The 56,532-nt window shown below is 63.0% G+C and carries 53 protein-coding genes (2 of these 53 only partly in view); 20 read left to right on the top strand and 33 right to left on the bottom strand.

The features are described from left to right. From ada to V7S54_RS26125, 3 genes are all read right to left on the bottom strand, one after another. Positions 1 to 652, bottom strand: the 5' portion of a protein-coding gene (ada, locus tag V7S54_RS26135) for a bifunctional DNA-binding transcriptional regulator/O6-methylguanine-DNA methyltransferase Ada (protein WP_336408989.1). Its footprint begins 434 nt before the window's first position; only the first 652 of its 1,086 coding nucleotides appear in the window; it begins with the start codon at positions 650 to 652; the stop codon falls past the left edge of the window. A gap of 256 nt (positions 653 to 908) precedes the next feature. Continuing rightward, positions 909 to 1,358, bottom strand: a complete 450-nt coding sequence (locus V7S54_RS26130) for an ester cyclase (RefSeq protein WP_336408990.1) — start codon at positions 1,356 to 1,358, stop codon at positions 909 to 911. A gap of 237 nt (positions 1,359 to 1,595) precedes the next feature. After that, positions 1,596 to 2,090, bottom strand: coding sequence for a DUF6428 family protein (locus V7S54_RS26125; RefSeq protein ID WP_336408991.1), 495 nt, complete (start codon positions 2,088 to 2,090; stop codon positions 1,596 to 1,598). Positions 2,091 to 2,149: 59 nt separating this feature from the next. Between V7S54_RS26125 and V7S54_RS26120 the strand changes: the two genes are divergently transcribed. Together V7S54_RS26120 and arsK are read left to right on the top strand one after the other, a co-directional pair. Then, positions 2,150 to 2,491 carry an ArsR/SmtB family transcription factor gene (locus tag V7S54_RS26120; protein ID WP_058322565.1) on the top strand — a complete coding sequence of 114 codons (342 nt, stop codon included), beginning with the start codon at positions 2,150 to 2,152 and terminating at the stop codon, positions 2,489 to 2,491. Between the two features lie 19 nt (positions 2,492 to 2,510). Continuing rightward, on the top strand, positions 2,511 to 3,713 hold the full coding sequence (gene arsK, locus V7S54_RS26115; RefSeq protein WP_336408992.1) for an arsenite efflux MFS transporter ArsK: 1,203 nt from the start codon (positions 2,511 to 2,513) through the stop codon (positions 3,711 to 3,713). Here arsK and arsH read toward each other — a convergent pair whose 3' ends face one another. The 16 genes from arsH to V7S54_RS26035 all read right to left on the bottom strand — a co-directional run bounded on the left by arsH (position 3,714) and on the right by V7S54_RS26035 (position 17,713). After that, positions 3,714 to 4,442 carry an arsenical resistance protein ArsH gene (arsH, locus tag V7S54_RS26110; protein WP_065374846.1) on the bottom strand — a complete coding sequence of 243 codons (729 nt, stop codon included), beginning with the start codon at positions 4,440 to 4,442 and terminating at the stop codon, positions 3,714 to 3,716. After that, positions 4,417 to 4,839: an arsenate reductase (glutaredoxin) gene (gene arsC, locus V7S54_RS26105; RefSeq protein ID WP_065374680.1), complete on the bottom strand. Its 423-nt coding sequence runs from the start codon at positions 4,837 to 4,839 to the stop codon at positions 4,417 to 4,419. The genes arsH and arsC overlap by 26 nt, the downstream gene beginning before the upstream one ends. A 2-nt stretch (positions 4,840 to 4,841) precedes the next feature. Next, positions 4,842 to 5,900: an ACR3 family arsenite efflux transporter gene (arsB, locus tag V7S54_RS26100; protein WP_065374681.1), complete on the bottom strand. Its 1,059-nt coding sequence runs from the start codon at positions 5,898 to 5,900 to the stop codon at positions 4,842 to 4,844. Then, positions 5,887 to 6,426, bottom strand: coding sequence for an arsenate reductase ArsC (locus V7S54_RS26095; protein WP_065374682.1), 540 nt, complete (start codon positions 6,424 to 6,426; stop codon positions 5,887 to 5,889). Before V7S54_RS26095 ends, arsB begins: the two co-directional genes overlap by 14 nt. Before the next feature lie 15 nt (positions 6,427 to 6,441). After that, the gene (gene arsN2, locus V7S54_RS26090) at positions 6,442 to 6,882 is read right to left on the bottom strand and encodes an arsenic resistance N-acetyltransferase ArsN2 (protein ID WP_065374683.1); all 441 of its coding nucleotides are present in this window, start codon (positions 6,880 to 6,882) and stop codon (positions 6,442 to 6,444) included. Then, entirely contained in the window at positions 6,879 to 7,232 is a 354-nt protein-coding gene (locus V7S54_RS26085; protein WP_065374684.1) for an ArsR/SmtB family transcription factor, read from the bottom strand. Before V7S54_RS26085 ends, arsN2 begins: the two co-directional genes overlap by 4 nt. Before the next feature lie 67 nt (positions 7,233 to 7,299). After that, a complete protein-coding gene (gene nadE, locus V7S54_RS26080) occupies positions 7,300 to 8,142 on the bottom strand; it encodes an ammonia-dependent NAD(+) synthetase (RefSeq protein ID WP_065374685.1) in 843 nt (280 codons plus the stop codon). 248 nt (positions 8,143 to 8,390) lie between these two features. Then, positions 8,391 to 9,284, bottom strand: a complete 894-nt coding sequence (locus tag V7S54_RS26075; RefSeq protein WP_336408993.1) for an intradiol ring-cleavage dioxygenase — start codon at positions 9,282 to 9,284, stop codon at positions 8,391 to 8,393. Between the two features lie 3 nt (positions 9,285 to 9,287). After that, positions 9,288 to 11,042 (bottom strand): FAD-dependent oxidoreductase, encoded by a 1,755-nt coding sequence (locus tag V7S54_RS26070; protein WP_336408994.1) that lies wholly within the window; start codon positions 11,040 to 11,042, stop codon positions 9,288 to 9,290. Continuing rightward, positions 11,035 to 12,120: a branched-chain amino acid ABC transporter permease gene (locus V7S54_RS26065; protein WP_336408995.1), complete on the bottom strand. Its 1,086-nt coding sequence runs from the start codon at positions 12,118 to 12,120 to the stop codon at positions 11,035 to 11,037. Before V7S54_RS26065 ends, V7S54_RS26070 begins: the two co-directional genes overlap by 8 nt. Before the next feature lie 10 nt (positions 12,121 to 12,130). Then, positions 12,131 to 12,994, bottom strand: coding sequence for a branched-chain amino acid ABC transporter permease (locus V7S54_RS26060; RefSeq protein ID WP_336408996.1), 864 nt, complete (start codon positions 12,992 to 12,994; stop codon positions 12,131 to 12,133). After that, positions 12,981 to 13,703, bottom strand: a complete 723-nt coding sequence (locus V7S54_RS26055) for an ABC transporter ATP-binding protein (protein WP_336408997.1) — start codon at positions 13,701 to 13,703, stop codon at positions 12,981 to 12,983. Before V7S54_RS26055 ends, V7S54_RS26060 begins: the two co-directional genes overlap by 14 nt. Beyond that, positions 13,700 to 14,419, bottom strand: a complete 720-nt coding sequence (locus V7S54_RS26050; RefSeq protein WP_065374692.1) for an ABC transporter ATP-binding protein — start codon at positions 14,417 to 14,419, stop codon at positions 13,700 to 13,702. Before V7S54_RS26050 ends, V7S54_RS26055 begins: the two co-directional genes overlap by 4 nt. Positions 14,420 to 14,459: 40 nt before the next feature. Next, complete coding sequence (locus V7S54_RS26045; RefSeq protein WP_336408998.1) at positions 14,460 to 15,740, bottom strand: ABC transporter substrate-binding protein; 1,281 nt, start codon at positions 15,738 to 15,740, stop codon at positions 14,460 to 14,462. Between the two features lie 39 nt (positions 15,741 to 15,779). After that, complete coding sequence (locus V7S54_RS26040) at positions 15,780 to 16,841, bottom strand: maleylacetate reductase (RefSeq protein ID WP_336408999.1); 1,062 nt, start codon at positions 16,839 to 16,841, stop codon at positions 15,780 to 15,782. Continuing rightward, complete coding sequence (locus V7S54_RS26035; protein WP_442892610.1) at positions 16,838 to 17,713, bottom strand: dioxygenase family protein; 876 nt, start codon at positions 17,711 to 17,713, stop codon at positions 16,838 to 16,840. The genes V7S54_RS26040 and V7S54_RS26035 overlap by 4 nt, the downstream gene beginning before the upstream one ends. Positions 17,714 to 17,802: 89 nt before the next feature. Here V7S54_RS26035 and V7S54_RS26030 point away from each other — a divergent pair, with 89 nt between their 5' ends. From V7S54_RS26030 to V7S54_RS26020, 3 genes are all read left to right on the top strand, one after another. Further along, the gene (locus tag V7S54_RS26030; RefSeq protein WP_065374696.1) at positions 17,803 to 18,753 is read left to right on the top strand and encodes a LysR family transcriptional regulator; all 951 of its coding nucleotides are present in this window, start codon (positions 17,803 to 17,805) and stop codon (positions 18,751 to 18,753) included. Positions 18,754 to 19,133: 380 nt separating this feature from the next. Then, a complete protein-coding gene (locus V7S54_RS26025; RefSeq protein WP_336409001.1) occupies positions 19,134 to 19,388 on the top strand; it encodes an ABC transporter permease in 255 nt (84 codons plus the stop codon). Next, entirely contained in the window at positions 19,378 to 20,349 is a 972-nt protein-coding gene (locus tag V7S54_RS26020) for an HlyD family secretion protein (RefSeq protein WP_336409002.1), read from the top strand. Before V7S54_RS26025 ends, V7S54_RS26020 begins: the two co-directional genes overlap by 11 nt. Here V7S54_RS26020 and V7S54_RS26015 read toward each other — a convergent pair. Both V7S54_RS26015 and V7S54_RS26010 read right to left on the bottom strand, forming a co-directional pair. Continuing rightward, on the bottom strand, positions 20,346 to 20,867 hold the full coding sequence (locus V7S54_RS26015) for a hypothetical protein (protein WP_336409003.1): 522 nt from the start codon (positions 20,865 to 20,867) through the stop codon (positions 20,346 to 20,348). The genes V7S54_RS26020 and V7S54_RS26015 overlap by 4 nt on opposite strands. A 15-nt stretch (positions 20,868 to 20,882) precedes the next feature. Then, positions 20,883 to 21,080: a heavy-metal-associated domain-containing protein gene (locus V7S54_RS26010; RefSeq protein ID WP_336409004.1), complete on the bottom strand. Its 198-nt coding sequence runs from the start codon at positions 21,078 to 21,080 to the stop codon at positions 20,883 to 20,885. A 422-nt stretch (positions 21,081 to 21,502) separates the two neighbouring features. On the opposite strand from V7S54_RS26010, the gene V7S54_RS26005 reads away from it, so the two are divergent. After that, complete coding sequence (locus V7S54_RS26005) at positions 21,503 to 22,795, top strand: NCS2 family permease (protein WP_057249228.1); 1,293 nt, start codon at positions 21,503 to 21,505, stop codon at positions 22,793 to 22,795. A 159-nt stretch (positions 22,796 to 22,954) separates the two neighbouring features. Here the strand turns inward: V7S54_RS26005 and V7S54_RS26000 are convergent, their stop codons facing one another. Together V7S54_RS26000 and V7S54_RS25995 are read right to left on the bottom strand one after the other, a co-directional pair. After that, positions 22,955 to 23,275 (bottom strand): 2Fe-2S iron-sulfur cluster-binding protein, encoded by a 321-nt coding sequence (locus tag V7S54_RS26000; protein ID WP_336409005.1) that lies wholly within the window; start codon positions 23,273 to 23,275, stop codon positions 22,955 to 22,957. A gap of 40 nt (positions 23,276 to 23,315) precedes the next feature. Beyond that, positions 23,316 to 24,569, bottom strand: coding sequence for a cytochrome P450 (locus V7S54_RS25995; protein ID WP_336409006.1), 1,254 nt, complete (start codon positions 24,567 to 24,569; stop codon positions 23,316 to 23,318). Positions 24,570 to 24,681: 112 nt separating this feature from the next. Here V7S54_RS25995 and V7S54_RS25990 point away from each other — a divergent pair, with 112 nt between their 5' ends. Beyond that, a complete protein-coding gene (locus V7S54_RS25990) occupies positions 24,682 to 25,530 on the top strand; it encodes a helix-turn-helix transcriptional regulator (protein WP_336409007.1) in 849 nt (282 codons plus the stop codon). 87 nt (positions 25,531 to 25,617) lie between these two features. Here V7S54_RS25990 and V7S54_RS25985 read toward each other — a convergent pair whose 3' ends face one another. The 3 genes from V7S54_RS25985 to puuE all read right to left on the bottom strand — a co-directional run bounded on the left by V7S54_RS25985 (position 25,618) and on the right by puuE (position 28,658). Continuing rightward, positions 25,618 to 26,103 (bottom strand): ureidoglycolate lyase, encoded by a 486-nt coding sequence (locus V7S54_RS25985; protein WP_057249225.1) that lies wholly within the window; start codon positions 26,101 to 26,103, stop codon positions 25,618 to 25,620. A gap of 109 nt (positions 26,104 to 26,212) precedes the next feature. Further along, positions 26,213 to 27,232: an allantoicase gene (gene alc, locus V7S54_RS25980; protein ID WP_336409008.1), complete on the bottom strand. Its 1,020-nt coding sequence runs from the start codon at positions 27,230 to 27,232 to the stop codon at positions 26,213 to 26,215. Between the two features lie 10 nt (positions 27,233 to 27,242). Beyond that, complete coding sequence (gene puuE / locus V7S54_RS25975; RefSeq protein ID WP_336409009.1) at positions 27,243 to 28,658, bottom strand: allantoinase PuuE; 1,416 nt, start codon at positions 28,656 to 28,658, stop codon at positions 27,243 to 27,245. Between the two features lie 172 nt (positions 28,659 to 28,830). Here puuE and uraH point away from each other — a divergent pair, with 172 nt between their 5' ends. Genes uraH through xdhC form a run of 4 tightly spaced genes read left to right on the top strand, consistent with a single transcriptional unit; the run spans position 28,831 to position 33,920 of the window. After that, positions 28,831 to 29,202 (top strand): hydroxyisourate hydrolase, encoded by a 372-nt coding sequence (uraH, locus tag V7S54_RS25970; RefSeq protein ID WP_336409010.1) that lies wholly within the window; start codon positions 28,831 to 28,833, stop codon positions 29,200 to 29,202. A 3-nt stretch (positions 29,203 to 29,205) separates the two neighbouring features. Continuing rightward, on the top strand, positions 29,206 to 30,684 hold the full coding sequence (xdhA, locus tag V7S54_RS25965; RefSeq protein ID WP_336409011.1) for a xanthine dehydrogenase small subunit: 1,479 nt from the start codon (positions 29,206 to 29,208) through the stop codon (positions 30,682 to 30,684). A gap of 11 nt (positions 30,685 to 30,695) precedes the next feature. After that, the gene (xdhB, locus tag V7S54_RS25960; protein ID WP_336409012.1) at positions 30,696 to 33,035 is read left to right on the top strand and encodes a xanthine dehydrogenase molybdopterin binding subunit; all 2,340 of its coding nucleotides are present in this window, start codon (positions 30,696 to 30,698) and stop codon (positions 33,033 to 33,035) included. An 18-nt stretch (positions 33,036 to 33,053) separates the two neighbouring features. Further along, complete coding sequence (xdhC, locus tag V7S54_RS25955; RefSeq protein ID WP_336409076.1) at positions 33,054 to 33,920, top strand: xanthine dehydrogenase accessory protein XdhC; 867 nt, start codon at positions 33,054 to 33,056, stop codon at positions 33,918 to 33,920. A 4-nt stretch (positions 33,921 to 33,924) separates the two neighbouring features. On the opposite strand, the gene V7S54_RS25950 is transcribed toward xdhC, so the two are convergent. Then, on the bottom strand, positions 33,925 to 34,731 hold the full coding sequence (locus V7S54_RS25950; RefSeq protein WP_336409013.1) for an NAD(P)H-dependent oxidoreductase: 807 nt from the start codon (positions 34,729 to 34,731) through the stop codon (positions 33,925 to 33,927). Positions 34,732 to 34,825: 94 nt separating this feature from the next. On the opposite strand from V7S54_RS25950, the gene V7S54_RS25945 reads away from it, so the two are divergent. After that, positions 34,826 to 35,752 carry a LysR family transcriptional regulator gene (locus tag V7S54_RS25945; protein WP_336409014.1) on the top strand — a complete coding sequence of 309 codons (927 nt, stop codon included), beginning with the start codon at positions 34,826 to 34,828 and terminating at the stop codon, positions 35,750 to 35,752. Positions 35,753 to 35,858: 106 nt separating this feature from the next. On the opposite strand, the gene V7S54_RS25940 is transcribed toward V7S54_RS25945, so the two are convergent. Beyond that, a complete protein-coding gene (locus V7S54_RS25940) occupies positions 35,859 to 36,773 on the bottom strand; it encodes a LysR family transcriptional regulator (RefSeq protein WP_065374710.1) in 915 nt (304 codons plus the stop codon). Positions 36,774 to 36,920: 147 nt separating this feature from the next. Here V7S54_RS25940 and V7S54_RS25935 point away from each other — a divergent pair, with 147 nt between their 5' ends. Then, positions 36,921 to 38,159, top strand: coding sequence for a urate hydroxylase PuuD (locus V7S54_RS25935; RefSeq protein ID WP_065374711.1), 1,239 nt, complete (start codon positions 36,921 to 36,923; stop codon positions 38,157 to 38,159). Beyond that, positions 38,156 to 39,508, top strand: coding sequence for a guanine deaminase (gene guaD / locus V7S54_RS25930; protein WP_065374712.1), 1,353 nt, complete (start codon positions 38,156 to 38,158; stop codon positions 39,506 to 39,508). The genes V7S54_RS25935 and guaD overlap by 4 nt, the downstream gene beginning before the upstream one ends. Positions 39,509 to 39,620: 112 nt before the next feature. Here the strand turns inward: guaD and V7S54_RS25925 are convergent, their stop codons facing one another. Continuing rightward, on the bottom strand, positions 39,621 to 40,442 hold the full coding sequence (locus tag V7S54_RS25925) for an IclR family transcriptional regulator (protein WP_058322583.1): 822 nt from the start codon (positions 40,440 to 40,442) through the stop codon (positions 39,621 to 39,623). 170 nt (positions 40,443 to 40,612) lie between these two features. Here V7S54_RS25925 and gcl point away from each other — a divergent pair, with 170 nt between their 5' ends. The 4 genes from gcl (at position 40,613) to V7S54_RS25905 (ending at position 45,663) form a co-directional block, all read left to right on the top strand. Next, positions 40,613 to 42,397 (top strand): glyoxylate carboligase, encoded by a 1,785-nt coding sequence (gene gcl / locus V7S54_RS25920; protein ID WP_065374713.1) that lies wholly within the window; start codon positions 40,613 to 40,615, stop codon positions 42,395 to 42,397. A gap of 64 nt (positions 42,398 to 42,461) precedes the next feature. Continuing rightward, on the top strand, positions 42,462 to 43,277 hold the full coding sequence (hyi, locus tag V7S54_RS25915; RefSeq protein ID WP_058325994.1) for a hydroxypyruvate isomerase: 816 nt from the start codon (positions 42,462 to 42,464) through the stop codon (positions 43,275 to 43,277). Between the two features lie 5 nt (positions 43,278 to 43,282). After that, on the top strand, positions 43,283 to 44,167 hold the full coding sequence (gene glxR / locus V7S54_RS25910) for a 2-hydroxy-3-oxopropionate reductase (protein ID WP_058322531.1): 885 nt from the start codon (positions 43,283 to 43,285) through the stop codon (positions 44,165 to 44,167). Between the two features lie 227 nt (positions 44,168 to 44,394). After that, a complete protein-coding gene (locus V7S54_RS25905) occupies positions 44,395 to 45,663 on the top strand; it encodes a glycerate kinase type-2 family protein (RefSeq protein ID WP_065374714.1) in 1,269 nt (422 codons plus the stop codon). A gap of 33 nt (positions 45,664 to 45,696) precedes the next feature. Here V7S54_RS25905 and hpaH read toward each other — a convergent pair whose 3' ends face one another. Beyond that, a complete protein-coding gene (gene hpaH / locus V7S54_RS25900) occupies positions 45,697 to 46,500 on the bottom strand; it encodes a 2-oxo-hept-4-ene-1,7-dioate hydratase (protein WP_065374715.1) in 804 nt (267 codons plus the stop codon). A gap of 156 nt (positions 46,501 to 46,656) precedes the next feature. On the opposite strand from hpaH, the gene V7S54_RS25895 reads away from it, so the two are divergent. Next, complete coding sequence (locus tag V7S54_RS25895; protein ID WP_065374716.1) at positions 46,657 to 46,869, top strand: hypothetical protein; 213 nt, start codon at positions 46,657 to 46,659, stop codon at positions 46,867 to 46,869. Here V7S54_RS25895 and pbpC read toward each other — a convergent pair. From pbpC to V7S54_RS25880, 3 genes are all read right to left on the bottom strand, one after another. Beyond that, positions 46,859 to 48,940 carry a penicillin-binding protein 1C gene (gene pbpC, locus V7S54_RS25890; protein ID WP_065374717.1) on the bottom strand — a complete coding sequence of 694 codons (2,082 nt, stop codon included), beginning with the start codon at positions 48,938 to 48,940 and terminating at the stop codon, positions 46,859 to 46,861. The genes V7S54_RS25895 and pbpC overlap by 11 nt on opposite strands. Before the next feature lie 8 nt (positions 48,941 to 48,948). Continuing rightward, positions 48,949 to 54,405: an alpha-2-macroglobulin family protein gene (locus tag V7S54_RS25885; protein WP_336409015.1), complete on the bottom strand. Its 5,457-nt coding sequence runs from the start codon at positions 54,403 to 54,405 to the stop codon at positions 48,949 to 48,951. Positions 54,406 to 54,616: 211 nt separating this feature from the next. Continuing rightward, positions 54,617 to 55,282, bottom strand: coding sequence for a GntR family transcriptional regulator (locus V7S54_RS25880; protein ID WP_058325998.1), 666 nt, complete (start codon positions 55,280 to 55,282; stop codon positions 54,617 to 54,619). Positions 55,283 to 55,573: 291 nt separating this feature from the next. Here V7S54_RS25880 and V7S54_RS25875 point away from each other — a divergent pair, with 291 nt between their 5' ends. Beyond that, positions 55,574 to 56,532, top strand: partial view of a trans-3-hydroxy-L-proline dehydratase gene (locus tag V7S54_RS25875; protein ID WP_065374719.1) — the 5' portion only. It continues 73 nt past the right edge of the window; 959 of the gene's 1,032 nt are visible here — the first part of the coding sequence; its start codon is at positions 55,574 to 55,576; the stop codon falls past the right edge of the window.

Here is a 56,532-nt window from a genome sequence, read left to right as displayed (position 1 = left end):
TCGTGCTGGACGCCACGAGGATTGCGCCGAGACAGGACTGGCCTACCGCGAACTTGATCTGCTCGTTGGCGCCGCCTTCACGATACTGTGTCGGCGTCATGCCGAGCATACCGGTCGACTTTTCGTAGAAGCGGCCGCTGGAATTGAAGCCGGCGTCATACATCGCCTCGGTGACGCTCGTGCCGGTTTCGAGGCCCGCACGGACCTTCTTCGCGCGGTGGCCGGTGGCATAGGCCTTCGGGGTCAGCCCCGTCGACGTCTTGAACATCCGATGGAAATAGCTCGGACTGCGGTCGACAGTAGCCGCCAACTCTTCCAGCGACGGTTCCTCCTCGCTTTCCTCGATGATGCGGCAGGCCTTGGCGATTAGCGCGGCATTCTCGCATTCGAGCGAAGGGCCATCGGGATTGCAACGTCGGCACGGACGAAAACCGGTTGCCCGTGCGCTTTCGAGCGTATCGTGCAGCGCAACGTTCTTCGGGTTTGCCGTGCGTGACGGACAGGAGGGCCGGCAATAGATGCCGGTCGTCGAAACGGCATACCAAAACTGGCCGTCGGCAGACTTGTCGCGCGCCACGATCCGCGCCCAGCGGGGGTCGTTCCCCACGGAAAGAGGTGAGGCGTAAAGGGTTGGTGCGGGCCGGATGTTCATGTCCATGATCTTCTACTCGGATTTGTTCTGGCTCGATCGTGCCTCCGATCCGCGCTGGTCACACTCCGATCCTTGCTCTCGAATCGAACAAAACCCACCCGATTCTTGCGCAGGCGATCGATAGGTCGTCGGGCTTCCGGCGCACCCTCCGGTCCAGATAAGAAAAGAAAATGAGGCTCGCACAGGGAGCTGTGCGAGCCTCATTTCTCCTGGCCGAGATGCGCAGCTCAAGCCAACTGACGCTATTCGGTTTCGATCAGGCCCTCTGGATCAGCCCAAGCTGCATCATTGCGGTCAGACCGTCGTCGAGGCCATGCTCTTCGACGATCATGCCGTCGACCACCTTCAGCACGGTCTTGCCGGTAAAGTGCATCTTTCGACCGGTCGCAGCCGGTACGCCGCCGAGCAGGAAGTCGTCGAAAGCCGGGCCGGTGTGGGTGCCGCCGCCTTCCCACTGGCCGACCACATAGTCGCCCTCGGCGATCAGATCGGCCGTGCCCCAGAAGTTGAGATCGGGGAACGCGGCGCGGAAGTCGGTCATGAACGCCTTGATGTCTTCGCGGCCGCGGCGCGGTTCGTGCAGGGAATACTGCAGGAACATGTCGGGCGCCGCGATCTCATCGATAACAGCAAGATTGACGTCCTTGCCCCAGAATTCGGTGAACCAGCGAACGACGACGGCCTTGTTGTCTTCTTCTTTGCTCATGGAAATGTCCTCTTCTCAAAATCGGGCGACCATCGAAACCGCTCGATGACGTGATGAAGGGGATATTTGAGCTTGCCGGGCGCCAAACTCCGGTTCTTATCTTCGAATTGGAAACGGCACGCGAGGTGAGCGCTGGCGGTTACCGCATGGGGGAATCGGCCGTGCAGGTGATGGCCGGCGCCTCCATCAAGAGCAGAGATTGGATCATCCGACCCTTCGCGAATATGCCTTGATCCACTAGGCGCAGCACCGCTTTTCATTGGACGCGTGTTCAGCCAGCCACCGGTCTCGAGGCTTGCAGCTCGCGGGGCGGGGTGTCAACGTAACGTGGAGAGCACCGTCTTCCGCGACAGGATCGTTTGCGCAGAACAACTGCATCGGGCGGACTCCATCGCTCACTTCGAAGGTCAGCTTGGCGGAACCGTCAAGACGGACGTGCTCGGAAACCTTGCGGACAATGGCCGAAAATTTGCCGGCCGTCATATGGGTCCGTTCGCCCTCTTCGATGTCCCACAACTGCACGAAGATTTCAGACCAGGCCTCCGGGTTAGCGCCGCAATCGAGCGCGGAGAACTGGCCGGCCTTGACCTCAGTTACATGGTAGCCGGCCTTTACGGGCTTTCCGTCGTAGGCGAACACCAGTGGGAGGTCCGCGGCGTCAGCGATCCTTTCAAGCAACTCTCCGAGCGAGATGTCAGTTTTGTTGGAATGGCTATTGTCGATCCTGCTCATTTGCGTCTATCCTCGATTTCAATGATTCAATGATTCAATGATTCAAGGATTATTGAAATATGGATGATCGTCAAGCCCTCGCGTCCTTTGCGGCACTTTCCCAGGAGACCCGGCTCGCCATCGTAAGAACGCTGGTCGTCGCCGGCCCTGAGGGCCTGGCCGCAGGCGCGATTGCGGAGCGCATGGGCGTTTCTCCATCGAACGTCTCGTTTCACCTCAAGGAACTCGAACGCTCCGGCCTCATCTCCCAGCGCCGCGAGTCGCGTTCGATCGTCTACAGCGCAAGCTATGACACGCTGGCTGACCTGGTGACGTTCCTGATGGAGGACTGCTGCGCAGGACATCCCGAAATCCGCGGCTCGGTCGAGCGATCCGCTCGTTGCTGCCCAAGCGAAGCGTAGAGCGCCGAGGAATACGTCATTGCATACGAACAAGGTTCCTGCGGGCATCGTCTCCGCTCTCGGTGTCACGCAGATTATTGGCTACGGCACTCTCTATTATGCCTTCAGCATCCTGGCGCCAGGAATGGCCAAGGACCTGGGCATCAGCCTGGAGCGGGTCTTCGCCGTCTTCTCGGTCTCCCTGTTCATTGGAGGTCTTTCCGCTCCGTTCATCGGCAGACATATGGACAAGGTCGGCGCGGCGACGGTGATGACGGTTGGTTCGACCCTTGCGGCGTTCACCCTGGCGCTTTGCGCGTGGTCGCCGTCCGTAGCGCTCTTTGCCCTTGCAATCATCCTGCTGGAGGTGTCCTCCGGCATGGTCCAGTACCAGGCAGCCTTCGCGACGCTGGTCGAGAGCGAACCCCGTTCAGCCTCCCGCAGCATCACCTATCTCACACTGATCGGCGGCTTTGCTTCGACTATCTTCTGGCCGATCGCCGCGACACTGATCAGGTACCTGTCGTGGCGGGAAATCTATCTGGTGTTCGCGGCGCTCAATCTTCTCATCTGCATGCCACTTCACTACTGGATCATGCGTGCCGGAAGGGTCGGTTCCAAACTGGATGAGACAAGAACCCGCGAAGTCGTCGTCGGCGCACTTCAGCCGCAAGCGCGCCGCCGCGGGATGTTGCTGGTCTCCATTGCCTTCTCGCTTTCGGGTTTCACTCTCGCGGCAATACTCGCCCACATGGTGCCGATGCTGGGCGCGATCGGACTCGGCAGTGCGGCGGTCGTGATCGGATCGCTGTTCGGCCCGGCACAGGTCATGAGCCGCCTGATCAACATGGCCTTCGGAAAGGGCCTGTCGCCGCCCGCGCTTGCGATCGTCTCTGCGGCGCTCATGGTCCTCGGTGCGGTATTACTCGGGGTGTCGGGTGATTGGTTGCCAGGCGCGGTGGCTTTCGCCGTCTGTCTTGGCCTTGGGTCCGGAATCAACAGCATCGCTCAAGGGAGCCTGCCACTCTATCTGTTCGGGTCCGCGGGCTACGGAGCGATTACAGGAAAGATGGCTGCGGCCAGACTGGCGGTGGGTGCCGCCGCCCCCTTCGCGTTCGCCACGGCGATGGAGAATCTCGGCATCGCCGCGGCGCTGTTCGTCAATGCCATGCTTGGTACGCTCGGTATCGCTGCATTCGTCGCAGTGGCCGTCTCTACGCGCAGCCCCACGAAGACTGAGTGACTAAATCGACCTCAACGACACCCGCTTTTCAAGTTCGGCAGCGTTTTCCTTCCGCTCGCTGTAGCGGTCGGTCAGGTAGGCGGAAGCGTCCCTCGTCAGCAGCGTGAACTTGACCAGCTCTTCGCACACGTCCACGACGCGGTCGTAGTAGGAAGACGGCTTCATCCTGCCGTCGGCATCGAACTCCTGGTAGGCCTTGGCGACGGACGACTGGTTCGGTATCGTGATCATCCGCATCCAACGGCCGAGCACGCGCATCTGGTTCAGAGCGTTGAAGGACTGGCTACCCCCGGAAACCTCCATGATCGCCAGCGTCTTTCCCTGCGTCGGGCGGATCGATCCGAGCGACAGGGGAATCCAGTCGATCTGGGCCTTCATGATGCCCGTCATCGCGCCATGGCGCTCGGGGCTGACCCAGACCTGGCCTTCCGACCATTGCGACAGCTCGCGCAGCTCCTGCACTTTCGGATGGCTGGCCGGAGCCTCGTCGGGGAGCGGCAATCCTCTCGGATCGAACATGCGCACCTCGCACCCCAAACGCTCGAGAAGACGCCTGGCTTCGTGCGCGAGCAGCCGGCTGTACGATACCTCCCTGAGCGAGCCGTAGAGGATCAGGATGCGTGGCTTGTGCGTCGAAAAGGCGGGACGCAACGCGTCGAGGTCAGGCTTATGAAGATGCGGCTCCTGCAAGGCGGGAAAGGTCTCAGACAATGCGCTTTCCCTCCTGATCGAGGACCTGCTCGCCGTCTTCCTTGAAGAAGGCTCCCTTGAAGGCATCCGGCAGGATGTCGAGAACGACCTCCGAGGGGCGCGCGAGCCTTGTGCCGAGCGGCGAGACGACGAACGGCCGGTTAATGAGGATCGGATCCGTGAGCATGGCATCGAGCAACTGGTCGTCCGTCAGCTTCGGATCGTCGAGACCCAGCTCCACGTAAGGCGTACCTTTCTCGCGGATCGCCTGCCGGACGGTCAGCCCGGCGTCAGAGATCATCCTTGCCAGTTCCTCGCGTGAAGGCGGAGACTGGAGATAATCGATGACCGTCGGTTCGATCCCGGCTGCGCGGATCATCTCCAGCGTGTTGCGGGACGTCCCGCAGGCCGGGTTATGATAGATGGTGACGTCCATTGTCATGTCCTTTCGGTAATGGTGTTCCGGGAGACAGCGGGTGCTGCCTCGTACCAGCCCTTGGTGCGGTTCACGGCCCAGACGACCGTGAGCATCACGGGAACCTCGATGAGCACGCCGACGACCGTTGCCAGCGCTGCGCCGGACTGGAAGCCGAACAGGCTGATTGCGGCCGCGACCGCGAGTTCGAAGAAATTGCTCGCCCCGATCAGTGCCGAAGGTCCGGCGACGCAATGGCGCTCGCCCGACATCCGGTTCAAGACATAGGCCAGCCCCGAGTTGAAATAGACCTGGATGAGGATGGGGACGGCCAGCAGCGCGATGATCGTCGGCTGGGCGATGATCTGCTCGCCCTGGAAGCCGAAGAGGAGGACGAGCGTTGCCAGCAGCGCCACAAGCGAAAGCGGCTGCAGCTTCGCCAGCATGACGTCCAGCGCCCTGGTCGTGCCATCAGCGGTCAGCCGCCCTCTCAAGACCTGCGCGATGATGACCGGGACCACGATATAGAGGACGACCGATAGAACGAGCGTGTCCCACGGTACGGTGATGGCCGACAGCCCGAGCAGGAGCCCGACGATCGGCGCGAAGGCGACAACCATGATCGCATCGTTGAGCGCGACCTGGGAAAGCGTGAACAGCGGCTCGCCGCGCGTCAGATTGCTCCAGACGAACACCATCGCGGTACAGGGCGCGGCCGCAAGGATGATCAGGCCGGCGATGTAGGAGTCGATCTGGTCGGCGGGCAGATAGGGACGGAACAGCCATCCGATAAACAGCCATCCCAGCAGCGCCATGGAGAACGGCTTTACCGCCCAGTTGATGAACAGGGTCACGCCGATTCCGCGCCAATAGGTGCTCACCTGCGCCAGCGAGCGGAAGTCGATCTTGATGAGCATCGGGATGATCATCAGCCAGATCAGGATGGCGACGGGCAAATTCACCTTGGCGATCTCCGCCGCGCCGATGGCCTGGAAAACACCGGGCATCAGATGACCGAGGGCGACGCCGACGACGATGCAGAGAAAGACCCAGATGGTCAGGTAGCGTTCAAACGTCGACATTGGCGGACTTTCCCTGGCTTGCCGCCGAACCTTCCATCGCGCCGATCTGGCCGAGCTTCGTTTCGAGCGCCAGGTGATCGATCGATGCCAGGGGGAGGCTGACGAACACCATGATCCGGTTCTTCAGGAAGCGGGCCGCCTGCGCAAAGGCGCGCTGGATTTCGACCTCGTTGCCAACAACGGCGGCCGGGTCTTCGACACCCCAATGCGCCGTCATCGGATGTCCGATCCATACCGGGCAGGCTTCGCCGTGCGCGCTGTCGCAGACGGTGAAGATAAAGTCCATTTCGGGCGCACCAGGCTCGGCAAACACGTCCCAACTCTTGGAGGAGAAGCCAGTCGCCGGATAACCAAGTGCTTGCAGTTCCTTCAGGGCATGCGGATTGATCTCGCCTCTGGGCTGGCTGCCGGCGGAGAATGCCCTGAACCGTCCGCCGCCCTCTTTATTGAGGATGGATTCGGCGAGAATGGAACGTGCGGAATTGCCCGTGCACAGGAAGAGCACGTTGTAGGTCTTGTCGGTCATGGTCGTTGTCCGTGGTTAGGTCGGAGGATTGCTGAGTTTCATGATCGTGGCCGATGCCGGGCAAATGCCCGAAAGCTGGCGGGTTGCGAGAACGGCGGGCGGCGCATCGGCTCGCTCGACCGCGACGAAGCCGAGGCTTTCGAAGAATGGCGCGGCGGTCGTCGTAGCCAGGAAGACTGCCGAGCTTTCTTTGACGGCTTTCAGGGTTTCCTTGATCAGCGATTTGCCGAATGACTTGCCACGATGCTCGGGCAAGATGACCATCGACCTGAGGAGGACCGCATCGCCGCACGTCTCGATGCCAGCGTAGCCAATTGTGCCGCCATCGGAGGAAACCGCCCTGAAGAACGAGCGTCCCGGCTCTCCGAGGTCCTCGATCGGAAGACCGGAGGCCGATAGCGCCAGCTTCAGTCCGGGATCGCTTCCCGGGACTGGCTCCAGTCTGATGTCGCTCATGACAGCTTCACCTCGGCTCCGCAACAGGGCGTAAGTTCGGCAATCAGCGGCGCACAGAGTTCGGTCGAGCCGCCACAGCAGTCTTTCAACAGGAAGAGGGTCAGGTTTCGCAGGCCGTGGAGGTCAGCTCGATAGATGATCGAGCGGCTCTGCCGTTCGCTTGTCACGAGGCCCGCGCGCGACAGCGTCGCGAGGTGCGCCGACATGGTATTCTGCGGGACGTCGAGAAGGCGGGCAAGTTCGCCGGCAGGCACGCCATCCGGTTCATGTCTGACGAGAAGCCGGAATGTCTCGAGCCTGGTAGACTGGGCCAGTGCGGCAAGCGCCGCTATTGCGGTTATGTTATCCATTCATCCAGAATAATGGATATATTGGAAATGTCAATTGCTGGACCGGGGAATTGCCGAACCGCAGATGTCATGCAGTCGTCGCCTGCAAGACCGGGTGACAGTCCGTGGGGACGACGGGAAGGGCGCGCTTATGTGCGCTCGCGCGATAGGCTGAGAGCATGCGTTCGGCCGCAGCCGGCGCGACAGTTCTGCCTTCGAGAAAGTCGTCGATCTGGTCGTAGGTCACGCCGTAAGCGTCCTCGTCCGGTCGCAGAGGCGCATCCGATTCAAGGTCAGCGGTGGGAGTTTTCCAGACGAGCTGTTCCGGCGCGCCGAGTTTCGAGGCCAAGGCGCGAACGCGCCGCTTGTTCAGACCGGCGAGAGGGAGAATGTCTGCTGCGCCATCACCGAATTTCGTGTAGAAGCCCATGAGCGCCTCTGCAGCGTGGTCCGTGCCGATGACGAGACCCGACGATGCCCCGGCGATTGTATATTGCGCGACCATCCGCTGGCGCGCCTTCACGTTCCCGAGGATGAAATGATGACGTGGGGCCGGGTCGACGCCGCCGGCAAGGATTGCGTCCATGAGGCTGTCAGCCGCCGGTTTGATATCCACGGTGATGACACGGTCGGGGCGAATCGCAGCGACGGCTGCGGCCGCATCGTGTTCGTCCGCCTGCACACCATAGGGAAGCCGGACGGCGATGAAGGTTGCCGAGTGGCCGCTTTCGCGTAACTCCCGAACGGCGCGCTGGGCGAGAAGCCCGGCCGTCAGGGAATCGACCCCACCGCTGATCCCGAGCACGTAGGCGCGCTGTCCGCCTTGCACGAGATAGGCCTTCAGGAATTCAATCCGCGTGCGGATTTCGCTTACCGCATCGAATTCCGATCGAACGCCAAGCGCCTGAATGATGGCAAGTTGCTCTTTCACTGAATGTCTCCTGCTGACTTCGCCCCGTCGCTCTTGGCGGTCCGTCCCTTCAGGGTGACCAGACCAGATAATTCATGGGGATCCGAAGGAGGCAAGGGAATACCTTCCTGCCCCCTTCTTCTTCCTCGTCGAAGGCACGCACGCTAGCACGGCTCAGCGTCGCCGTGCAGCGGAAGGGCAAGCCTGTGACCTGAGCGACGATTGCTTTTTTCTGGAGCACCGCAGCGAGGCAATGACCTCTGAACCGGTCAGCGGGCGCCACCCTTTGACCGCGCCAGCACAAAGTCGTGGTTCACTTCCCAAAAGCGGCCCGGGAATCCGTAGTTAGTGGCCCGAGACGTGTCCTCAACGCGCCGGAAAGTCGCAAGCAGGCTTTGCTTCACTCCGAACACGGCATCCGAATGGATATACGGATCATCCGGATCGAAGATGTGGGTAATGAGCGTCTCGTAGCCGTCGGCCTTGATGATGTAGTGGAGATGGGCCGGGCGGTTGGGGTGACGTCCGAGATGCTCCAGCATCCGGCCGACCGGACCGTCGTTCGGGATCGGGTAGTATTTAGGCTTTACCGCCCGGAACCAATATTCGCCGTCTGGCCCGGTGCGGAAGACGCCGCGCAAATTGAACTCGGGCTGGATGCCCTTCTGCTGAACGTCATAGAAACCTTCGTCATTGGCCTGCCAGACATCGATCACGGCATCGGCGATGGGGCGGCCTTCCGTATCAAGGATTCGACCGCCGACCACCATGTCCTCGCCCTTCTGGTCGAGACAGATGTTTGCGCCCATCTCGAGTTCAGGCGCGTCCTGGACATGAAACGGGCCGAGCACAGTGCTTTCGGAGGCACCCGACGGCTTGCGATTGTTGATGGCGTCAACCAGCATCGAGACGCCGAGCGTGTCGGACAAAAGGATGAACTCTTGCCGCCATTCGTTGCACATCTGTCCGGTGCGTGTGAGGAAGAGGATCGCCTCCATCCACTCCTCCTGCGTCGGCTCGATTTCTCTCACCGCTTCGTGCAGCTTGCGCGTCACGACCTCCATGATCTGCTTCAGCCGTTCGTCCTTGGCATTTTTGTTGCGGCCCGTGACGACCTCAATCGAGTTTTCTTCGGTGAAGAAACCTTTCTCATGCGCTTCCATGGATCACCTCCCAAGCACTGATGTCATGACCCGACGAAGGTCTGCGACGGGATCTGCCGACAGCGCCTGCGAGCGCCAGCAGACGTGGTGGTCAGGACGCACGAGAACGATGCCGTTGTCACGCACTTCGCTCAGCCCGGCCCAGTCGCCGGTGAAATCATCCCACTGCTGCCGCGCGCCGATGGCGTGGGCCGCGATATCGACACCAAGCTCATGGCCGACGACCTTCGCCGCTTCGATCCACCCCTGTCCGCCGATCCCGGTCAGGACGGTGAACCGGCCGTGGCCGGAGAGATCGAGCGTCGAGGCCTTCTTCCCATCGCCAGAGAAAACCCACGCATGCGGCAGTCGGGCGCCCGGCCAGGTGGTCTGCTGGAAATGCAGTTCCGGGTCCTTGGCAAAGGCGGGTTCCGGTTGACCGTCGGTGACGATCGCATCCGAACGATAGCGCTGGTTCATCTCGACGCCGTGGGCGTCGAACTCGTAGACCTTGGCGGCGATCGCCTTGCGGATAGCGGAGCGCTGTTCTTCCGCCGCCGGCGTATCGCGGCAGCGCGCGTCCATGTTCTGCTGCATCTTCACCGGATCGATGGAATCGAGCAGGCCGAGCGCCTTGAAGATCGGGCCGAACTCTTCAATCGACTTGTTGGCGCGGGTGACGATCTGCTTGGCGACCGGCGCCCGCTCCGTTGTGTAGGTGTCAAGCAGCGTTTCGCTGGCCTGGCCCTTCAGCACGAAGGCGAGTTTCCAGGCAAGGTTGAAGGCATCCTGGATCGAGGTGTTGGAGCCGAGCCCGTTCGATGGCGGATGGCGGTGCGTGGCATCCCCCATGCAGAAGACGCGCCCGTTCGACATCGTCGTCGCATACATGTTGTTGACCGTCCAGGTCGAGACCTGCTTGACCGTCACATCCAGATCCTGCACGCCCACCAGGTCGCGCACCACCTTCTTCGCATGGGCTTCGTCAACGGCCGGTGCCGGCTGGTTGATGTCGTATCCCCAGACGATCAGCCATTCGTTCCAGGGGCGGACCATGCGCACGAGGCCCATGCCGATACCGCCGACGTCGGCCCCCGGTTGCAGCACCCAGTAGAGCACCGAAGGACGATGGGCGACATAACGCGACAGGTCGGCCTCAAACAGGATGTTCATTGAGCCGGCAACGCCCATCCGGCCCTCGAAGGTGAGCCCGGCATGCTCCGCGACCTTCGAATTGCCGCCGTCAGCACCGATCAGATACTTCGAGCGAACGGTGATTTCCTTGCCGGTCAACCGGTCGAGACACGTCGTGGTAACGCCTTCGCCGTCCTGCACATGGCTGACATATTCCGTCGACATCCGCGCCTGGGTACCGCGCGAGCAAGCCGTCTTGAACAGGAGCGGCTCCATGAAAGTCTGGGGCAGATCGTTCATCTGGCTCGGCGAGGATAGCTTGTGTTCGGCGCGCGAGACCGGGTGCTTGCCCCAGCTTTTCATGCGCCCGATCTCTTCGCCCGCAAGCGAGGTACAAAAGACGTTCTCGCCCATCAGGTCCTGTTCGGCGGCGAACATATAGACCTCGTCTTCCACGTCCCGGCCGAGATCGCGCAGGACCTCCATCGTGCGCTGGTTTGTAATATGCGCGCGTGGCGTGTTCGCCAGCCAGCGATAGCGGTTGATCACCATGTTTTCGATGCCGTAGCTCGAAAGCAGGGCGGCCGTGGCGGAACCGGCTGGCCCCGTGCCGATGATGAGTACGTCGGTTGTGATATCAGCCATTTGGTCCTCCCTTAGGCATGTGTGCGAGTGGTCCGCCGATCAATTTGCGACGGACCGGAAAGAGCTGGATGCCGGTGCGATCGGAGAACAGACCCCAGAGACCGCGCGGCGAAAAGAGCATGACGAGAATGCCGATGAGGCCCAGGACCAGCAGGTACCAGGAGCCAAAATCGGCGAAGAGCTTTTGCAGCAGGAAGAAGAGCACCACGCCGACGATCGGTCCTTCGATGGTGCCGATCCCGCCGATCACCACGATGAAGATGACGTAGGCCGTCCAATCGGTGACGGAAAAAGCCGCGTCCGGCGAAATGCGCGCCTTTTGCACGTAGATCAGCGCGCCGGCCATCCCGGTGACGAAGGCCGTCGCAACGTAGACCATAGCCTTCATGCGCCGGGCGTCGACGCCGACGGCACGGGCGGCCTGCTCGTTGTCGCGCACGGCCGCAAGACCGAGCCCCTGCTTGCTTCGCAGCAGGCGGTAGATGCAGCCGATGGTCGCGAGCGCCAGCAGGAGCGCGATCCAATAGGTGAGGGCATCGCTGGCCGCGGCCGCCTTCATACCGAAGAGGTCGCGCACGATATCGACGCCTGCCATGTCCTTCGTCGCTTCGCGCGGCAGCGACGTGCCGGTGCCCCCGCCGAGCGCCTTCCACTGTGCCAGGAGCAGCCGCACAACCTCGGCCACCACCCAGGTGCCGATGGCGAAATAGGGCCCCTGGAGCCGGAAGGTGAAAAAGGCCGTCGGGATGGCGAGAAGCGCCGAAAGAGCGCCGGCAATCAGGATCGCAACGATGGGGTCGACGCCCGCCAGAATGACCGCACCGAACATCGCATAGGCGCCGAAGCCGACGAAAACCTGCTGGCCGACCGAGATCAGCCCGGCATAGCCAGCAAGCAGGTTCCAGTTCTGCGCCAGCACCAGCATGGTCAGGATGAAGAAGAGATCCTGCACGGCGCCGCGGGACACGAGGAGGGGAGCTGCAATCGCAAGCGCGAGGCCGGCGACTGCCGCCAAAGCTGCAAGCGATGAGGTTCCGCTCCGGGTTTCGACCTTGAAGGACGGAATGGCGATGGACATCGGCTTGACCTCAATCGACGGCGCGAGGGAAAAGCCCGCGCGGCTTGATGACGAGAACGGCGAGGAAGGCGAGATGTCCGGCAAGGATCTGCCATTCCGGATTGACGGCCGCCCCAAGCGTCTGCGCAACGCCGAGAATGACCCCGCCGGCAAGCGTTCCCCAGAGCGAGCCGAGGCCCCCGATGATCACGGCTTCGAAGGCGTAGATCAGCCGGGACGGGCCCGATGTCGGATCGAAATTGGCGCGCGTGCCGAGATAGAGGGCGGCGATCGTCACCACGACCATGGCAAGTCCGGTCGCCATGGCGAAAACGCGTTGCGGGCGAATACCCATCAGACCGGCCGTCACGACGTCGTCGGAGGTCGCGCGGAAGGCGCGGCCGAGCGCCGTCCGATAGATCAGCTGGTTGAGGCCGAAGATGACGAGGAGCGCCGACAGGAAGGTCATCAACGGCATCAGGCCGATGTTGAGCTGGCCGACGCCGATCGAAGCACTCTCCAGCGCCCCGATGGAGACGCGGCGGCTATCGGCGGAAAACGCTTCGAGCAAGCCATTCTGGAGGACGATGGAGATGCCGAAAGTGACGAGCAGCGGCGGCAAGACGTCCTTGCCGAGCGTGCGATTGAGCACGAAGTATTGCAGGGCCCAACCTGCCAGGAACATCAGCGGCGCGGCAATGAGCGCCGCCAGGAATGGATTGAGGCCGAGCGCCGAGGTCAGCAAAAGGATCAGGAATGCGGCAAGCACGATCAGGTCGCCATGGGCGAGATTGACGAGCCGCATGATGCCGAAGACCAGGCTCAGGCCGGCGGCAAACAGGGCGTAGAGCCCGCCGAGCAGAACGCCCTGCACGACCGTGTCAATGAAGCTCATGGCGCGGCGCTCCGAAATAGGCCTGGTGGATCTGCTCGCGGGTCAGCACTTCCGGACGCCCCGAAAGCGTGACACGCCCTTCCATCAGGCAATAGACCTGGGTTGCGACCTTGAGCGCCTGGGCGATGTCCTGCTCGACGATGACGATCGAGGCACCCGTTGCGCGAATGCGCGGGAAAGCCGCATAGATGTCGCGAACGACGACCGGTGCCAGGCCGAGGCTGATCTCGTCGCAGAGCAGCACGTCCGGGTTGGACATGAGCGCCCGGCCGATCGCCACCATCTGCTGCTGGCCGCCGGAAAGGGCCGTCGCCGGGTTGTTTCGACGCTCGCGCAGGATAGGGAAGAGCTCATAGACACTCTCGAGCGTCCACGGTCCCTGTCCTTTGCGGCCATAGGCGCCGATCAACAGGTTCTCCTCGACGGTCAGCGACGGGAACAGCCGGCGGCCTTCCGGTACCATGGCGATGCCGCGGGCAAGCACGTCGGGTGCTGCCAGCGCGCCGATCGGTTCATCGCGATAGACGACCATGCCCGGCTCGCTTGCGAGCACGCCCGAAATCGCGCGCATCAGGCTGGTCTTGCCCGCGCCATTGGCGCCGATGATCGCAACGGTTTCCCCCTTGGCTACGGCGATATCGACACCGAAAAGGGCCTGGAAGTCGCCGTAGAAGGCCTTGAGCCCTCTGGTTTCAAGCATCGCCGTCATAGCTCGATCCCCAGATAGATCTCCTGGACGGCACGCGACGCCATGAGCTCGTCGGGTTTTCCAATGCCGATCACCTTGCCGAAATTGAGAACCAGAAGCCGCTCGACCACCGAGGTCAGCGCATGAAGCACATGTTCGATCCAGATGACGGCAACGCCCTTTTGCTGGATGGCGCTGATGGTCGCGACCAGTTGGTGGCATTCGGCTTCCGTCAAACCGCCGGCGATCTCGTCCAGCAGCAGCAGCCGGGGTTCGGTGGCAAGCGCCCTTGCCAGTTCCAGCCGCTTGCGTTGCAGAAGGGTGAGGCCACCGGCCAGTACATTCGCCTTGTCGAAGAGGCCCGTGTCCACCAGGATTTCGGCGCAGCGGTCACAGGCTTCCGCCTCGCGCCGCCGCGCGCCAAAACTGCCCGCGACGAGCAGGTTCTCAAAGACGGTCAGCTTTTCGAAGGGCTGCGGGATCTGGAAGGTCCGCCCCATGCCCGAAAGACAGCGGGCCATCGGCGGCGTTCGGGTGACATCCACGCCGCCGAAGCGGACCGTGCCGCTGTCGGCGGCGATGTTGCCGGTAATCAGATTGAACAGCGTCGACTTGCCGGCGCCGTTTGGCCCGATGATGCCCAGCGCCTCACCCTCGCCAACCGAAAAGCTGATCTCGTCGGCGACGGTCAGCGCGCCGAAGCGCTTCGAGACCCGCTCGAGCTCTAACAGAGACATGCCTGACCCTCCTCGGTCACGGTCCCACGCCATCAGGCGCTTAAACGATCGCTTCCATTTTTCCACCGGCGGGGATGTTCGGCGCCGTCTTGTTGTCGGTAATGACGAGGTCGTAGCCGCCGGCGTCCTTCAGCCGCCACTGACCGCCGACGAGCGGCGTCTTGGCGACGTTGCGGGCAGCAAACGGCGGGAGTCCCTTGCCGTCCCATGCAATGGGACCGACGAGCGTATCGAGTTTTGTGGCGGCGATTGCCTGGGCCACTGCGTCGCCGTTCGTCGGGTCGTCGGCCCGCGTAACGGCGTCGACGGCCAGTTCGAAGAGGGCGTGGGCAAAGCCGATCGGCTGCGTCCATGGCCGGCCGGTCGCCTTGGTGAAAGCGTCGGCCACTTGAGCGGATGTCTCGCCTGTCAGCGACGAGGCGAAGGGGTGGCTCGGCGACCACCAGACTTCGGACGAGAGATTGTGCCCGGCCTTGCCTAGCGCTTCGACCGCCTGCGGGAACAGCAGCGCCTTGCCGATCGAGGCGACCTTCGGCACGAAACCCTGCTGTTTGGCCTGGTTCCAGAAGGTCGTGAAGTCTGGAGGGATCACCACGCCGGTAACGATCTCGCATCCAGCCGATTTGAACGCATTGATCTGGGCAGAGAAATCGTCCGTCATGTTCTGGTAGCGGCCGGGATCGGTGAGCCCGTAGCCAAGCTTTTCGAGGACCGGCGGGAAACCCACGGTCCCGTCGCCCCAGGCATTGCCGTCACCGTCATTGGGGAAGAGGCCACCGACCTTGTGGTTCGTCTCGACCTGGGCCCACATGTTGGTGAAGACGGCGATCACATCCTCGAGGCCCCAGAAGAAGTGATAGGCATAGTCGAACGGTTTCCACGAAGAGGGATCGCCTGGATTGCCTTGCTGGCCGATGAACCAGGGCTGCCATGGCGCAACCGTCGAGATGCACGGCATCTGTTCGGCTTCGCAGGTGGTTGCAACAGGGTTCGTCGTCTCAGGCGTCGAGGCGACGAGGACCAGATTGACCTCGTCATCGACGATCAGCTGCTTGGCCACTTCCGCCGCCCGGTTGGGGTTCGACTGGCTGTCCTTGACCACAACCTCGAAGTTTTGGCCCTTTGCCTTGGTCGCCGCCAGGAAGGCGTCGATGACGAATTTGTCGGCTTCGCCGAAGGCGGCGAGCGGTCCGGTTTGCGGGCTCACATAACCAAGCTTGATCGCCGTGTCCTTGGCGATCGCCGGCATCGCAAGACCGGATGAAAAGGCGACTGCGCCACCTGCGGCTGTCGTCTTCAGAAAATCGCGTCTCGTCAGCATGGTTCCTCCTCCCAATGCCCTTCCTCCCGAAGGGTGTCGTCAGTTCGTCGGCCGGTTGCCCTCCCAGGCATCCTGCAGCAGCGCCCGAATGGATTGGCGGTCGATCGGGCGTGGGTTCCAATAGGGGTTTTCGGTCGCAATCGTGGCGGTCCGATCGAGATCTGCCTCCGAAAGACCGAGGTCCTTCAAGGCGAGTGGTGCGCCGAGCGAATTTGCGAAATCCCACAAGCCGCCGCCAACCGATCCGCCGAAAGTCCGGGCCACGGGCTCAAGCAGGTCAGGTACGGCCGCGGCGTTATAGGCCGCCGTATGCGGCAGCATGATCGCGTGGGTTTCCGCATGCGGCGTATCGAAGGTGCCGCCCAGCGTGTGGCAAATCTTGTGATGCAGCGCCATGCCGACCGCGCCCAGCACGGTGCCCGAGAGCCAGGCGCCGTAAAGCGCTTCGACACGCGCCTCGCGATCGCGCGGCGTCCCGATGATCGTCGGCAGGCTCGTCTTGAAGGCTGACAAGCCTTCTTTCGCCATCAGCGAAGAGATCGGGTTACGATCCTGCGCATAAAGCGCTTCGACCGCATGGGCCATGGCGTTGAGCGCGCTGGTCACGCTCATGCCGACCGGCAGGCCGAGAGTCAGCTCGGGATCGTAAATCACCACCTCCGGCAGGATCGAAGCATGCCTGACGGTCGTCTTTCGGCCGCCTTCTGTCTGTCCGAGGATCGGCGTTACTTCCGAACCGGCGTAGGTGGTCGGGATAACGACTTGAGGCAGATCGGTGCGGTAGGCGATCGCCTTGCCGAGCCCGGTGGTGGATCCGCCGCCAAGGGAGACGACACAGTCGGCGCCGCTTTGGTTGACCGCTTCCATCGCCTTTGCCGTGACCTCGACTGGCGTATGCATCACGGCCCCGGCAAAAACGCCTGCGGCAAGTGGCCCGAGCCGCTCCGCCAATGCTTCCGCGTCTGCCCGTTGCTGCGGTGTTGAGAGCACCAACGCTCGGCTGCACCCAAGCTTTTCGACCCAGGCTCCGGCCTCGCGGCTCCTGCCTTCGCCAAAGACGATGTGCGCCGCACTGCCCTGGTAGGTGAAATTGTTCCTCACGACCCAGATCCTTCCCTTGCCCTCGCCATCAGGAACTTGAAGTCCAGCCGCCAGCCAGGCTTGCCGCCGATGTCGGAGCATTTGAATTCGTGCACCAGTTCCGGCTTGACGCCGAAGATCGCGTCCTCGTCGATATGAGGATCGCTGCCGTCGTAGATATGCGTCGTAATCGTCTGGAAACCTGGAGCGGTGACGATGAAATGTAGATGGGCTGGGCGCCGGAGCGAACAACCCGCCTGGCCAAGGAGCTTGCCCACCGGCCCGTCTTCCGGGACGCTGTAGCCGGCGGGGCGCACCGTCAGGTAGTCGAACCGCCCTTCGCGATCGGTCTTGAAGACGCCGCGCAAATTAAACTCCGGTTGCAGGTCCGGTTGCTGGTTCTCGTAGAAACCTGCGGCGTTCGCCTGCCAGGTCGTGACCTCCGCGCCCTCGATCGGGTGGCCGTCGAGATCGAGCAATTGCCCGAAGACCGCCAGCCGCTCGCCGACGCCATCGAGCGAGATGTTGCTGCCGGATATGCGTTTCGGCGTGTCGGCGCGAAAGAACGGCCCACGGACCGTATTGGGTGTCGCCTGTTTCGGCCGACGGGAGTTGATCTCATCGACCAGCGCCGAAGCGCCAAGCAGGTCGAACAGCAGACCCCACTCCTGCCGCCGCTCGTCCGTGGTGTGACCAACCTCGGTCAGAAACTCGATCATTTTGCGCCAGTCGGCTGCGCTGGGACGCAATTCCCTGATAAGCCCGTGAAGGTGGGTGACGACCGTGCGCAGCACCAGCGGCAGCGAGCCGTCGTCGGCTTTCGATATTCGCTGTGCGAAAGCCTCGGTGAAGGCTGCTTCATTGGGATTCGAAACCATCGCGCCCCGCATCACACCCCTCCAGACACTTGGCTGAAATGAAAGCTAACACGGGCATCTGGCGCGATTGATGATTTTACTCTGAGTTAATATAATCAATTGTTATGAAGATAGACGAACGCCATCTTGTTCAGCTCGCTGCGGTCGTGAAAGCCGGCGGTGTCACCGAAGGGGCAGCGCTGCTCGGACTGTCGCAGCCGGCGATCTCGCGCACCATTGCCATGCTCGAAAAGCGCCTGGGCGAACCGCTTTTCGTCAAAGGGCGGCGGCCGCTGCAACCGACGCCGCTCGGGCGCGCGCTCGCCGATCATGGCCAGGTCATGCTGTCGGCCTCACGCAAGGCGTCCGATACGATCGAGAGCTTTCGCCTCGGCAAAAGCGGTCTGGTGCGCGTGGGCGGTACGCCATTTTTCATGGACGCCTTGATCGCGCCGATGATCGCAGACTTCCAGGCACAAAACCCTGACGTCAGGATTGACCAGAGCTACGGCTACATGGCCGACCTGCGCGCTGCCCTGAAGGGTGATCAGATCGATCTTGCCATCTGCCCGCTCGATATTCTTGAGGAGGGATCGGGCTTGGCGTTCCAGAAGGTGCTTCCCGGCCGAAACGTCGTCGCCTGCCGGGTCACGCATCCGCTTCTGTTGAAGAGACGGCCGCAGCCGTCGCAGCTTCTCGAATATCCCTGGGTGGCGCCGCCGCCGGGAAGCCCGCTGCTAGCGGACCTTCATAGCCTGCTGCTCTCCTTCGGGGCGACCGAGATCAAGATCCGCTACACGGGTGGCTCACTCATGAGCCTCGTCAACTATCTAAAGGGTATCGACGCCTTGACGGTGCTTCCGCACAGTGTCGTCTTTGCGCTACGCAACGAAAAATCGATCACGGCGCTTCCGGTTTCCGTCCCGCACCCGGAACGTGCTCTTGGGCTTCTGAGGCGCGCGACCTCGGCGCATACCCCAGCCATCGAAAAATTCTCGCAACATATCCGCCACAGCTTCGATCAGCTTCAGCACCTCATCCATCGACATGAACAGGCCGTGGTTTGGGGTGTTTAGTTGGATTGCGCCCATGCGAATCGGCAACCGCATTCCGGATCTGTGAGGGGACGACCTCGATCGCGACGACGGCGTCGGTTCGTTCGAGCGAATTCAAGTTCCGTCCGTGGATCGAATGCATGTCGGTGTCCGCTTGAGGCCGCGGGCGTCCGTAAAACCGCTTAGGAGTCCAGGAAAGAGAGTCCCGGCGAGTCCGGCGCGGCAAAAACCATCGCTTTCTCCATTTGTGCCGCGCAAGCATGTGATCGGCGCTTGACCGGTTTTTCCTGTTGACGTCTCCGACATCACGCGGGCACCATTTGCTCCTCGGGCGAAGGCCTCGGCGGCCAGTTTTGTTCAAGACGCGGGCCTGGAGCGGACGAAGCAGGGCTTTGTCGTGCTTGGAGCCGCTGTTCTTCCTTGTGGGCGTCGCCTGGCCACCGGAGGCGATCCCGCCTGGGTTGCGGGCCGCGAGCTACGCCCTTCCAAGCACGTCGGGGATTGATGCGCTGGTTCGAGCAAACCAGATGGGGTCCGCTTTCGGCGATGTCTTCAAGGACTGGGCGCGGCTCTGGATGCTGGCATTCATCTATGCCGCCCTCGCCATGATCTCCGCTCGGTTCGTCACTTCACGGAGGGGCGTCAATGAACGCTAGATCCATGCGCCTACCGATCATTGCCGTGACCGCATTGGCCCTCTCGACATCTGCTGCGTCGTTTGCTGCGGCGGCGGACAGGGGGGCCATCGCCGGCATGGTCAGGCGAACGGAAATCCGCATCGCTCCCGAGACATCCGGCCGCCTCGCCAGCGTTGCCGTAAAACCCGGACAGAAGGTGCGCAAAGGCGACTTAATCGCGGTGTTGGACAATCCAGATCTGTCAGCGCTTGTCGGAGAAGCGAGGGCGGCGGCCGCGAGCGCGAAGGCAGAGCGCGACCGGATCTATTCCGGCGTCAGGCGCGAACAGGTTGATATTGCAGTGGAGGCCGTGCGCACGGCCGAGGCAAACCTGGTCCTTGCGCAACAGGAGAACGACCGGGCGACCGCACTTGCGGCCAAAAACTTCGCAAGTCGGCAAACGGCCAACGAAGCCGCTGCCTCTCTCGCCAAGGGCGAGGCAGATCTGGAGGTAAAACGCGCCCAGGCAGAGGCAGCGAATGCCGGTCCTACGGTTGAAGAGCGGGCGCTCGCGGACGCCAGGGTCGCACTTGCCGAGGCGACGGTGGCCAGTATTCAAGCCAAGCTCGACAAGACAAGCCTCGTTGCGCCAGCCGATGGCACGATCAACATCCGCGTCGCCGAACTTGGGGAGATCATCGGGCCGGGAAAACCTGTCGTAACGATGGACGTCGACGACCGGTCGTGGTTTGCCTTCACCGTGCGCGAAGACGATCTCCGGGGCATGACGGTCGGCACCTCCGTAACGCTTTCAACGCCGAACGGGCTGTCCGTCCCGGCACATGTGACGGAACTTCGGCCGTTGGGCGAGTTCGCGACATGGCGAGCGGCGCGGGCTGTCGGAGACCATGACCTCAACAGCTTCCGCGTTCGATTGGAGGCGGATATGCCCACGAGCGATATCGAGCCTGGCATGACCGTGCTGCTCGCTCGTCCCTAAAGTTGGCGGCTACGCGGGTGCCGTTGGATGGGAAAGGCTCCTTCGACCTGCCGAGACAGGTTTGAGAGCCGGGGACATTGGACGCTGGACGTTGCAGACAACTTTGCGGGGACCGGCGTCTTGCCTTCGGGTCGATAGCCGCAGGCACGAACGGCAGCAAAAACGTCGTCTGCACCCTCGCCAGATGGAGGCGGTACCCCGAGGATTTCGTTGTCGATCGAACGCGCAGCCCCCGAGCGGCGCTGCGGTCGGAGGCTGCGTTTCGTTTCGTCGACCGGGATCATGTGGTCCTCGGTGGCGAGATACCAGCTCGGCTTTTCCTTCCAGGCGGGCTTGCTCACCTCGGCCTGAAGCGCCTCGAGGTCCCACGGAACCTGGCTATTGGCCATGAAGGCGGCGAGACCGGGCTCGACGTCTGCGGCAAAGGTGGCGGCGAACTTCTCGACCAGCGGCCGAAAAGCCGCCAAGCGCTTCGGGCGGGCATTCGTTGCCACCCTGTTGCGCCGTGGATCGTCCACGGCGCGGCCCATCGTCTAGAGCGCACGGCTTTCGTAGCCGGCGGCCCTCAGGGCGTCGGCGATCGGGCCAGCGGCAGCGGCGGTTTCGACGCTGACTTCCCTCTTGCCGAGATCGACCTTGATCGTTGCCTGCGGATCGACGCTCAGGATCGCCTTTTGGACGGCACCGGCGCAGTGGCCGCAGGTCATGTTGTCGATCTTGTAGTTCTGCATGCTTGTCTCCTTCGTTTCGTTGTGAGAGAAACATGGCGGTTCCCACCGTTGGAAGGTCAAGAGGGCCTTTCAACATATTTTTTTCGAGGGTTTCTGGGCCCTTCGGATGGTGGCGAATACGCGAAAGGCGCCGTTTCGGCGCCGACAAATGCTCCGAAAAATTTGAAAGTCTTTCCTCATCGATCCCGGGAATGGACGGCTAGCGGTCCGGCTCCGGAAGTCGCACAATCCCAAGGCTGTGCAAAAGGCATTCGCGTCGTCCGAAAGAGGGCGGACGATCGCCAGCCGGCACGAAGCCTTAAGCGAAGCGATCGCTCCGGAAACTCCGGGCGTTCGAAATGCACTGGTCGGGAACTGGAGGAGACGGTTTCCCGGTCACTGTCGTTCGGCTGCGTCGTGGTGACGCCGCCAAGGGAGGAAAGATGTTTGAACGACTATTCAAGCTGAAAGAGCATCAGACGACGGCGCGCACCGAGGTGATCGCCGGTATCACGACATTCCTGACGATGTCCTACATCATCTTCGTCAACCCCGACATCCTGTCGAGCACGGGCATGGATAGGGATGCCGTCTTCGTCGCAACCTGTATCGCCGCCGCACTCGGCTCCGCCGTCATGGCGCTCGTCGCCAACTGGCCGATCGGCATGGCGCCCGGCATGGGCCTCAACGCCTTTTTCGCCTTCACCGTCGTCGCTGCCCTCGGCTTCACCTGGCAACAGGCGCTCGGTGCGGTCTTCATTTCGGGCGTGATCTTCCTGATCCTCACCGTGACCGGTGTGCGAAGCTGGCTGATCGCCGGCATCCCGCATTCGCTGAGAAGCGCAATTGCCACCGGTATCGGCCTCTTCCTCGGCATCATCGCCTTGAAGAACGCCGGCATCGTCGTCGACAACCCGGCAACGCTCGTCGGTCTCGGCGATCTCAAGCAGACCGGACCGCTGCTCGCGATCCTCGGCTTCTTCGTGATCGCCGTGCTCGATGCGCTGAAGGTTCGCGGCTCGATCCTGATCGGCATCCTTGTCGTCACGGTTCTGTCGATGATCCTTGGCGTCAGTGAGTTCAAGGGCATCGTCTCGGCGCCGCCGAGCATTGCTCCGACCTTCCTGCAGCTCGACATCATGGGCGCTCTGCATGGCGGCCTGCTGCACGTCATTCTCGTCTTCGTACTCGTCGAAGTCTTCGACGCAACCGGCACCCTGATCGGTGTTGCCAAGCGCGCGAAGCTGGTCGAAGAGGGCAAGCCGAACCGTCTCGGCCGCGCGCTTCTCGCCGACAGCACCGCGATCGTCGCCGGCTCGCTGATCGGTACCAGCAGCACCACCGCCTATGTCGAAAGCGCCTCGGGCGTTCAGGCCGGCGGCCGCACGGGCCTGACCGCACTCACAGTCTGCGTGCTGTTCCTGGCGGCGCTGTTCTTCTCGCCGCTGGCAGCCGCCGTTCCGTCCTATGCGACGGCACCGGCTCTGCTCTATGTCGCCGGCCTGATGATGCGCGAACTGACCGAAGTCGACTGGGACGACCTGACGGAAGCGGCACCGGCTGCGCTCACCGCGCTCGCCATGCCCTTCACCTACTCGATCGCCAACGGCCTCGCCTTCGGCTTCGTGAGCTATGTCGTCTTGAAGGTCTGCACCGGAAAGTGGAGCGTCATCCACCCGGCCACCCAGATCGTCGCCGCACTCTTCATCGTGCGCTTCGCGTTCTTTGCTGAGTAATACGAAACTTGGCCGGGGCATCGTCGCCTCGGCCAATCAGAACTTCCCCGTAAGTGCTGGCTGGAGCAACGAAAATGTTGCCCCGGCCTTTTTCTGATCTGGCTTTTTTAGGTACGCAAATCCGGACGGAAAACCGTTTCACACTTTTCCTGGACTTGCTCAGTATTGCGCTGCCGGCAGATGCACCACCAGGCCATCCAGATCAGCCGAGATCGTGATCTGACAGCTCAGGCGGCTGCGTTCGTTGGGATTGACCACGCACTCGATCATGTCCTGCTCCTGAAAATCCGGCGCCGGCAGGCGTTCGGCCCATTCGCCGTCGATGTAACAGTGACAGGTGCCGCAGGCGCAGGAGCCGCCGCATTCGGCGGCAATCGCGTCGATGCCGTTCTGCACCGCCGCGGACATCAGCGATTGGCCGACCTCCGCCTGCACTTCTTTGGTCGTGCCGTCCGCGTCGATGAAGACGATCTTGGGCATGGGTATTCTCCGGTTCTTAGAATGTCGGTTTCAGTGCGGGTCAGGCTGGCCGGATGGCGATCTTCAGCCGCTTGGGGCCGCGCACCGAAAGACCGCGCTTGTATTCCGGTTCCCGCTCGGCGAGTTCGATGGTCGGGAAGCGGCGAAGCAGGGTGCTGAGGATGATATCCATGTCGAGCCGCGCGAGGTGGTTGCCGAGACAGAAGTGCACGCCGCCGCCGAAGGCGAGGTGGCGGTTGGGCGTGCGGCCGATATCGAAGGTGTCGGCGTTCTCGAACTGCTTGGGGTCGCGGTTGGCCGCACCGTAAAGCAGGCCGAACTTGGTGCCACGCTCGAAGTGCCGGCCGCAGATCTCGACGTCCTCGACGCAATGGCGGTGGAAGAAGGGAAGCGGGGATTCGTAGCGGAACATCTCCTGGACACCGGTCTGGATCAGGCCGGGTTCGTTCCTCAGCCGCGCCATCTGCTCGGGAAAGCGCAAGAGCGCATGCATGCCGCTGCCGAGCACGTCGATCGTCGAGCCGTGGCCCGCCATCAGGATCAGCATGCAGGTCGAGATGAACTCGTCGAAGTTCATTGCGCCGGAGCGCTCCGCCTCAATCAGCACCGAGATGAGATCATCTTTCGGCGCGCGCTCGCGCTCGGCCTTCAGCGCCGTCAGATACTCGTAGAACTCGGTGGTGTTGTCTTCGGCGATCTTCTTGCGTGCGTCGGAACGGTCGACGTCGAAGAACTGCACGATGTTTTCCGACCAGATGCGGAGCTGCGGACAGTCTTCGTCCGGCACGCCGAGCAGGCGGCCGATGATATGGCCGGGAACGTGGGCGGCGAGGTCATCGACGAAATCGATCTCGCCGCGATCCGCAAGGCTGTCAATCAGGCGGTCGACATAGGCCTGGATCTGGTCGCGCAGCTTGGCGATCATGGCCGGCGTGAACAGCTTGAACACCTGCTTGCGCAGCCGGTCGTGCACGGCGCCGTCGCTGTCGAGCAGGCTGAACTGGACGAAGCGCTCGTGGTGCGGCATGTCATGCCAGTTGGCGGCGCGCTGCAGTTTCGCAAGCTCCTCGGCGGTCGCAATGTCCTCGAGCGAGCGCACCATGCGCTTGTCCATGACGATCGCCGAGACATCCTCGAAGCGCGAAGCCAGCCAGATGTCGAGGTCCGGGAAGTAATGCAGCCCTTCCTTCTCACGCAAGGCGCGGTAGGTCGGGTAGGGATCGCGGGCAAAATCCGGGGACAACGGCGCGAAGGTCAGCTTTGCGGCTTCGCCGTTCGGCGTGGCTTCGGTCATGGGCAATACTCCGTGCATAAAGCTGCATGATAGCGTCGCCACGGTCTCGTTGGGAATGGTACGCTGTCGCAAGATGATGGACAAAACTCGCATTGACTGACAAAAAACGCGGATGCTGTCTGAAAACGAAGAGATCCATTTCCATACGCCGGCCAAATTTGCCGATGCGTTTCCCTATCTGGCGCTGGTCGCCGGAAGCCGGACCGCCCATCCTGAGGAAGCGCCGATCCGCAAGCGGTTCCACCAGCATGTCTTTGTCTACACCACCGGCGGCTGCGGGCTGATAGAGGTGCGCGGTCAACGGTTCCTGGCCGAAACGGGCAATGTCGCCTGGCTCGATACCGCGCAGGCCTATTCGCACAGCTGCGCGCCCGACAGCGAAAACTGGCGCTATCTCTGGATGGGGATCGAGGGGCACGGTCTCGATGCGCTCTACCAGTTCCTGGGTGTCCAGCAGTCGCCATTGTTCGCGCCGAGGGATACGCAGACGGCACGCGCTGCCTTTGAGGCCGTGAGCGGGTTTCTTGCGGAACGCTCGCCTGCGACCGATGCCTTGGCGAGTGCGGCTATCTCCGGGCTGATCGTGGACATGATCGGTCCGCGTCTGACCGGCAGTGAGCCGGGCGAGGATGCACCGGGCGAGGATCGTTTGTTGGCTGTTCTTTCAGCGATGCGTGACGATCTCGCCCGCGCCTGGGCGATCGATGATCTCGCGGCCCTAGCGCGGCTTAGCCAGTCGCAACTCTTTCGCCGTTTTCGCGATATGGTGGGCACGACGCCGATGGACTGGCTGCGCCACGAGCGCATCAACCAGGCGAAGCGCCTGCTGGTCGGCCGCGATGCGAAGGTTTCCGCGGTGGCGGCTATATGCGGCTACCCGGATCCCTATCATTTCTCGCGCGATTTCCGCCGGGTGACGGGATACACGCCGACGAAGTTCCGTCGGGATGGCGGCTACTGATGTCGATTGATGGGCATCAGGCAAACAGTTGACGCCCCGTGACCCACGCACCGATGACCCGGTCAGTTGACCGGGCCATTCGTTCATTCATACAATCAGGAACGGCTCCTTGAAGAAGTGTTCCTCCAGATTGACGCCTTCGCCGCCGCGGTCGACAACCGCGAAATCCGAGACATCTTCGAGTGGTGTCAGGATGCCGTGCCAGACATTGCGGGCGATGTTGACGCCTTGGCCCGGTGTGGTCTTGAAGGCGATCGGTTCACTCGGGCCTTCGTCGGTTTCCCGGGAGACGACGACGAGGAACGGATTGTCGCTCAAGGGAATGAAAGCCTGGCTGCCGAGCGGATGTCGCTCGACCATGGTGAGCTTGAGCGGCAGCGGATAGGGTTCGCCGCGCACCAGGCTGATCATCGGCCGGGCCTTCTCGCCCGTCGTTTCGATCTTGGCGAGATCGTGATAGCGGGTGCATTTGCCGCCGTTGATGGGGAAGTTGTGGGCGTTCTCCGTTTCGATTACGTCGCCGTAGGGCGCAAAGGCCTCCCGGGTCAGTGGCTGTATGACGATCTCCTTCATGCAACGCTCCTCCGTGCAATGTTGATCGATGGCAGCAATTCCTGAGCAAGCTGCTCTTTGGGGGAATTGCAGTTCAGGTCCGATCATCTCGCCTCCTCGGCGAAACGATCTAGTTGCCGGCATTCGCAATACGCCCGAAGACACGCAGCCGGCTGACGCCGCCATCGGGGAAGATGTTGAAGCGCACATGGGTCACCGGGCCTGAGGCCGCGAGTTCATGTGCTTCATAGCTGTGCAGGCTGTCGGCCGAGAGCTTCTGCTGCGGCAGAACCTCGCGCCAGAACATCGACGATGCGGTGACCGAGGCAGCCAGTTCGCACGTGGCACCGCTGAGGTCGGCTGCCTGTAGCGAGCAGGCATCCGGGTAGTTTCCCTTGAAGTGGGCAGTGTCGACCACGATCCGCTCGACCTCGCCGCGCGCGGCGAGCTTCACGACAATCCAGTCGTTGCCGGGTTCGCGGCGCCGGCGCGTTTCCCAGCCGTCGCCCATGTTGATCCCGCGCCCGGGGGCAAGCAGGCGCTGGTGGCCGTAGTGGCCGTTCGAATAGGCAATGATCCTCCCGCCCAAGAGCGACGAGGCAAGGTCGACGATCGCATCGCCGATCGCGGGCTGGTCGAGGGCAGGCGTGCCGTAGACCCTGAGGCGGGCGATACCGCCATCGGGATAGATGCGCAGGCGGACATGGCTCCAGACCGCTTCCGATCTGGCCTCGAAATGATGCAGCGCACTCGGCCCGAGCGGTCGAGCACAGACCAGTTCCGTCCACACTGTCCGCTCGTCCGGACCATCGGGTGCCAGGCAGGCGTCGATGGCGCAGGCGGTCGGATAGTTGCCGGTGAAATGCGCGGTATCGACCTCGAAGCCGTGGATACGGCCGCTTGCAGCAAGCGCGATGATGGCGTGATCGTTGCCGGGGCCGCGGCGGCGCCGCGTTTCCCAGCCGTCCATCCACTTGCCGTTCTCGTCATAGACACCGGGATGATAGACCGGCGGCGCGTCCTGAAGCATGCGCTCGAGCGGCGCGAAGAACTCGTCAGTTGCGAAGACCGGCCTCGCGCCAAGACCGGCGGAGGCTAGGTTGATCGCGTTCAGCGCGAATTCGGGCGGGCTCACGCCGTCGGTCGTCATCAAGGCGTCCTCAGCTCGGCAACATGTCCTTGAGGCGCAGATAGGCGATCCGTTCCACCTGTCGGCACGCCGTCTCGAACTCCGTCTCACGATCGTTTTCGACCCGGTTTTCGAAGGCAGCAAGGATTTCGCCCTTGGTGCGTCCCTTGACCGCGAGAATGAACGGGAAGCCGAACTTTTCGACATAGGCCGTGTTGAGCGTGGTGAAGCGCTCGCGCTCTGCGTCGGTCAGCGCATCGAGCCCGGCGGAGGCCTGTTCGTTGGTCGAGCTCTCGGTGAGGCGTTTCGCCTGCGCCAGCTTGCCGGCGAGATCCGGGTGGGCGATCAGAACGGCAAGCCGCTCCTCCGCGGAGGCTTCGCGGAAGACGGCGGAGAGTGCGGCTGTAAGACCGAGCGCGGTGTCGTTGGCGGGTGAAAGCTCACCCTGGAAGGCGCGCTTTGCAATCCATTTCGAATGTTCGAAGACGCCGCCGAACCTGGCGACGAACTCTTCTTCAGAGAGCCGCGACGGGCGATCGTCCCAAGCCTTGAAGGGATAGGTCTCGGCCCAGTAGCGGGCAATGTCGACGCGCTTTGCGAGCCAGACCTTTTCGTGGCCCTGCACATACTCGAGGAAACGGGCCAGTGCTGCGGCGCGGCCGGGACGGCCGACGAGGCGGCAGTGCAGCCCGATGCTCAGCATCTTCGGCGCACCGGCGGTGCCTTCGGCATAGAGCACGTCGAAGCTGTCCTTGAGGTAGCTGAAGAACTGGTCGCCACTGTTGAAGCCCTGCGGTGTGACAAAACGCATGTCGTTGCTGTCGAGCGTATAGGGGATGACGAGCTGATGGCGCCCGGCATGTTCATGCCAGTAGGGCAGGTCGTCCGCATAGGCGTCGGAAACATAGTCGAAGCCGCCAGCTTCGGTGACGAGATCGAGTGTGTTTTCGGAGCAGCGGCCGGTGTACCAGCCGCGCGGACGCTCGCCGGTAACGATCGTGTGCAGCCGGATCGCCTCGGCGATCTCCTGGCGCTCACGCTCTGGCGAGAAATCCTTGTGCTCGATCCACTTGAAGCCGTGCGAGGCGATTTCCCAGCCGGCGTCCTGCATGGCGGCGACCTGTTCCGGTGAGCGCTTCAGCGCGGTGGCGACGCCATAGACCGTCGCCGGCACGCCGCGCTCGGTGAACATGCGGTGCAGCCGCCAGAAGCCGGCGCGCGCGCCATATTCGTAGATCGATTCCATGTTCCAGTGGCGCTGGCCCTGCCAGGCCTGCGCGCCGACGATTTCCGACAGGAACGCTTCGGAGGCTGCGTCGCCATGCAGCACGCAGTTCTCTCCGCCTTCCTCGTAATTGATGACGAATTGCACGGCGATGCGCGCGCCGTCTGGCCATGTGATCTTAAAGTTCGGGCCGTGGCCGTGAAGATCGCGGGGGTATCTCATCAAAGCAGCTCCTCCAGACATTTTCGTCTCTGCATCCAATTTCTAGCGGCGTTTGTTTCGAGCCATTCCCCCCAAAAATTTTGAAAGTCTCGAATGATCCGCTCGCTACCAAGCGAGCCGGATTGCCGGAATACTGCGAGGTGGAAAGCTGACTTCGGGAGGAGTGAACAGAATGCAATCTCATGGTGGAAACGCCGGCCGTTTGACGACGCACGTGCTGGATACGGCAAGCGGCAAGCCGGCCGAGGGGCTGCGCATCGAGCTCTACCGGGTCGATGGCGAGCGCCAGACGCACATTAAATCCGTCAAAACCAATGACGATGGCCGCTGCGACGAGCCGCTTTTGAGCGGCGAGCGCATGCAGACGGGCACCTACGAGCTGCATTTTCACGCAGGTGATTATCTCGGCGGGGCAGCCAAGCGCGGCGAGAACCCGTTCCTCGATGTGATCCCGATCCGCTTCGGCATCGATAACCACGGCGCGCACTATCACGTGCCGCTGCTTCTCTCGCCCTATGGCTACTCCACTTACCGCGGGAGCTGAGCAATGACGATCCAGATCCGCAACACCATCCGTTTTCTCTTGAACCACCGCCTGGTCGAGCTCGCGGACGTCTCACCGGTCGAGACCCTACTCGATTTCCTGCGCATCGACCGCAATCTCAAGGGCACTAAGGAAGGCTGCGCAGAGGGCGACTGCGGCGCCTGCACGGTCCTCGTTGGTCGGCTGCTCGACGGCAAGCTCAAATATGAATCCGTCAATGCCTGCATCCGTTTCGTCGGCTCGCTCGATGGCTGTCATATCGTGACGGTGGATTGTCTGGCACAGCCGGCCGGTCCGCTGCATCCGGTGCAGCAGGCGATGGTCGACACGCACGCCTCGCAGTGCGGCTTCTGCACGCCGGGCTTCGTGATGTCGCTCTATGGCCTCTGGATGGAGAACCCGAAACCGTCCATCGCCGAAATCGAAAAGGCGCTGCAGGGCAACCTTTGTCGCTGCACCGGCTATGCTGCGATTATCCGCGCGGCCGAAGCGATCTCGACGATCGGCGATGTCGGCAAGGATCCGCTGGTCGCCGAACGCGATCGGATCGCCAAAGAATTGGCTGCCCTGCAGGATGGCCGTCGCGTGGAAATCGGTTCTGAGGCCGAACGCTTCATCCTTCCGGGCTCGGTCGACGATTTCGCGGCGGTACTCGAAGCCAACCCGAAGGCGACGATCGTTGCCGGCTCGACCGATGTCGGGCTCTGGGTGACGAAGTTCATGCGTGACATCTCGCCGGTCATTCACCTGACCCATCTCGAAGAGCTGCGCCGGATCACGGTCGATGCGGATGGCGTGACGCTTGGCGCCGGTGTCAGCTATGCCGAAGCCTACCCTGTCATCGTCGAGCACTTCCCCGAACTGACGGAACTGTGGGACCGCATCGGCGGCCAGCAGGTCCGCAACATGGGCACCGTCGGCGGCAACATCGCCAACGGCTCGCCGATCGGGGATACGCCGCCGGCGCTAATCGTGCTCGGCGCGTCGATCACGCTGCGCAAGGGCAGCCGTCGCCGTACTGTGGCGCTCGAGGATTTCTTCATCGCCTATGGCAAGCAGGATCGCGAGCCCGGCGAATTCGTGGAATCCGTGCGCATCCCGTTCGTCTCGGACAACGCCCGTGTCGCCGTCTACAAGGTGACGAAGCGTCTGGACGAGGACATCACCGCCGTCTGCGGCGGCTTCAACATCGCCTTCGACGCCGGTCGGATCACCGACGCGATCATCGCCTTCGGCGGCATGGCTGGCACGCCGAAGCGGGCCGCCAATGTCGAGGCGGCGCTGAAGGGCGCAGAATGGAACGAGGACACGATCGAGCGCGCGGTCGCGGCGTTTGACGAGGACTTCACGCCGCTCACCGACTGGCGTGCGTCGGCGGAGTACCGCCAGTTGGTGGCGAAAAACCTGCTTCGCCGTTTCTATCTCGAAACGCAGTCGGGCGGCCGGATCCGCCTCGACCGCACCATCGCTGTCGCGGTTTAAGGGAGGAAGCCATGAACGTGATGCAACCCATCGACCGCATCCGCGGCGGCGTGCACGAAAAGGAACGGCACGAATCTGGCCACAAGCACGTGTCGGGTACGGCCGAATATATCGACGACATCCCGGAACCCCAGGGCACACTGCACGGCTATCTCGGCCTGTCGCAGCGGGCGCATGCCGACATCCTGTCGATCGATTTCGAAGCCGTGTCGAGCAGCGAAGGCGTAATCGGCGTCCTGACGGCGGCCGATATTCCAGGCGAAAACGACATCAGTCCCGCCCACAAGCACGACGAGCCGATCTTCGTCACCGACAAGGTGGAGTTCCACGGCCAGCCGATCTTCGCGGTCATCGCCACCTCGCGGGAGGCGGCGCGTCGCGCGGCGGCCAAGGTCAAGATCGAGTACCGCGACCTGCCGCATGTGACCGACGTGCTGGAAGCTGCGGCCGCCAACTATCCGCTGGTAATCGACCCGCTCAAACTCGAGCGCGGCGACATCGAGGTCGGCTTCGCCAAGTCGAAGAACATTCTCCAGGGCGAGATGCGCATCGGCGGCCAGGACCACTTCTATCTGGAAGGGCAGATCTCCTTTGCCATCCCCGGCGAGGACGACGAAGTTCTCGTCTATTCTTCGACGCAGCATCCGGCAGAAACGCAGCACATGGTTGCGACCGTGCTCGGCGTCCCGTCGAATGCGGTGACAGTCAACGTGCGCCGCATGGGCGGTGGTTTCGGCGGCAAGGAAACCCAGGCCAACATTTTCGCAGCGGTTGCAGCGGTTGCTGCCAAGAAATTCCGCTGCCCGGTCAAGGTCAGGCCTGATCGCGACGACGACATGAGCGCGACTGGCAAGCGCCACGACTTCCATGTCGACTACAAGCTCGGCTTCGACGATGAAGGTCGTATCGAGGCGGTGGACGCGGTCTTCTCGGCGCGCTGCGGCTATTCGGCCGACCTCTCCGGTCCGGTCACCGACCGCGCGCTCTTCCACGCCGACAATTGCTACTTCTATCCGAACGTGCGCCTGCGCTCGCGGCCGCTGAAGACCAATACGGTCTCCAACACCGCGTTCCGCGGTTTCGGCGGTCCGCAGGGCATGGTCGGCGGCGAGCGCATGATCGAGGAGATCGCCTATGCCGTCGGCAAGGATCCGCTCGAAATCCGCAAGCTGAACTTCTACGGCGGCGAGGGGCGAAACCTCACGCCCTATCACCAGACCGTGGAAGACAACATCATCGGCCGGATCATCGAGGAACTGGAAACCTCGGCCGACTATGCCAGGCGTCGTGAGGCGGTGATCGCCTTCAACCGCGAAAACCATGTGGTCAAGCGCGGCATCGCGCTGACACCGGTGAAGTTCGGCATCTCCTTCACCAAGACCGAATACAACCAGGCCGGTGCGTTGGTGCACGTCTATACGGATGGCTCGATCCATCTGAACCACGGCGGCACCGAGATGGGGCAGGGGCTCTACACCAAGGTCGCCCAGGTGGTTGCCGATGAATTCCAGGTCAACCTCGACCGGATCAAGGTGACGGCGACCACGACCGGCAAGGTGCCGAACACCTCGGCGACGGCTGCCTCCTCCGGCTCCGACCTCAACGGCATGGCGGCCGCCAACGCCGCCCAGCAGATCAAGGAGAGGCTCGTGCGTTTCGCCGCCGAGCGCTGGAACGTTGCCGAGAGCGACGTCGCTTTCGAGCCGAACACCGTGCGCATCGGCGCCGAACGCCTTGGTTTCAACGAGTTCATCAAGATCGCCTATGGCGCCCGCATCCAGCTTTCGGCGGCCGGTTTCTACAAGACGCCGAAGATCCACTGGAACCGCGCGGAAGGCCGGGGCCGGCCGTTCTTCTACTATGCCTATGGCGCCTCTTGTTCCGAAGTCAGCGTCGACGCACTGACTGGCGAATACCAGGTGGATCGCACCGACATCCTGCACGACGTCGGCCGGTCGCTGAACCCGGCGCTCGACCTCGGCCAGGTGGAAGGCGCCTTTGTTCAGGGCATGGGCTGGCTGACGACGGAAGAACTCTGGTGGGATGCCAAGGGTCGGCTGCGCACGCACGCGCCTTCGACCTACAAGATCCCGCTTGCGTCGGATCGGCCACGCGTCTTCAACACACGGCTTGCCGAATGGTCGGTCAACCGTGAGGAAACCATCCGCCGTTCGAAGGCGGTCGGGGAACCGCCGTTCATGCTCGGCATTTCCGTTCTGGAGGCCTTGTCGATGGCGGCGGCCAGTGTTGCGGAGTATCGTATAGCACCGCGCCTTGATGCGCCGGCGACGCCGGAACGGGTGCTGATGGCGATCGAGCGGCTGCGGGCGGCCGCGAGGCAGAAAGGGTAACAGGGGCTGATTGTCATGGTGGCGAGCCGCGAGGATATCAGGGACTTTCTCCGACGCGAGCCGGATTGCGTGCTCGTGGAAGTGACCGGTGCTGCGGGCTCGACGCCGCGCGACACCGATGCCTGGATGCTCGTCGCCACCGATAGCCTCTTCGGCACGATCGGCGGCGGCCAACTCGAATACATGGCGATCGACCATGGCCGGCGGGCGCTGAAGCGCGGCGACGCGCTGGAGGCAATGACCATCCCGCTCGGTCCGGAGATCGGCCAGTGTTGCGGCGGGCGCGTGGCGCTCGCCTTTACACGCATCGATCGGGAGAAAGCCGCCATGCTGATTGAACGCAGCGACCTGGAAATCGCCAGCCGGCCGCATGTCTATGTCTTTGGCGCCGGCCATGTCGGCGATGCGCTGGCCATGGCGCTGTCCCTGGTTCCGGTCCGCACCGTTCTCATCGATACCCGCGAAAACGAGCTTTCGGCTGTTGCCGACATTCCCGGCATCGAGACCTGCCTGACGGCGATGCCGGAGGCGGTGGTGCGCGATGCCCCGCCCGGCAGCGCCTTCGTCATCCTCACTCACGACCATGCGCTCGACTTCCTCATCGCCGCCGAGGCGCTTCGCCGCGACGACGCATCCTATGTCGGCATGATCGGCTCGAAGACGAAACGCGGGACCTTCAAGAACTGGCTGTCGCGTGAGATCGGCCGCCCGGATCTTTTCGACCGGCTCGTCTGCCCGATTGGCGGCACGACGGTTAAGGACAAGCGGCCGGCCGTCATCGCCGCGCTCGCCGCCGCGGAAGTCATGGCGGCGGCGCTGAATTTCCGGCAGCCGGCCCAACCCGATAGCCCGCGTCGTCCGGCTGTCGCGAAGTTTGCACGCTAAAGGCTCAGGCGCTATTGCCCTGGTGTATCGCACCGTTCAGGTGAAGCGCAAAGCCGCGCGCGTCTGCGGCTTCGATATCTGGACGCAGTTCAAGGGTCGGGATCAGGTAGTCGCCGCCATTCTGCCGGCGATAGGGAATAGGCGCAGTGGTTGTTAGCGTGCGCATCCTTTGCCTCAGCCGTTCGGCCGTCGCTTCGAAATCGGCTTCGTCAAGACCGTCGACGCGGTAGGCGACAAAAGGCGGAAGCACGTCGTAGCCGGGATAATAGAGAACGCCGTGATTGATCGGGAACAGGAGGTCGTCGATCGGTCCGTTGACCCCGCGCGGCGAGTAGTGTTCTTCCCAGCCACCTGTTGTCACCACCAGCATGGCGCGTTTTCCTGCGAGCGTTCCCTCGCCAAACCGCTTGCCCCAGTATTTGTCGCTGTGTTCGCCGACGCCATAGGCGAAGCCGTAGGCATAGACGCGATCGACCCAGCCTTTCAGGATTGCCGGCATCGAGTACCACCACAGCGGAAACTGCAGGATCAGGGTATCGGCCCATAGCAGCTTTTCCTGCTCGGCCCTGACATCAGCGGTCAGGGTATTGGTCGCGAAGGCTTCCTTCGAGGCACGGCTTGGCTTGAACCGGGCATCCGGAATGAGTGTGGGGAAATCGGCGCGGTCGATCTCGGATTTCCAGCCTTCGGCATAGAGGTCGGTGACGCGCACCTCGTGTCCCTCGGCTTCCAGCGCCTTGACGGCGACATCGCGTAGCGTCCCGTTCAGCGAACGCGGTTCGGGATGGGCATAGACAAGCAGAACTTTCATGGTCGGCAATCCTTCAGTCGTGAACTGAGACTTTAGGTAGACCGCCGCTTGTCCATGCGGTAGATATCCAAGATGGATATGATTAAGCCGAAAAATGGATAAATCGGATGTGACGCTGGAACGCATGCGCACCTTCGTGCGCGTCGCCGAACGCGGCAGCCTGTCGGCCGTCGCCCGCGAACTCGGCATCGGCCAGTCGAGCGTTACGCGGCATCTGCGGGAGCTGGAGGAAGCCGTCGGCGTGCCCCTGCTCAGCCGCACCACCCGGCGGGTCACGCTGACCGACGAAGGCAGTCGTTACTATGCCAACAGCATCCAGATCCTACGCTTGGTCGACCAGGCAGGCGACGAGGCGCGCAGCACCCGCGGCGCCTCGGCCGGGACTATCCGGGTGTCCTGCACCGCCGCCTTCGGGGTCCTGCACGCAACCCGCCTGATCTTCGCCTTTCAGGATCGTTATCCTGATATCGAGGTCGATCTCAGCCTGACCGACGAGCGGATCGATCTGGTGCGGGAAGGGGTCGATATCGCGCTGCGTCTCGGGCCGCTCACTGACAGCTCCATGAAGCTCCGGGTGCTTGGCGAAAGCCGTCGTCTGTTCGTCGCTGCCCCTTCCTACCTGGAGGCGCGTGGGTGCCCGGCTGCCCCGCGCGACCTCGTTGCCCATGAGGGAATCCGCATGTCGAACGTCGCAGGCAGTGACCTGATCTCGCTGGAAGGAGCAGACGGTCGCAGCCACGCGGTACCTTTTGGCGGGCGTTTCCTCGTCGACCACGGGCTTGCCGCCCGCGAGGCGCTTGTCGCCGGGCGCGGCATCGCACCGACACACCAATGGCTCGTCGACGATCTCCTGGCGAGTGGTCGGCTCGTGCCGATCCTGCCGGGCTACAGGTTGCCTTCGGTGCCGCTCAGCCTGCTGATCGTGCCCGAGCGCGCAGGTATCGCGCGGGTTCGCCTCCTGGTCGACTTTCTCGTCGAGCAGGTCGGCGGTATTGCCGGCATTGAGAAGACGAGAGGCTAGAGCATCCCGCTTTCAAGTGGAATCACTGAAAGCGGACAAGATGCTCTAGAATCAAAGTGCTAGATCGTCCTTAGTGCGTTCGTCTGAACGCACGGCGCTCTAGGCGCTACTCCAGCGCCTTGCCGATCAAGCGCTGACAGCGCTCGGCCATGTAGTCGATCATCAACCTGACCTTCGGATCCTGGAAACGTTTGTGTGGATAGATCGCCGCCAACTGCACGCTGAGCGGCGGGGTATCGGTCAGGATCGGCATAAGTGCGCCGGAATTGATGTGGCTTTTCACCTCGAAGAGCGGCTTGTTGATGATGCCGCGACCGTCGAGCGCCCATTGGGTGAGTACGTCGCCGTCGTCGGAATCATAGGGGCCGGTCACCTCGAGCTTGCGCACGCCCTCCATGGTCTGGAGCGTCCAGAAATACTCCTTCGAGCCTGGGTAGCGCAGCAGCAGACAGTCGTGCTTGTCGGCGATCAGCGCGTCGGGCGTCTGGGGGATGCCCCGCTTCTCGAAATAGGCGGGCGACCCGCAGACCACGCGCTCGCAGTTCATGATGCCGCGCATGCGCAGGTTCGAATCTTCGAGGATGCCGAGCTTGAAGGCGACGTCGACACCTTCGGAGAGGATGTCGACGTTGTGATCCGACAGGCGAAGCCGCACTTCGATGTCGGGATACTTGTCATGGAATTCGGGAATGCCCGATGCAATCAGGCGCCGACCTATCCCCAAGGGAGCGGTAATCTTCAGCGCCCCCTTCGGATTTCGCGAGAGATCGGCGATCGCATTTTCGGCCTCGTTGACCGCTTCGAGGATCTTCACCGCGCCATCGTAAAAGACGCGGCCGTGCTCTGTCGGGGTCAGCTTGCGCGTCGTCCGATTGAACAGGCGAACGCCCATATGGCGTTCCAACTCTTTGATTCTATTGCTTGCAACCGCCGGCGTCACGCGCTGGTCGCGACCGGCCGCCGACAGGGTTCCAAGCTCTACGACGCGCACGAAGACGCGCACATTGTCCAGATAAGACATGCCTCCGTCCCACTCCTCCGGCTTCTCTCTAGCCTATCCATTGCGTCGCTATTTTATAGATTTTTTTGAAAGTGTTGGTGAAGCAGCGACGTTCCCGCGACCTCCAGCAATGACACATAATGGCCTGAGGAGAAATGGGAGAATTGCATGTACGACTATGCCATCGCCTGGGATTGGCTGACCTTTGCCGTGAGATGGCTGCACGTCATCACCGCCATTGCATGGATCGGTTCGTCCTTTTACTTCGTCGCCCTTGACCTCGGTCTGAAGAAGCATCCCGGCCTGCCCGTCGGCGCCTATGGCGAAGAGTGGCAGGTGCACGGCGGTGGCTTCTACCACATCCAGAAGTACCTGGTTGCGCCGGCCAACATGCCCGAGCACCTGGTGTGGTTCAAATGGGAGTCCTACGTCACCTGGCTCTCGGGTTTCGGCATGCTCTGCCTGGTCTACTATGCCGGCGCCGACCTCTACCTGATAGATCCGAACGTGCTCGACGTCTCGAAGCCGGTGGCGATCGCCATCTCGCTGGGTTCGATCGGCTTCGGTTGGCTCGCCTATGACACGATCTGCAAGTCACCCTTCGGTCGCGACAACACCAGGCTGATGGTGCTTCTGTATTTCATTCTGGTCGGCATGGCGTGGGGCTACACCCAGCTCTTCACCGGCCGCGCCGCCTTCCTGCATCTCGGCGCCTTCACCGCCACGATCATGTCGGCCAACGTGTTCTTCATCATCATTCCGAACCAGAAGGTCGTTGTCGGCGACCTGATCGCCGGCCGCACGCCGGACGCCAAGTACGGCGTGATCGCCAAGCAGCGCTCGACCCACAACAACTACCTGACGCTGCCGGTTCTGTTCCTGATGCTGTCGAACCACTATCCGCTGGCCTTCGGCACTCAGTACAACTGGATCATCGCCTCGCTGGTCTTCCTGATGGGCGTTACCATCCGCCACTATTTCAACACCCGCCACGCGGACAAGGGCAACCCGACCTGGACCTGGCTCGTCACCGCGCTGCTCTTCGTCGCAATCATGTGGCTCTCGACCGTGCCGAAGATCCTTGCCGGCGGCGCAGAGGAAAAGATCTCCGCCGCACAGCAGCCTTTCGTCACCGCGGAAGCCTTTCCGAAGGTGCGCGACACGGTGCTCGGCCGCTGTTCGATGTGCCATGCCAAGGAGCCGGGCTGGGAAGGTATCGTCGTGCCGCCGAAGGGCGTGACGCTCGAGACCGACACCGAGATCGCCAATCACGCGCGTGAAATCTACCTGCAGGCCGGCCGTTCGCATGCGATGCCGCCCGCCAACGTCACCGGCGTATCGGACGAGGAGCGGCAACTGCTCGTCGCCTGGTACGAATCCGTGGTGAAAGGAGGAAAGACCCAATGACCGATTTGCTGATCCGCGGCCGCGTCCTGACCTTTGTCGACGAGCCCAAGGGCATCGACGATACCGCCTCCTATCGCTATTTCGAAGACGGCGCCGTGCTGGTGCGGGGCGGCAAGGTTGCCGATATCGGCGATCATGCCGAAGTCGCCCGCCGCGCCGGCGCCGGCGTCAAGGTCGCGGACCACCGCCCCAATCTGGTGCTGCCAGGCCTGATCGACACGCACCTGCACTTCCCGCAGACGCAGGCGATCGCCTCCTATGGTGCTCAGCTTCTTGAATGGCTGAACACCTACATCTTTGTCGAGGAACAGAAGTTCCGGAAGCCTGAGCATGCCGACTACATCGCCGGCCGGTTCATGGACGAACTCCTGTCCAACGGCACGACGACGGCCGTCGCCTATTGCTCGGTGCATCCCGAAAGCGTCGACGCTTATTTCAGTGCGGCGGAAGCCCGCGGCATGCTGATGATCGGCGGCAAGGTGATGATGGACCGCAATGCGCCCGACGCGCTGCGCGACACGCCGCAACTGGGTTATGACGAGACCAAGGCGCTGATTGCCAAGTGGCACGGCCGCGGCCGGGCGCATTACGCCATCAGCCCGCGCTTTGCCATCACCTCGACGCCGGAGCAGATGGAGGCGAGCCGCACGCTCGTCGCCGAGCACTCGGAGTGCTACGTCCAGACGCATCTTTCCGAGAACAAGGATGAGATCGCTTTCGCGACCTCGCTCTATCCGGAGGCCAAGGACTACACCGATATCTACGCGCGCTACGACCTTCTGACACGCAAGACCTTGCTCGGCCACTGCATTTATTTGAGCGATCGCGAGATCTCGGTTCTCGCCGAGACAGGCGCGGTCGGCACCTTCTGCCCGACCTCGAACCTGTTCCTCGGCTCCGGTCTCTTTGACAGGGATCGCTTCGACAAGCTCGGCGCGCGCTGGTCGGTCGCGACCGACGTCGGTGCTGGTACCAGCTTCTCGATGCTGGAGACGATGGACGAGGCCTATAAGGTCTTGCACCTGCAAGGCCAGCGGCTGACGCCGTTCAACTCCTTCTACCGCATGACCCTCGGCAATGCCCGGGCGCTGGACCTCGACGACCGCATCGGCTCGCTGCATGTTGGCGCGGATGCCGATATCGTCGTGCTGGACAGCCGCGCCAAGCCGTCGATGGAGCTGCGCATGCGGGTCGCCGGTTCGCTGGCGGAAGAGCTCTTTATCCTGCAGACGATGGGTGACGACCGGTCGGTGGCCGAAACCTATGTTGGGGGCAAGCCGATGAAGGGTGTCGCGACCGCGACCAGGGATACCGCGAACGCGGTGACGAGAAGCTTCGAGACCGCATAGGGCGGACGCCGCCTGCGCCTCATCCGCCGTCGGCTGGACACCGATGGCACTCAAAGCAGAATTTCCCAGCGCCGCGCGTCTTGATCGATGCGCGGCGCTTTCGTCTGGGCCGTTACAGGTCTTCCGGCCGTTTGCCACCCATTGCCCTCGTCAGGGCGTCGGCGCGTTCGCGCACGATGGGGCCGAAGGTCGAAAGCTTCTGGTCGCTGACGCGGACGGAAGGGCCGGAGATGGAGATGCCGGCGATGGTTTCGCCATATTCGTTGAAGATTGGGGCTGCGACACAGCGCATGCCGAGCGTGTGCTCCTCGTCGTCGACGGACCAGCCGCGGTGGCGGATTTCCTGGATGTCCTTCAAGAGCGCCGGCAGCGTGTCGCGGGTCTTGTCGGTGAAATGCGCGAGTTCACGGCCACCGAGCAGCTGGGCGATCTCCTTGTCCGACCAGGTCGAAAGGATCGCCTTGCCGATGCCGGAGGCATGCACCGGACCGCGGCGGCCCGGACGGAAGAAGGCGCGCATCGGTGCGTGGCTTTCGACCTGCGAGATGAAGACGACGTCGCCGCCTTCCTCGATGCCGATATTGGCCGTCTCGCCGCTTTCTTCCATGAGGCCCTTGAGAAAGGGGCGGCTGATCGTTCCGAGCTTGCGGAAGCGCAGATAGGCGTTGCCGATTTCGAACGCCTTGAGGCCGACGGTCCAGGCGCCGGTATCAGGGTCGTTCATGACCATGCCGTGGCCGGCCAGCGTCGTCAGCAGACGATGCACTGTGGAAGGCGCCATCCCGGTCTGGTCGGCCAGCTGGGTCAAGGTCGAGCCGTCCTCCTGGGCGACGACCGTCAGAAGAGCAAGGCTGCGATCGAGCACCTGTACGGATGACGGTGCTGCATTCTCGCCCGCCTTGCGTCCGCGTTTTCCCCTGCCGTTGCCGTCCATCGAAGCCTCTCCGCAAATCACGTCTCTCGCCATCATCCTCTATCAGGCCACGGAGGGATTTTCTCCGAATTGTTGAAAATCTTTATTTCCATATGATGGAAATGATTTCCATTTATGTATTGCGTATCAAAAATTATGGATTATGTTTTCAGGAAATAGGAGGAAATCCCATGGCTAAGATGCGTGCCGTTGACGCGGCTGTTTATGTTCTGGAGAAGGAAGGCATCGACTGTGCCTTCGGCGTACCTGGCGCCGCCATCAACCCGTTCTATTCGGCTCTGAAGGCCCGCGGTTCCGTCCGCCACATTCTCGCCCGCCACGTCGAGGGTGCCTCGCATATGGCCGAAGGTTATACCCGCGCCAAGCATGGCAATATCGGCGTCTGCATCGGCACGTCGGGCCCGGCCGGCACCGACATGATCACCGGCCTCTATTCGGCTTCGGCGGATTCGATCCCGATCCTCTGCATCACCGGCCAGGCGCCGCGCGCCCGTCTCGACAAGGAAGACTTCCAGGCGGTCGATATTGCCAAGATCGCCGCACCCGTCACCAAGTGGGCGGTTACCGTCATGGAGCCGGCGCTGGTTCCCTTCGTCTTCCAGAAGGCTTTCCACATCATGCGCTCCGGCCGTCCCGGCCCGGTGCTGATCGACCTGCCGGTCGACGTCCAGCTCGCCGAGATCGAGTTCGATCCGGACACCTATCAGCCGCTTGAGCCCTATAAGCCGAAGGCGACGCGTGCCCAGGCCGAGAAGGCCCTGGCCATGCTGAACGAGGCGGAGCGTCCGCTGATCGTCGCCGGCGGCGGCATCATCAACGCCGACGCCTCGGACCTCTTGACCGAATTCGCCGAGATCACCGGCGTTCCGGTTATCCCGACGCTGATGGGCTGGGGCACGATCCCGGACGACCATCCGCTGATGGCCGGCATGTGCGGCCTGCAGACCTCGCACCGCTACGGCAACGCCAACATGCTCGCTTCCGACTTCGTTCTCGGTGTCGGCAACCGTTGGGCTAACCGCCACACCGGCAACGTCCCGACCTATACGGAAGGCCGCAAGTTCGTTCACGTCGATATCGAGCCGACCCAGATCGGCCGCGTTTTCGCGCCTGATTTCGGTATCGTCTCGGATGCCGGCGCTGCGCTGAAACTCTTCCTCGACGTCGCGACCGAGTGGAAGACGGCCGGCAAGCTGCGCGATTGGTCTGCTTGGGCGGAAGAGTGCCGCGAGCGCAAGCGCACCATGCTGCGCAAGACGCATTTCGACCAGACGCCGCTCAAGCCCCAGCGCGTTTATGAGGAGATGAACAAGGCCTTCGGCCGCGACACCTGCTACGTCTCGACCATCGGTCTCAGCCAGATCGCCGGTGCACAGTTCCTGCACGTCTACAAGCCGCGCAACTGGATCAACTGCGGTCAGGCCGGCCCGCTCGGCTGGACTTTGCCAGCGGCTCTCGGCGTTCGCGCCGCTGATCCGGACCGGCCGATCGTTGCGCTTTCCGGCGACTACGACTTCCAGTTCCTGATCGAGGAACTGGCCGTCGGCGCCCAGCACAAGCTGCCTTACCTGCATGTGGTCGTGAACAATTCCTATCTCGGCCTCATCCGCCAGGCGCAGCGCGGCTTCAACATGGACTTCGAGGTCAGCCTTGCCTTCGACAACATCAATGCCTCGGGCGATGCGGAGAAGGGGTACGGCGTCGACCACGTCGCGGTTGCCGAGGGCCTCGGCTGCAAGGCGATCCGGGTGCGCAGCCCGAACGAGTTCCAGGAGGCCTTTGATCGGGCACGGGCGCTGATGGACGAGCACCAGGTTCCCGTCGTCATCGAGTTCATCCTCGAGCGCGTCACCAACATCTCCATGGGCGCCGACATCAATGCCGTCGTCGAGTTCGAGGAACTCGCGCTCCGCGGCGAAGACGTGCCGACGGCAATCACGGCCCTGCTCGACTGAGCAAAATGCGGGCGGTCCGCCGCCCGCATCCGCTCCAAAGACAAACACAAGGAGGAGACATCGCATGGCGAAGTTCGCTGCGAACCTGACAATGCTGTTCAACGAGGTGCCGTTCCTCGATCGTTTCGCCCTTGCTGCCAAGGCCGGCTTCGAAGGCGTGGAATATCTGTTTCCCTACGAATTCGAGAAGGTGAGCCTGCGGGCCGAGCTTCAGCGGCACGGCCTGACCCAGGTTCTGCACAACCTGCCGGCTGGCGATTGGGCCCGCGGCGAACGCGGCATCGCTATCCTGCCGGACCGGGTTGACGAATTCCGCAAGGGTGTCGCAAGCGCCATCGATTACGCGACAGCGCTCGACTGCAAGCAGGTCAACTGCCTGGTCGGCATTGCGCCGGATGGCGTGTCCGACAGCATTCTGCGCACGACGCTGGTTGCGAACCTGAAACTCGCCGCGGCCGAACTCGGCAAGCATGGCATTCGCCTGCTGATCGAGCCGATCAACCGCTTCGACATTCCGGGCTTCTACCTGAACACGGTGGGGCAGGCCGCTTCGATCATCGAGGAAGTCGGCAGCGACAACCTCTTCATCCAGTACGATCTTTACCACCAGCAGCGGACCGAAGGCGAACTGGTCGGCACCTACAAGCGTTTTGCCAACCGCATCGCCCACGTTCAGCTTGCCGATAATCCCGGCCGCAACGAGCCGGGCACCGGCGAGATCAACTATCCGTTCGTCTTCGACGCACTGGAAGAGGCCGGCTACGACGGCTGGATCGGTTGCGAATACAAGCCGCGCACCACCACGGCCGATGGCCTTGGCTGGCTCGGCACCGAGCGCCAGCGCACCCAATCTGCAGACATCATCAAGATCAGGAGTTAAGCACCATGGCAACAATCGGTTTCATTGGACTAGGTATCATGGGCACGCCGATGGCGCGCCACCTGCAGGATGCCGGCCACACCATCGTCACCTCGAAGTTCGTCATTCCGCCGCGCCAGGAATTGCTCGACAACGGCCTCAAGTTCGTCGATACGCCGAAGGCGCTCGCCGAGACTGTCGATACGATCATCCTGATGCTGCCGGACACGCCTGAGGTCAAGGACGTCCTCTTCGGCGAAAACGGCGTCGCCTATGGCCTTTCCAAGGGCAAGCTCGTCATCGACATGAGCTCGATCTCGCCGATCGAGACGAAGGAATTCGCCAAGAAGGTTCGCGAAACCGGCGCCGAATATATCGACGCTCCGGTCTCCGGCGGTGAAGTCGGCGCCAAGAACGCTTCGCTCTCGATCATGGCCGGCGGCGCCCAGGAAAGCTTCGACCGCGCCCTGCCGCTCCTGCAGCTGATGGGCAAGAACATCACCCTCGTTGGTGACTGCGGCGACGGCCAGGTCACCAAGGTTGCCAACCAGATTATCGTCGCGCTGACGATCGAAGCGGTTTCGGAAGCGCTCGTCTTCGCGTCCAAGGCCGGCGCCGACCCGGCACGTGTTCGCGAGGCGCTGATGGGCGGCTTTGCTTCCTCGCGTATTCTCGAGGTACACGGCGAGCGCATGATCAAGCGCACCTTCGACCCGGGCTTCCGCATCTCGCTGCATCAGAAGGACCTGAACCTGGCTCTCCAGGGCGCAAAGTCGCTCGGCATCTCGCTGCCGAACACGGCGGCAACGCAGGAGCTCTTCAACAACTGCGCCGCCAACGGCGACAGCGGTCTTGACCACTCGGGTCTCGTGCGCGCGCTGGAGCGCATGGCGAACCACCAGGTCGCCTAGCGCAACACCCGGAAAAGTGTGAAGCGCTTTCCGTTCGGAATTGCGCCGCTTCAAAAGCGCAAGGCATGAAATGCACATGATCCGTCCGGCAACCCATTGTGCGGGCCGGTCATGTGTCCGGGCGGCGGTTGGAGGAACCGCCGCCCGAGACATCATCAAGCAATTCCAGGAAAAGTGTGAAGCGGTTTTCCGCCCGGAAATTGCGTAAGTGCTCTAAGGGGAGACAAATGCCAGCCATCACCGACCCACGCCGCTTCCTGGAAACCCTGTTCACCTCGGCCGTTGCCGCGGCTGACCCGGAAAAGGTGATTGCGGCCAATCTGCCGGAGCGGCCGAAGGGGCGCACGGTGGTCGTCGGCGCCGGCAAGGGCGCGGCGCAGATGGCGGCGGCCTTCGAGCGCCATTGGGGTGGCCCGCTTTCTGGCGTGGTCGTCACCCGCTATGGCTACGCTGCCCCTTGCGAGAAGATCGAGGTGCTCGAAGCGTCGCATCCGCTCCCCGATGAGAACGGTTTACTTGCCTCGAAGCGTTTGCTCACCGAAGTCAGCGGGCTGACGGAGGACGACCTCGTTGTGGCGCTCGTCTGCGGCGGTGGCTCGGCGCTTCTGCCTTCGCCTCCGCCCGGCCTGGCGCTGGAAGACGAGATTGCCGTCAACCGGGCACTGCTTGCCTCCGGTGCGCCGATCAGCGCCATGAACGCCGTGCGCAAGCACGTCTCGATGATCAAGGGCGGCAGGCTTGCCGCCGCCGCCTATCCGGCAAAGGTCGTCTCGCTGATCGTCTCCGATATTCCAGGCGACGATCCGGCGCTGGTCGCTTCCGGCCCCACGCTTGCCGATGCGAGCACTCGCGAGGATGCGCTGACGCTGATCGAGCGCTACAGCCTGGATTTGCCCGCCAATGTCATGGCTTGGATAAAAAGCCCGAATAGCGCCGCGCCGTCGCCTGACGATCTGCGCTTTGCCCGAAACGAAGTCCGGCTCATCGCGTCCGCGTCCGTCTCGCTCGAGGCTGCGGCTACCGAGGCGCGTGCCGCGGGCATTGAAGCGATCATTCTTTCCGATGCGATCGAGGGCGAGGCGCGCGATGTTGGCGGCGTGCACGCGGCGATCGCCCGTGAGGTCGCCGGTCGCGGCCGGCCGTTCACCAAGCCCGTCGTCGTTCTCTCGGGTGGAGAGACGACGGTGACGATCCGTTGTGCCGGCAAGGGCGGTCGCAACAGCGAATTCCTGCTGGCGCTGGCGCTTGGTATCGATGGCGCCAAGGGTGTATCGGCGCTTGCCGCCGACACCGACGGCATCGACGGCTCGGAGGACAATGCCGGCGCCTTTGCCGATGATACGACCATCGCCAGGCTCGTTGCCCAACGGCTCGATGCGGCAGCGCTGCTGCAGAAGAACGACAGCTGGACAGCGTTTAATGCACTCGGCGATCTCTTCAAGCCGGGGCCGACCGGCACCAATGTCAACGATTTCCGCGCCATCCTGGTGCAGTGAAACGGGCGTGTGCGTAGCCAGCCACTGTTCGCGTTACGCGAAGTGGCAGCTCACCGAGCCATAGGCGCCGAAATCGGCGACGATCGTGTCGCCGCTCTTGGCCTCGAGCGTGCGGATAAAGGAGCCTGAGAGCACGATCTGACCGGGCTCGATCGCGTCACCGCATTGCGCCAGCCGGTTGGCAAGCCAGGCGATGCCGCGAGCCGGATGGTTGAGGACCCCGGCTGCGAGCCCCGTCTCCTCGATCACCGCATTGCGCGAGACGATCGCGCCCATCCAGCGCATGTCGACCCTATCCGGACGCACCGCCCGACCTCCGAGGATGAGGCCGCCATTGGCGGCATTGTCTGAAATCGCATCGACGAGGGTGCGCGCCTTCTTTGTTTTCGGGTCTGTTCGAACGATACGGCTGTCGAGGATTTCCAGCGCCGGCATCACATAGTCCGTGGCGTTCAGCACCTGGACGATATTGACGCGCGGGCCCTTGAGCCCGGCCTTCATCACAAAGGCGATTTCCGCCTCGACCCGTGGCTGGATGAACCGGTTGGCCGGAATGCTTGCGCCATCATCAAACAGCATGTTGTCGAAGAGCACGCCGGAATCCGGCGTATCGATGCCCAGCGCCTGTTGCATGGCGTTGGACGTCAGGCCGATTTTCCAGCCGATGATGCGGTGGCCGTCGTCGCGCTTGCGCCTGACCAAGGCCGCCTGGATCGCATAGGCGTCTTCGACAGTCATGTCGGGATGCTTGAGCGACAGAAGCCCGATCTGTTTTCGATCCTGCTCTGCCTGATGCAGGCTTTCGGCAGCCTTGGCGATCTCGGTTGCATTCAGCATGGTCCGGCCCCTCCACTCCAGCGTGTCTCACGATACACCAAGGCAGTCACGCGGGCACCGGTCGTCTTGTGCTAGTCAGATCGGCTGGCTTGCCAGCATCAGGCCAAGCCCGATGAGGATCGAGCCGCAAGCGCGGGGCAGGCGGGGATTGGTGCCGTGTGGGACATCAACCGCTATCTCGGGCGGAACGTGCCGGCCCTTATCCTTTCCGGCGAAACGTCTCCGGCGCGGCTCAGGGAGGTGACCGCAAGCGGCTATCGCCTCCTGCACAAGCCGCTGGACGCAGCGCGACTGGAGGAGGAAATCGAAGCGGTCCTGGGCGGTACGGCTGAAGAAACCGCGCGCGACGCAAGCGCCGTTACTCGATGAAGACGCGCACGCTGGCGGCGCGGCCGACAGAATCAATGACTGTCAACGTCGAATAGCCGACCCCGTCGGGCTGCCATTGTGTCACCCGGCGGCGGGTCAGCTCAGGGAGAGGCCGGCCATTGGCGAGCCAGCGGAACGGCGCTCGCCCGCCTTGCAGCTTGAGCGTCAGCGGCGAGATTGCCGCGTGATCCATACCGAGTTCGACGCGTGCCCCTTCCGGCGGAAAGACGATCTGCGGCGCCGGTTCGCGCGCCGAAGCATTGACGAGGCCGCTTGCGGTCAGGGAGAAGCGGCGCTGGCTGATCGGCAGTTCGGCCTGCGAGATGCGCATTGCACCGGCCGGAGCATCCGGCAGCGGCGTTATGCCGAAGCCGGCCTTGGCGAAGCCTTCGAAGAGAATGGGGGCAGCGCTGCCATAGCCGGTGAGGCCCGGCACGGCGCCGTTGTCGGGTCGTCCGACCCAGACGCCGAGCACATGACGGCCGTCATAACCGACCGACCAAGCGTCGCGGTAGCCGTAGCTCGTGCCGGTCTTGTAGGCGATGCCGCGCTGGCGGCTGCCCGTCGGCGGCAACACGCCCGAGAGCGCATCGGAGACGTTCCAGACGGCTACGGGCGATAGCAGCGGCTCTGCTTCGATCAGGCCGGCCTTGCCATCGACGCCGTCGCCGAGCCGGAGCGGAAAGCCGCGGTTGGCAAGCGCGGCGTAAAGTTGCACGAGATCGCGCAGCGATAGGCCGACGCCGCCAAGGCCGATTGCAAGCCCTGGCGCTTCGCCTGCCGGCAGCGCCGGTTTCACCTCGCCGCGGCGGAACCGCATCATCAGTTCGGCCGGGCCGACGGCGTCGAGAAGGCGGATCGCCGGCACGTTTAAGGAGAGTTGCAGCGCCTCGCGCACGCTGACATCGCCCTGATAGCTCATGTCGAAGTTGCGTGGACGATAGCCGAAGAAGTCCGCCGGGCGGTCCTCGATGATCGTTTCCTGGCTGACCAGCCCTTGTTCGAAGGCAAGGCCGTAAATGAACGGCTTGAGGGTGGAACCCGGCGAGCGCGTGATACGGGTCATGTCGATCCAACCGGAGCGGCTCGCATCAAAATAGTCGGCAGATCCGACCGAAGCGACGATCTCGCCGGTTTTAGCATCGGCCATCATCATGGCGACCGAAACCTTCGGCCCCAGCTTGGCAGCGCCTTCCCTTGCCACGGCCTCGAGGTTACGCTGGACGGCGAGGCGCAAGGTCGTCTGATGCCGGGCCGCGTGCGCGTCCTTGCGCAACGCGCGCTCGGCGAGATGGGCGGCATAGGACGGCAGCTGTAGGCGGCGCGAGGGGACAGATGTCGCGATTGCGCGCTCGGCTTCGCCGTCCCCGATGACGTCAGCGACGGCGAGACGGGTCAGCACCCGCTCGCGGGCAGCGACTGCCGCGGCATGATTGCGATCCGGCCGGCGCTTTTCCGGCAATTGCGGCAGGGCGACGAGCAGCGCTGCCTCACCGGCCGTCAGCCGCTTCGGCTCCTTGCCGAGCCAGGCGAGACTTGCGGCGCGCACACCCTCGATGTTTCCGCCATAGGGCGCGTGGGTGAGGTAGAGGTTGAGGATCTGGTCCTTCGATAGGCGCCTTTCGATCTGGATAGCGCGGGCGATCTGCAGCAGCTTGGCGGTGACGGAGCGCTGCGCGCGCGGCTCGATCAGGCGTGCGACTTGCATCGAGAGTGTCGAGGCGCCTGAGACGATCCGGCCGTTGCTGACGAATTGCAGAGCAGCGCGGCCGAGCGCGAGGAAATCGACGCCCGAATGCTCCTGGAAGCGCTGGTCCTCATAGGCGATCAGCATCTTGAGGAACTGCGGATCGACATCGTCGACCGTCGTCTTCAACCGCCAGAGACCTTCCGGTGTTGCGAAGGCCCGCAACAATTGACCGCTGGCGTCGTCCACCTCACGTGAGACGACGGCAGCCTCCGCAAGTGGGGGCGGGAAGGCCTCGTCGGCCTTCTCGATCGCAAAGCCCGTCAGCCCCGTCAGCAGCAGGCAGACGGGCAAGGCGATCAGCAGTTTGCGCCCAATCGACATGGTCGTGCCTATTGTGCCGCCTGAACCTCCATGCGCCCGGTGGCAGTGCGGGCCGAAAGCTGCGGCCGGTACATATCTTCGACGGAGGCAGCCGGATGGTCGTAAACGCCCGGGGTCACGGCACGCACCACATAGGCGAGCGTGACTTCGCGCCCGGCCCCGATGCTGCGGTCCAGCGCCGCGACGAAGCGGTCGTTGCGGAACTCCGTATGCGTTGCAGTGATCTCGCCGAGCCACTCGAAGTTGCCGAGCTGGGCGCTGTCGACGAGGCTCGGATTGTCGATCTGGAAGCCGGCCGGCAACAGGTCGGTGACGAGCACGCGCGACGGCCAGTCGTTGGCTTCCGTCACTTTCAGTACGACGACATAGCGCTCGTTCTGTCTCGCTTCCATGACGTTCGCCTCGGCGCCGTCGAGCGTGTAGTAGGTGCGCTCGATGGTGAAACCGTCGCCGCCGGCCGAAAGCGGTTGGGCGGGTGCGGCAACCGTGGTGACGACGGCCGAGACCGGATCGGCGCCCTGGTTGCGGATCACGATCGGATGGGTCGTAAGCGCGTCGCCGGTCATCTGGGCGGCGTAGCTGCCGGTCTTCGATGCGCCATTGACCTCCAGTGCCATGTCCTCATCGCCGTTCTGGATGGCGCGGGCGGCAAGCAGCATCCAGGCCTGTTCCTGGGTGCTGGTGTAAGTCTTCTGCTCCCATTCGCGCGCGACGATCTTCGACAACTCGGGAACGATCGGCGGAACCGGGCGGCTTTCGGCGGCGAGCGCCAGCACCGCCGCGTTGTCACGCAGCGACGAGCCGTAATCGGAGCGCGACAGGCTGACATTGATGAGGCCGGTCGACATGTTCGCCGCCTTGGCAAACGTATCCCGCGACCCCTGGGCGTCGCCATAGAGTGCCAGCGCCGCGGCGATATGCGCCTTGGCGAGTGGCGTCGGGAAGTCATCGATCAGCGTGTTGGCGTAGTAGCGCAGGTCGTTGATCGCCGCCTTGCGATTGCGGGCGAGCACGTAGAGCGCATAGGCGATCTCGTTGCCGCGGTCCTTGGCATTGGTGTCGTAGCTGACGCCGTTCTGCAGGTTTTCAAGCGCCTGGACCATCGCGGCCTCCGGCACGTCGTACTTCTGTTCGCGGGCGCGGGTGAGGAAATCGGTGACATAGGCGTCGAGCCAGAGATCGCCATAACCCGGGCCCCAGAGGCCGAAACTGCCCGACGACGATTGATAGGAAAGTACGCGATAGATCGCCTCCTGCACCCGTTTCGTCACGCCTTCGTCGTCGGTGAGACCGGACTGCTTGGCGAGCTCGCTGAGGTAGAGCAGCGGCAGCGCGCGGCTCGTCGTCTGTTCGGCGCAGCCATAGGGGTAGCGATCGAGCGTCATCAGCAGCGCCGGCATATCGAAGGCGGCCGAACGCGTGACGCTGAGGTTGACCGAGGCGCCCTGCAGAATGCTGTCGGCGAGCAACTGCCCGTCGACCGTCAGGCTGCTTCCGGGCGCGATTGCGACGACCTGCCGCTGGGTCACCGGCAGGGTTGCCGGACGCACAAGCAGATCGAGCGATTGTTCCAGTGAAAGTCCGTTGGCACCGGTCAGCGCCACCGTAACGACGCCGTTGCCGGGGTATTGCCCGACCACCGGCAAGGTGATGGAGGAACGGCCGCCCTGGTCCAGGGTCACCGTGTTGCCGGTGCCCGGTTGTTCGACCGTGGCGGGGCCACTGGTCGTGACATGGATCTGGTACTCGCCGGCCGGCGCGTCGGTGTTGGCAATTTCGAGCCTCAGTTCCGACCGGTCTCCGGGGGCGAGGAACCGTGGCAGGCTGGCGGTGACGACAACCGGATCGCGGATCACCAGGTCGCGCGTGGCGTGGCCGACACCGGATTTCGTCCAGGCGACGGCCATCAGCCGCGCCGTGCCGTTAAACTGCGGGATATCGAAGCTGACGGTTGCCTTGCCGTCGCCGTCGAGCTGTACGGGACCTTCGAAGAAGGCGACCAGCTTTTCCGTGGGCGGGCTGCCCTGAAGAGCGACCTGGCCGCCGTCGCCGCCGGTGCGCAGTTTTCCGGTGGCGCCAAGCGAGCCGTCGATCAGGCGGCCGTAGAGGTCGCGGATCTCGAGGCCGAGCTGCCGCTGGCCGAAATACCAGGCTTCCGGATCCGGCGCCTCGTAGCGCGTGAGGTTGAGGATACCGACGTCGACGGCGGCGACCGTCACATAGGCTTCCTCGTTGGCGCCGGCACCGGCAACCTGAAGGCTGATGTCGAGCGGCTGGCGCGGTTCCATCTTTTCCGGTGCATCGAGTGTGACGGCGAGCTTGCGCTCGGCCGGATCGACCGAGAGCCATTTGATGCCGATCGAGCGCATCGGCATGCGGCTTTCCTGGGCATCGCCCGGGCGGTAGAGCGTGGCCGTCACGTAGGCGCCGGCACCCCAGGCGTCGGTAACCGGCAGCTCGACTTCGCCGCCTTCCGCGGCAATCGATGCGGTCTGGGTGGTGATCAGGTTCTCCGTGCCGACAGTGACCAGCAGTTCACCGGCAAAGCGCGGCGAGACCTTGAGCTTGGCCGTGTCTCCGACCGCGTATTTCTCCTTGTCGAGCGCGATCTCCAGGCCGTCGGGCGTTTCCGTCGAGGTGGCAGCGACATACCAGCCGGCGTCGAACTCGACGCTCGACGTCGGACCGTCGATCGAGGCTGTCTCGACCTCCAGGCGATAGCGCCCCCAACCAACCGGCACGGCGATTTCGCCGCCGTCTTCCGTCAGGTCGACGCTGCCGTTTGCCACCTGCTTGGTGGTGACGACAGGCTCGTATTTCCAGGCACTGCCGTCACGGTACCAGTGATAATTGCGCTCGACGCTGATGAGTTTCCACAGTGCCCCGGGCATGGCGATCTTGGCGCCGGCCGGATCGACGGCGATGACGCGGAACTTGCCGACGGAGTTCTCGGCGAGTTCGCCTTCGAATTCCGGCTTGATCCCGAGCATCGGACCTTCGGCACGAACGGGCAGTTTCAGCGCGCGCTCGACGGCACGGCCGCCGGCTTCGCGCATGCGGACAGTGACTGTGGCGTCGAGCAACTGCGTGGTCGAGGGCACTTCATCGAGCAGCACGTCGAAGCTGGATTTGCCTTCCTCGTCGAGCGGCGAAAGCTCCTCAAGCGGCAGGCGGGTATCTTCGCTCGCCTCTTCATCGGCGAGACCAAAGGAGTACCCCTTGAAGGCAGCGCTTTCGCGCGTCGGCTTGATCGTCACTTCGCCTTCCAGCTCGAGACCGGCCGCCGGCGCACCATAGAGATAACGCCCGTCGACAGCGACGCTCGCGGCCCCGCCGACGGCGACTTCCTTGGCGTCGCTCGTCAGGTCGAACTCGGTTCGGTCGGGCACGAAGTCGTCGACCAGGAATTGCTTTTCGCCGATCGCCGGGGATTTCGGATCGGTGAAGATCTGCATCGTCCAGGTGCCGCGCATGGCGTTGGCCTGGGTGTCGAGATCGAGCGTATGTCCGCCGAGCTTGCCGCCGGCGCTGGTCATGCGGCGATACTCGACGCCGTCCGGGCGCAGGAAGACGAAGGTCAGCGGCAGGTTCTCGATCGCCATGCCGTCGACGTCGCGCGCGAGCGCCGCCGCATGCACCGTTTCGCCGGCACGATAGATGCCGCGCTCGGTCCAGGCGAGTATGTCGATGGCGCCGGGCGCGGCGCGGCCGGTGACACCGCGATCCGAGAGGTCGAAGCCGGCGCGGCTCATGTCGAGGAAGACGTAATCGTCTTCGCCCTTCTTGGCGGTGATGACCGCAGGCGTCAGTCCGGCCGTGCCACGGATCAGGCCGGCCGTGAAAGTAACGCGTCCATCGCCATCGCTGGTCGCCGTGCCCAGAATCTCGTTGTTCTTGGCGACGAGCTGCAGTTCAACGCCTTCGATCGGTTCCGCCGACGCGAGCGAGCGCACGAAGACGTTCAGCCCGTCGGTGCCGGCATAGGTGGAAACGCCGATATCGGAAACGACGAACCATTGCGTCGCCCGCGCATCCCATTCCTGGCTGACGCCGGTGGAAGGCGCTGCGGTCAGGACATAGACGCCGGGCTTGCGCTCAGGCAGCGCCTCGTCGACCGGGAAGCTGGTGACAACCTCCTTGTTGATGTCACGCGCGATGTCGATCGTGCCCTGCCAGACGAGTTCGCCGCTTTCGTCCTCAATGCGCTGGGCGCTGTAGCCGTCGAGCTGTGTCAGGAACTGCGAGCTCTGCAGCACCTGGGCGATGCTGCGGTCGCCGACGCGGTAGAGCTTGAGTTTGGCGCTGTCGGTATTGACTGATACGAGGGGGATGCTGCGGCGTGCGGTCGAGGGCAGCACGAAGCTGTCGCCGGTGAAGCGCACCATCTGGGCGCGGTCAGCGACATAGATGTCGAGGGTGATGGGCGCTTCCAGCACCTCGTCGACGGTGGATGGCAGGCCGGTCCTGAGCGTCAGTTTGTAACGCTCGCCATGCGAAAGACCTTCCACGCAGATCTGGTCGCCCTTGGCTTCAAGCGCTTTTGGCGCCGCGCCGTTGACGGTGACGAAGGAGGCATAGTCGGCGCCGCTCTTCAGAAGCTGTTCTGAGAACTGCACGCAGGCGCGGGGCGTTGCTGCGTCCGAGTCGATCGTATGCTCGACCACGCGGAAGCCCTTGCGCTGTTTGAGATCGAGATAGGCCGCCTCGACGGATTTCGCCTTCACCAGCTCCAGGCTCGCCTTGTAGGCGTCCAGTGCGGCGCGGAAGTTTTCAGCGCCTTCGAGCGATTTCGCCATGACGGCGAGCGCATGGGCGCGGCTCTCGGTCGTGCGCGTGAGTTCATAACCGTTGATTGCGGCGATCGCCGCTTGCATCGAGACGGCCGAGTTGTTGGTGATGCGGTTCGCAGTGCGGGCTGTCTCAAGCCAAAGCTCGGCGTCGTCGGGCGTGATCGCCAGCGCACCCTGGAACGCCTTCAGAGCGTTCTCGATATTGCCCATGCCGGCCTGGCCGCGCGCCATGTCGAGGAGCGTATTGACGCCCATCCCCTGCTGGTCGTCGGCAAGCGCGAGGTTGGCCTTGGTGTTGCGGGCGTCCTGCTGGATCTGGTCCGACAGGAATTTCAGCCGCGGCGGTGCGCCGATATCGGCTTCGGCGGCCTGCGGCTGCACGATCTTGCCGGCGATCGCGCCCGGGAAGGAATTCAGCTGATTGTAATCGGACTTGAGGAAGCACCACTTCACCTTGGGATTGTAGGTGAAGGCGCGGCAGGACTGATCGGCGATACAGGTCTGCTGGCACTCGTCGAGCGAGACGTTTTGCTCGGTCCTGAGATCGAAACCGAAATAGTCGCCATCCCTAGTTATCTCGACCTGTCGGCCGGTCTCCTGCGCAGCGGCGGGACTTCCGATGGTCAAAAGAGACAAAAGTAGGGTGGAAAGGCCGAAAAACGCGCGCACAGACATCAAGTCCTCCCAACGCTGCCGGTCTCGATAGGGGCTTCACTTTTCAGGCTTCCGGGTCGCTTGTCAACCGAGGAGAGGTCAACGTGCGGCGCAATTTCAGCGGGAGTCCTGGTGTGAAGAGTCAAGAATCGATCCGGAATGAAACAAGATAAAACGATATGTAAATCAAACTATTATGACGGTTGGTCAAAGCGACGAAAAAGCTGCGCCGCTAGCCTCTTTGTTCTCTGAGGAAGATGGTCAACGAGCGACCGGCATCAAGGATATGGTCGCGCGTCAACGCACAAGCCCGCTCGGCATCGCGTGCCATACAGGCATCCAGGATCGCCTTGTGCTCGCGACGCGCCCGGGCAACGCCTGATGTCAGCGTCAACTGCGCCCGAAGGTAGCGATCGATGCGGTCGAGCGAGGCGCGGACGATCTGGAGATAATAGGGGCGGCGCGCCGCCTCGTAGAGGCTGTAGTGAAAGTTGCGGTTGATCTCGCCCCAGCGATCCGCATTCTCTTCGCGCTCGAACTCCTCGCAATGCTGGCGTGCAAGCTCGAGTGTGCGACGGTCGAGGTTGGGCACGGCCAGACGAATGACTTCGGCCTCGATGAGCGCGCGGAACTCGAAAATCTCTTCGATTTCCTCGATCGAAAGCCCGGCGACGACCGCGCCCTTGTAGCGCTCCGTGGTGATCAGGCCATGCTGCTCAAGACGTGAAAGCGCCTCGCGCACCGGAATGCGGCTGGTGTTGAACATCTGGGCGATGTGGTCCTGGCGCAGGTTCTCGCCCTCGGCGAGGTCACCTTCGATGATCGCCTTGCGCAAGGCTTCATAGACGATATCGGCGGCTGAAGCGGCTTGCCTGACATCGACGGCATCGAGTTTCATCGTGTTCAAACCCTGCTGGCCAAGCCTTCCGGCTCGGCGAATTCGGAAGCGTTTTTGCGTTGTTGGTCAATGGTCATAGGTCCAATCCAGACGCCGGGCAACAACAGAGCCTTGTGGCTCAGGACGCGATTTCGAATATTTCAGATTGTATATTGGATCCAATCTTTCTATGAGTCTTTTCGTCGGGCTCAGCGCTGTCGCGTATGATCCCGGCAAAATGCGGGAGCACGGCCGATGCGCAGGGCATCGGTCGCCCAGGTGGCGCCGTCCACCGCTTGGAGGAGAAGAGGCATGCGCAGCAACAAGGTCGTCCACATCGTATCCTGCCACGCGGAGGGTGAAGTCGGCGACGTAATCGTCGGCGGCGTCGCGCCGCCGCCCGGAAATACGCTGTGGGAACAGCGCCGCTTCATCGCTGAAGACCAGACGCTGCGCAATTTCGTGCTCAACGAGCCCCGCGGCGGCGTCTTCCGCCACATCAACCTGCTCGTGCCGCCGAAGGATCCGCGCGCGACGATGGGCTTCATCATCATGGAGCCCGAGGATACGCCGCCGATGTCCGGCTCCAACTCCATCTGCGTCTCGACCGTGTTGCTCGACAGCGGCATCGTGCCGATGCAGGAGCCGGAAACCCACATGGTGCTGGAAGCGCCGGGCGGACTGGTGAACGTCGTGGCCCAGTGCCGCAACGGCAAGGCCGAACGCATCACCGTCACCAACGTTCCATCTTTTGCCGACAAGCTCGATGCGAAGCTCGAGGTCGAGGGCCTGGGCACACTGACCGTCGACACCGCCTATGGCGGCGACAGCTTCGTCATCACTGACGCTCGCGCGCTCGGGTTTTCGGTCACGCCGGACGAGGCGCGTGAACTCGCCGAAACCGGCATCAAGATCACCCGCGCGGCCAACGAACAGCTCGGCTTCACCCATCCGGAAAACCCGGAATGGGCACACATCTCCTTCTGCCAGCTCACGCTGCCGGTCGAGGAAAAGGACGGCGTTCTGCACGGTCGCAACACGGTTGTCATCCAGCCGGCCAAGCTCGACCGTTCGCCGACCGGCACCGGTTGTTCGGCACGCATGGCGGTATTGCATGCCCGCGGCGTGATGAAGGTCGGCCAGCGGTTCAGCGGCCATTCCATCATCGATTCGACGTTCAATTGCCGCATCGCCGGCGAGACGACGGTCGGAGGACGCCCGGCGATCGTGCCGGAAATCTCCGGCCGCGCCTGGATCACCGGCACGCACCA

This window comes from Ensifer sp. CCNWLY38 (genome assembly GCF_037120565.1).
Taxonomy (GTDB): Bacteria; Pseudomonadota; Alphaproteobacteria; order Rhizobiales; family Rhizobiaceae; genus Ensifer; species Ensifer adhaerens_H.
This window is presented reverse-complemented; position numbering and strand designations above follow the sequence as displayed.

Bases quoted from the DNA above. Each gene is read 5' to 3' on its own strand.
- V7S54_RS26130 (WP_336408990.1), bottom strand. From the start codon at position 1,358: ATGAGCAAAGAAGAAGACAACAAGGCCGTCGTCGTTCGCTGGTTCACC.
- V7S54_RS26125 (WP_336408991.1), bottom strand. From the start codon at position 2,090: ATGAGCAGGATCGACAATAGCCATTCCAACAAAACTGACATCTCGCTC.
- V7S54_RS26120 (WP_058322565.1), top strand. From the start codon at position 2,150: ATGGATGATCGTCAAGCCCTCGCGTCCTTTGCGGCACTTTCCCAGGAG.
- arsC (WP_065374680.1), bottom strand. From the start codon at position 4,839: ATGGACGTCACCATCTATCATAACCCGGCCTGCGGGACGTCCCGCAAC.
- arsB (WP_065374681.1), bottom strand. From the start codon at position 5,900: ATGTCGACGTTTGAACGCTACCTGACCATCTGGGTCTTTCTCTGCATC.
- V7S54_RS26095 (WP_065374682.1), bottom strand. From the start codon at position 6,426: ATGACCGACAAGACCTACAACGTGCTCTTCCTGTGCACGGGCAATTCC.
- arsN2 (WP_065374683.1), bottom strand. From the start codon at position 6,882: ATGAGCGACATCAGACTGGAGCCAGTCCCGGGAAGCGATCCCGGACTG.
- V7S54_RS26085 (WP_065374684.1), bottom strand. From the start codon at position 7,232: ATGGATAACATAACCGCAATAGCGGCGCTTGCCGCACTGGCCCAGTCT.
- V7S54_RS26075 (WP_336408993.1), bottom strand. From the start codon at position 9,284: ATGGAAGCGCATGAGAAAGGTTTCTTCACCGAAGAAAACTCGATTGAG.
- V7S54_RS26070 (WP_336408994.1), bottom strand. From the start codon at position 11,042: ATGGCTGATATCACAACCGACGTACTCATCATCGGCACGGGGCCAGCC.
- V7S54_RS26065 (WP_336408995.1), bottom strand. From the start codon at position 12,120: ATGTCCATCGCCATTCCGTCCTTCAAGGTCGAAACCCGGAGCGGAACC.
- V7S54_RS26060 (WP_336408996.1), bottom strand. From the start codon at position 12,994: ATGAGCTTCATTGACACGGTCGTGCAGGGCGTTCTGCTCGGCGGGCTC.
- V7S54_RS26055 (WP_336408997.1), bottom strand. From the start codon at position 13,703: ATGACGGCGATGCTTGAAACCAGAGGGCTCAAGGCCTTCTACGGCGAC.
- V7S54_RS26050 (WP_065374692.1), bottom strand. From the start codon at position 14,419: ATGTCTCTGTTAGAGCTCGAGCGGGTCTCGAAGCGCTTCGGCGCGCTG.
- V7S54_RS26045 (WP_336408998.1), bottom strand. From the start codon at position 15,740: ATGCTGACGAGACGCGATTTTCTGAAGACGACAGCCGCAGGTGGCGCA.
- V7S54_RS26030 (WP_065374696.1), top strand. From the start codon at position 17,803: ATGAAGATAGACGAACGCCATCTTGTTCAGCTCGCTGCGGTCGTGAAA.
- V7S54_RS26020 (WP_336409002.1), top strand. From the start codon at position 19,378: ATGAACGCTAGATCCATGCGCCTACCGATCATTGCCGTGACCGCATTG.
- V7S54_RS26010 (WP_336409004.1), bottom strand. From the start codon at position 21,080: ATGCAGAACTACAAGATCGACAACATGACCTGCGGCCACTGCGCCGGT.
- V7S54_RS26005 (WP_057249228.1), top strand. From the start codon at position 21,503: ATGTTTGAACGACTATTCAAGCTGAAAGAGCATCAGACGACGGCGCGC.
- V7S54_RS26000 (WP_336409005.1), bottom strand. From the start codon at position 23,275: ATGCCCAAGATCGTCTTCATCGACGCGGACGGCACGACCAAAGAAGTG.
- V7S54_RS25995 (WP_336409006.1), bottom strand. From the start codon at position 24,569: ATGACCGAAGCCACGCCGAACGGCGAAGCCGCAAAGCTGACCTTCGCG.
- V7S54_RS25990 (WP_336409007.1), top strand. From the start codon at position 24,682: ATGCTGTCTGAAAACGAAGAGATCCATTTCCATACGCCGGCCAAATTT.
- V7S54_RS25985 (WP_057249225.1), bottom strand. From the start codon at position 26,103: ATGAAGGAGATCGTCATACAGCCACTGACCCGGGAGGCCTTTGCGCCC.
- alc (WP_336409008.1), bottom strand. From the start codon at position 27,232: ATGACGACCGACGGCGTGAGCCCGCCCGAATTCGCGCTGAACGCGATC.
- puuE (WP_336409009.1), bottom strand. From the start codon at position 28,658: ATGAGATACCCCCGCGATCTTCACGGCCACGGCCCGAACTTTAAGATC.
- uraH (WP_336409010.1), top strand. From the start codon at position 28,831: ATGCAATCTCATGGTGGAAACGCCGGCCGTTTGACGACGCACGTGCTG.
- xdhA (WP_336409011.1), top strand. From the start codon at position 29,206: ATGACGATCCAGATCCGCAACACCATCCGTTTTCTCTTGAACCACCGC.
- xdhB (WP_336409012.1), top strand. From the start codon at position 30,696: ATGAACGTGATGCAACCCATCGACCGCATCCGCGGCGGCGTGCACGAA.
- V7S54_RS25950 (WP_336409013.1), bottom strand. From the start codon at position 34,731: ATGAAAGTTCTGCTTGTCTATGCCCATCCCGAACCGCGTTCGCTGAAC.
- V7S54_RS25945 (WP_336409014.1), top strand. From the start codon at position 34,826: ATGGATAAATCGGATGTGACGCTGGAACGCATGCGCACCTTCGTGCGC.
- V7S54_RS25940 (WP_065374710.1), bottom strand. From the start codon at position 36,773: ATGTCTTATCTGGACAATGTGCGCGTCTTCGTGCGCGTCGTAGAGCTT.
- V7S54_RS25935 (WP_065374711.1), top strand. From the start codon at position 36,921: ATGTACGACTATGCCATCGCCTGGGATTGGCTGACCTTTGCCGTGAGA.
- guaD (WP_065374712.1), top strand. From the start codon at position 38,156: ATGACCGATTTGCTGATCCGCGGCCGCGTCCTGACCTTTGTCGACGAG.
- V7S54_RS25925 (WP_058322583.1), bottom strand. From the start codon at position 40,442: ATGGACGGCAACGGCAGGGGAAAACGCGGACGCAAGGCGGGCGAGAAT.
- gcl (WP_065374713.1), top strand. From the start codon at position 40,613: ATGGCTAAGATGCGTGCCGTTGACGCGGCTGTTTATGTTCTGGAGAAG.
- hyi (WP_058325994.1), top strand. From the start codon at position 42,462: ATGGCGAAGTTCGCTGCGAACCTGACAATGCTGTTCAACGAGGTGCCG.
- glxR (WP_058322531.1), top strand. From the start codon at position 43,283: ATGGCAACAATCGGTTTCATTGGACTAGGTATCATGGGCACGCCGATG.
- V7S54_RS25905 (WP_065374714.1), top strand. From the start codon at position 44,395: ATGCCAGCCATCACCGACCCACGCCGCTTCCTGGAAACCCTGTTCACC.
- hpaH (WP_065374715.1), bottom strand. From the start codon at position 46,500: ATGCTGAATGCAACCGAGATCGCCAAGGCTGCCGAAAGCCTGCATCAG.
- pbpC (WP_065374717.1), bottom strand. From the start codon at position 48,940: ATGTCGATTGGGCGCAAACTGCTGATCGCCTTGCCCGTCTGCCTGCTG.
- V7S54_RS25885 (WP_336409015.1), bottom strand. From the start codon at position 54,405: ATGTCTGTGCGCGCGTTTTTCGGCCTTTCCACCCTACTTTTGTCTCTT.
- V7S54_RS25880 (WP_058325998.1), bottom strand. From the start codon at position 55,282: ATGAAACTCGATGCCGTCGATGTCAGGCAAGCCGCTTCAGCCGCCGAT.